Raw genomic sequence first — 56867 nt, forward strand, 5'->3', positions numbered from 1 at the left:
ACTCGTCCGTCGTGAAGGCTCCGATGCGGCATTCGGCATTCATGGAGAATCAATGGGCGCCGTTACGCTTTTGTTATACGCTGGGACGGTGGAAGATCGTGCTGCCTTTTATGTCGCGGACTGTCCGTTTTCAGACTTTCGCCAGCAGGTAAAGCATCAGATCAAGCGCGAGGTCGGCTTTTCCCCGCCCTTTTTTATGACGATCGCCGAGTGGGCAGTCTGGCTGCGTGGGCGTTATAAAATGTCTGAGCTTTCTCCACTCGAAGCCGTGCGGCATATTCAAAAGCCGATTCTGTTTATTCACAGCCGCGACGACGATTTCATCCTGCCAAGCATGACAGAAGCACTTTATGACGCTAAGCAGGGCTCAAAGCAATTGTACATTGCCCAAAAAGGCATTCACGCGCAGTCTTATAACGAAAATCCCGAGGAATACGAACGGGCGCTGGATCAATTTTTAAATGAATTTCACCTAAATCCTTAACGGATGAAAATAGAGAAGCCACATTCGTTTATTTATTTCTTAAAAAAAGCGTTTTTGCCCAGGCGTTCTACCGCTGATGGGAACAAGGAGTGGAGTAAGCTGCCTGCTGACATCCATTTAGGCAGATTCACTTCGCGCACAGGACGGCCGATGACGCTGATCGTTTTGCGGGCGACATCGGCCGGCTTCAGCATAAACCGCCCGGCATTTTTCACATATGTTCCTTCCGGGTCCGCCTGATCGAAAAACGGTGTTGCGATAGGGCCCGGGTTGATGGCGGTGACGAAAACGCCATGCTGTCCCATCTCCATCCGCAGGCTGTTCGTATACCCGAGAACGGCATGCTTTGTCGCGGCATAAACGGCTGATTTCGGTGTCGCCATTTTCCCCGCCTGCGAGGCGATATTAATGATGTGCCCTTTTTTTCGCTTCATCATCTGCGGAATGACTTGTTCCGAGCAGTACAAAACCCCGTTTACATTCACATTGATCATTTGATCAGTTTCTTCTTTCTTCGTTTCATGCACCCAGCTGAAAAAACCGACGCCGGCATTGTTGATCAGCACGTCAACATCACCTATTTGTCCAAACACCGCCTCGATCGCCTGGCGGTCTGAGACGTCCGCTTGAAAAATACGGATTGACGCCGCTCCTTTTAGTTCTTCCTTCAGTTTCTGCAAGCGCTCGATTCGTCTCGCCAGCAAAACAAGATGAAATCCTTGAGCCGCCGCTTCTTTAGCCAGCTCTGCGCCAAGCCCGGAGGAAGCCCCGGTAATAACGACTACTTCCTGTTTCTTACTTTGCTCCATAATACACCGCTCCATTTTCCGTGCGTTCGATCGTGATCGCTCCCTGCTCAAGCAAATAATCCATCTGCCCCACTGTTTCAGACAAAACGAGACCTGTTTGTTTCTGATAAACTTCTGGAAACAGGACGACACACACACCAAAAACAGTCATTGGCTTTTCCTGCAGCATGGCTAACACATGCGTGGCACGTTCCTGCTGCCGGTCAAAGCGCCGCTCGATCAGCGGAGAAATCGACTGAATATCATTTCCATGTCCGGTAACGGCCCGCTTGACATCAAGCTCCATTATCTTTTTGAGAGAGTGCTTATATTGAAGAAGCGACTTCGGCCGCTCTCCGCCTCTTTCCATCGGAGGCTCAATAAGCGGATTGGAGGAAACGGTTTTCAGAATATGATCTCCTGCCAGCAGAAGACCATCTTTTTCCCGGTAAAAAACGAGATGGCTCTGCGCATGGCCTGGCGTTTCAAAAACTTTAAATTCCGGCAGGCCCGGCAGCCTGTCTCCTTCTTTTAAACAACCAGTCAAGGAACTGTTCTGGCATGCCAATTGAAGCGTTCGTTCCAAATTTCCTGCTAATGTCATCCTGTCAGCCGGCACGCCAAATTCCTGGAAAAGCCCCATAAAAAACTCCGTGCGCCATTTCATAAACTCTTCGTGATAGGAAAGCCAGTTTTTTGCATACTCATGCCCATATATATCCCCTGAAACATAATCAAGCAGTCCGATGTGATCCGGATGATGATGCGTCAGAATCACCTGCTCAATATCAGACAGCGTGTATCCTGCTTCTGCCAGGCCTTTTTCCAAAGCGGAGCGGGCTTCTGGTGTATTGACGCCGGCATCAATAAGCGTTAGCCGGTCTCCTTTAATGAGGTATGTATTCACATCCCCAATCGGGAATGGTGTCGGCATTGTCAATTTAATAATATCATCGTATTGTTCCACTCTCATGTTGTCCACCTCATCTGTTCATCGTTATTTCCTTCATTATACCTTTTAAAGGACAAATAGTGAATCGTCATTCATTACAGAATCCTCTCTTGACAGATGCATGATTATTCCGCATAATCACTTGAAAAGTCAAAATGTTTAGGCAACAGGGAGGAATTAGGTTGAAAGCTGTTTTTATCGGGGCAGGCTCCATGGCCGAAGCCATTATTGCCGGCTCATTAAGAAGCGGGGCGCTGTCAGCAGACCATACATATGTGACTAACAAAACAAATGATGCCCGGCTCCGCCAGCTGGCGGAGGACTTCGGTGTACAGGCCGGCTATGAAGCAGAGACAGCATTGCTTCATGCGGATTTAATTATTTTGGCCATGAAGCCAAAGGATGTAGAAGCGGGACTTGAAACGATCCGCTCATCCATTCCTGACGAGGCGGTTGTCATCAGCTTGCTTGCCGGGGTCAGTATCGAGTTTATGGAGGACGTGATCGGCAAGCCATGCGCGATTATCCGCTCGATGCCAAATACGTCCGCAGCCGTTGGAAAATCCGCAACGGCGATTTCATTAAACCGCTTTGTGACGGAGAAACAGCACAAAGCAGCCGTTGATTTGTTTTCAGCGATTGGCACAGCCATCACGGTAGAGGAATCACAAATGGACGCCGTCACCGCACTGTCTGGCAGCGGACCCGCTTATTTTTATTACGTTGCAGAAGCGATGCAGCAGGCTGGCGAGGAGCTGGGGCTAGACCCGGAAACAGCAAAGGAGCTGCTGATCCAAACACTGCTTGGCGCTGCCAGTATGCTGTCGAAGCACGACGGACAGGCAGAAGCGCTCAGAAAAGCCATTACGAGCCCCGGCGGCACAACCGAAGCGGCCGTGCGCACTTTTGATGAGTTCCGTGTGAAACAAGCGATCTCAGCCGGTGTAAAAGAAGCCGCTGTTCAGTCCAAGCGGCTCGGAAATGCATACAGCCGTTAACCCACCGGCAGCTCTAAAAAGTCATGAGCGATCAAAACCGGTTCAAATACAGCGGCGGCTTCTTTGACCAGCTCGCTCTCCATTTCCTTTGTATAACGGGAGCTAATATGTGTTAAACACAGCTTTTTCACTTTTGCTCTGGCAGCTGTTTCGGCTGCCTGCACCGTCGTTGAATGAAAATAATCCCGTGCCATTTGAGCGCTGTCCGCATTAAACGTTGCTTCGTGCACGAGCAGATCGGCTCCTTCAGCCAGCTCTTCCGCTGCCGCACACTGTCTTGTATCTCCGAGGACAGTGATTATTTTTCCCGGCTGCGGGTCACTTGTATACGGCTGCGGGTCAATGGTCCGCCCGTCTTCAAGTGTAACGGTTTTGCCTTCTTTTATTTGTTTATACAGCGGTCCTGGCGGAATTTGGTCGGCTCGCAGCTTATCAACGAGCAGTTCACCGGCTTTGTCCTTTTCTGCAAACCGGTAGCCGTACGAGTCAATGCCGTGATCAAGCTTTCCTGCCGTAACCGTTATATGCCCGTCTTCAAACACGGTTCCCTCTTCGATTTCCTCTATAAAAAGAGGATATTGCAGATGTGTACTGCTCGTTTGAAGGGCAGTTTCGACGAACGCACGAATCCCAGGCGGCCCATACACCGTCAGCGGCTCTGTGCCGCCCTGGAACGAACGGCTGCCGAGCAACCCCGGCAGGCCGAAAATGTGGTCGCCGTGCAAATGGGTGATAAAGATTTTTTCAATGCGGCGCGGCTTTAAGGTCGTATGCAGAATTTGGTGCTGTGTCGCTTCACCGCAGTCAATCAGCCAGACAGCGCCTCGCTCATTCAGCATTTTTAATGCCATTGATGTTACGTTGCGCCGTTTAGCCGGAACACCGGCGCCGGTTCCAAGAAATAAAAGTTCGATCGGAAACACTCCTTTTGTTCGTCTTCTTTTGACATATATGTATCATAAACAAAAATACTTGTCACTTTCATTGTTTTGTGAAAAAATGCAATAGTATAAAAATGAATCTCAAAAGCGGGGTTAGTAACGTGAAACAATCTGAAACGCCATCAGCGCTGACGATCCTGTTCGGTGCAACAGGGGATTTGGCAAAAAGAAAATTATATCCATCTCTTTACCGCCTTTACCGAAAAGGCCATTTAGAATCCGGCTTTGCGGTCATTGGCACAGCACGCCGTCCGTGGGACAACGATGTGTTCCGCGAACACGTAAAAAAGTCTGTCATGGAATCCACTTCGGTGCATGACAAAATAGATGACTTTGTCTCGCACTTTTATTATTTGCCGCATGATGTGTCGGATTCCGAGTCTTACGCAGCCTTGCGCACATTGTCAAACGAATTGGACGAGCAGTATTCATTAAACGGCAACCGCCTGTTTTATCTGGCGATGGCGCCTGAATTCTTCGGCACCATTGCGGATCATTTAAAGTCAGATGGCTTAACGGATACAAACGGCTTCGGACGTCTTGTCATTGAAAAACCGTTCGGTCATGATCTTCCATCCGCCAAAGAGCTCAACGCACAAATTCGCCGCTCATTTGACGAAAAAGATATTTACCGGATTGATCACTACCTTGGCAAAGAAATGGTTCAGAATATTGAGGCAATCCGCTTTGCGAACGCTTTGTTTGAACCGCTTTGGAACAACCGCTACATTTCCAATATCCAAATCACATCAAGTGAAACACTGGGCGTGGAAGAGCGGGGCGGCTACTATGAAACAAGCGGCGCACTTAAAGACATGGTGCAAAACCATATGCTTCAAATGGTTTCTCTTCTTGCGATGGAGCCGCCAATCAGCCTTCAGGATGAAGAAATCCGCCGGGAAAAGGTCCGTGCATTTCGTTCAATGCGTCCGTTAACACCAGAGACAGTCAGCGACTATTTTGTCCGCGGACAGTACGGTCCGAACGAAGAAGAGGCACTGCCTGGCTATCGTGAAGAAACGAACGTCAATCCAGAATCAAACACGGAAACATATGTGGCCGGCAAAATTATGTTTGATAACTTCCGATGGGCGGGTGTTCCGTTTTATATCCGGACAGGCAAACGGATGCCGCTGAAATCAACAAAAATTGTCGTTCAGTTTAAGGACATTCCAATGAACCTGTATTACCGTCCGGACGATAAAGAGATGGAGCCGAACCTTCTCGTGATCCACATTCAGCCGGAGGAAGGTATTACGCTTCACCTGAACGCAAAACGGGCAGGGCATCAGCTGCAAACAACGCCTGTAAAGCTCAGCTACGCCAACAGCGGTGTGGACATTATGAACACGCCGGAAGCTTATGAAAAATTGATTCACGACGCGATGCGCGGGGATTCAACGAACTTCACACACTGGGATGAAGTATCGCTTTCATGGAGCTTCGTCGACGTGATCGCAGAAGCATGGCGCAACGAAAAAGCACCATTCCCGAACTACCCGGCCAACACAAAAGGGCCTAAAGCATCCGATGAGCTGCTTGAACAAGACGGCTTTTTCTGGTGGCCAATGAACATGCTTGATGTAGATATTTGCAACTAATGAAACGCAGATACCGATTTGGTATCTGCGCTTTTTTACGATTCAGCAACAATGGAAACGATCGCTGTTGCCATTTCAGCCAGCTTGACCAGTTCCTTGACAGGCATTTTTTCATTTACAGTATGAATATCCTCATAGCCGACTGCCAGGTTCACGGTCGGAATGCCGAAGCCCGCAATGACATTGGCATCACTGCCGCCGCCGCTTGTCAACAGCTCGGAAGGCCGGCCAATATTCGCTGCCGCTTTTTGAGCGATTTTGACAACATGATCCTCTGCGCCGAATTTAAATCCGGGATACATAATATCTATTTCCACTTCGGCACGACCGCCCATTTCAGCTGCCACTTCTTCAAAGGCCGTTTTCATTTTTGCTGTCTGCTTCTCCATTTTGGCAGGCTCAAGCGAACGGGCCTCTGCTAAAATCTGCACGTAATCACAAACAATGTTCGTCGCTTTTCCGCCTTCAAACCGGCCGATGTTTGCCGTTGTTTCCGCGTCGATTCGTCCAAGCGGCATACGGGAAATCGATTTCGCCGCCATCGTAATCGCCGACACTCCTTTTTCCGGCGCCACACCGGCATGAGCCGTCTTCCCGTATATGTGAGCTGTTACTTTCGCCTGTGTCGGGGCGGCAACGATAATATTGCCCACATCGCCATCACTGTCCAGCGCAAACCCGAACTTCGCCTTGATCAAAGAGGAATCCATCGCTTTGGCTCCGACCAGTCCGGATTCTTCACCAACCGTAATAATAAATTGAATATCGCCATGTTCGATCTTTTGCTCCTGAAGCTGGCGGACCATTTCAAGCATGGCAGCAAGACCGGCTTTGTCATCCGCTCCCAAAATGGTTGTCCCATCCGTTTTTACGATACCGTCTTCCACAACAGGCTTAACACCTTTTGCCGGAACGACTGTATCCATGTGCGATGTAAAGTAAATCGGGTCAACACCCTGTTTAGTGCCGGCTAATGTACAAATTAAATTGCCAGCTCCGTGGCCCGTTACAGCCGCTGCATCGTCTTCATGCACATGAACCCCGAGCGCTGTGAACTTATTGGTTAATACATCTGCAATTGCGCGCTCGTCCTTTGTCTCTGAATCGATTTGAACAAGCTCTAAAAATTCATTTAAGATTCTTTCTTCGTTTATCACAGTGCACCTCCGAATGATTTGCCTTCTTCAGTATATCTGTTTAAAGCTGAAAAATCAGCCGGCAGGTTTTCCTTCCGCCACTATAAAGGAATATTGCCGTGCTTTTTTTTCGGCCGGTCTTCTTTTTTCGTTTTCATCATCTCGAGCGCTTGAATCAATTTTATGCGCGTCTCGCGAGGATCAATGACATCATCAACCATGCCCCTTGCCGCCGCCACATACGGATTGGCGAATTTTTCACGGTATTCTTCAATTTTCGCTGCCCGCGTTGCTTCCGGCTCCGCACTGGCTGCGATGTCACGGGCAAAAATGACATTGGCTGCCCCTTGAGGGCCCATCACAGCAATTTCCGCGTTCGGCCAGGCAAACACAAGGTCCGCCCCAATCGACTTTGAATTAAGTGCAACGTATGCTCCTCCATACGCTTTTCGCAAAATCACCGTTATTTTCGGAACGGTCGCTTCTGAATACGCATACAAAATTTTTGCTCCGTGGCGGATAATGCCGCCGAGCTCCTGCTTCACCCCTGGAAAAAAGCCGGAGACGTCCTCGAAGGTAATAACCGGAATGTTGAAGGAATCACAAAAACGAATAAACCGGGCCGCCTTATCGGAGGAGTCAATGTCAAGTCCGCCTGCCATGTATTTCGGCTGGTTGCACACGAGACCTACGCTTTCTCCTCCTAAACGCGCAAAGCCAACGACAATATTTTTGGCAAACTCCCGGTGAACCTCCATAAAGGAATGTGTGTCCACCACTTGCTCCAGCACGCTGCGAACATCATATGGACGCAGACCGTCAAACGGAACGATCTCCGCCAGATCTTCCCGGTAATCGCTTTCATTAGTCGTTTCCGCGACGGGTGTTTTTTGTTCGTTGCTTTGCGGCAAATAGGTTAAAAGGGTTCTGACCATTTCGATTACGTCTTCCTCAGTGCGTCCCCGGAAGTGTGCATTGCCGCTGATCGTATTATGTACTTTTGACCCGCCCAGGTTTTCAGCAGAAATCTTCTCACCCGTCACCGTTTCAATCACTTTCGGTCCGGTAATAAACATTTGGCTCGTTTGATCAACCATAAACACAAAATCCGTAATCGCTGGCGAATAAACCGCACCGCCTGCACAAGGACCCAGGATGACCGATATTTGTGGGATCACGCCAGAATAAATGGCGTTCCGGTAAAAAATCTGGCCGTATCCGTCCAACGAAAGAACGCCTTCTTGAATGCGGGCGCCGCCGGAATCGTTCAAGCCAATAAAAGGCGCACCGTTTTTCGCAGCCAGGTCCATCACGTTCACTATTTTTTGCGCATGCGTTTCACCGAGTGCACCGCCGAAAACGGTGAAATCCTGTGAGAACAAATAAATGGGCCGGCCATTTACTTTCCCATAGCCCGTTACGACGCCGTCCCCAGGGCCCTTGGCGCCATCAAGCCCAAAATCCGAACAACGATGAGCCATAAAAGGATTCAGCTCCACAAATGTTCCTTTGTCAACGAGCAGGTCGATCCGTTCACGCGCGGTCAGCTTCCCTTTTTCATGCTGCTTGTCAATTCGCTCATCTCCGCCGCCGAGCTCGACCTCGCGCCGGCGGTCCTGCAAATCGTGAATGCTGTCAAAAATATCGCTCATGCCGTTCCCTCCCCTTTTTCGCAAAGCTCCATCAGCACGCCGCCTGTGGACTTCGGATGCATAAAGGCAATTTGGGCTCCGCAAGCTCCAGGCTTTGCTGCGTTGTCGATCATTTGAATGCCCGATTCCTTCATTTCCTCAATCCGCCAGTTGATATTCTCCACTCCATATGCAATGTGATGGATGCCCTGTCCGCGTTTTTTAATGAATGTGGCCACAGGGCTGTCCGGATTGATTGGCTCAAGCAGCTCAATCATTATATTACCTGCATCTAAAAAAGCGACGTTCACTCCCTGAGATTCAACCGTTTCTGTTTTCACATGCAGCATGCCCAGCTGCTCCGTATAAAGAACAAGGGCATCCGCCAGCGATGAAACCGCAATACCAATGTGATCCACTTTTTTCATGCAAACCATCTCCTTTTTAAAATGAGTAGACGATGTACGCTTTTTGACACACCTGTACGCCTTCACCAGTTGAAAATCGGCTTAAATGCCGGTACAATAGGACACAACAACCGTTTAAAGGAGAGTTTCATGCGGAATAAAACGATTCAGAAGATTGTTGTGTACGTGATGCTGTTCACGATGCTCGTTTCAACTTTAATGTTTGGCTTAACGATGTTTATGTAACAGAGGAGCGGCGCTTTCGTGCTGCTCTTTTTTCATGCCCCGAAACCGTGCTTTAATGAGCAGGTATCGTTCCATTTCACGGACAAATTGCAGCAGCGCCGCGCGAGCTTCAAATTCTTCACGCGTTTTTGGAAGCGGCATTTCTTCAAACTCGTGCTTTAAATCATTTAAATGGCTTAGGTGGAGCTTTGCAGTATTGCCAGGATGAATATTCGCTTTAATTTCTTCCATAAACTCCGCAATCATGGCGGCCTGCTCCGGCCGGTGCGAAATCGAAATGACGACAGAGATGAGCCGTTCGATAATTTCAAATTGCTTTTCCCGCATGGTAAAGTATTGATAAAACAAGCTGTTATGCCGTGTAAAATGATTTTGTACATCTTTATAGGCGAGCGACTTTGCTTTTTTCAGCAAATCAGCTGTTTCCGTCAATTCCTTCCCGTCCCAGCTATGCTCATTCGTTCGTAAGTAAGATATGACCTCTTCGAAAATCCGTTCAAACAAGCTTTCCGTTTGCTGCTGCATTTTCACCAGCTCATTTTCAACGCTTGGCATATAGGAATTTAAAATCAAGGCAACTCCGACGCCGATAAAGACAAGACCGAGCTCATTCACGATCAAAGAAGCGGTCAATTCTTTTGCTGCATACATATGTAAAATAAGGACGGTGCTCGACACGATTCCCTCCTGCACCTTTAATGCTACAGTTGTCGGGATAAACACAATCATAATCAAGCCGATGACCGCTGCATGGTAAGCAAACAGCTCGAAAAACAGGCCTGAATAAAACAGTGCAACGATCCCCGCACCGAGCCGCGTCCAGGAAGCCTTTAGCGATTGCTGCTTTGTATTTTGAATACATAAAATCGCAATAATTCCTGCCGACACTGCGTTGTTAAGACCGATCCATTCCGCAAGCAAAATAGACACGGTAATGCCTATCGCGGTTTTGGCCGTTCGATACCCGATCTTCACCATTCTTTTCACCTCGAATAAGAAAGCCCTGCCAGACACGGCAGGGCTTCAGGTCATCTTACACTTCTTCGCAATGCTGATCGAAAAGTGTTTGCAGATGTTCAACGACAGACATCGGATGATGCCCTTCAATTTCATGACGCTCCACCATTGCCTGTACTTGCCCATCTTTCACTAATGCAAATGATGGAGAAGACGGCGGATAGCCTGTGAAAAAGCTGCGCGCCTGCGCTGTCGCTTCTTTATCCTGCCCTGCGAACACTGTGACTAACCGATCCGGGCGTTTATCATAATGAACCGAATGTGCTGCTGCCGGGCGGGCGATTCCACCGGCACAGCCGCAGACTGAGTTCACCATGACAAGGGTTGTGCCCTTTTCATTTAAAACAGCATCCACTTCTTCGGGTGTTGTAAGTTCTGTATATCCAGCCGCTTTAATTTCATCGCGAGCCTGGCGAACGACGTCATTCATGAAAAAATTAAAATCCATTCCCATTTTTTTCTCTCCTTTAAGCTTTAGTAGCTTTATCATAAGGGAAAAAAAAGTTTATTTCAATGATATAGCGCCGTTCCGCTTTTAAAATAAAAAAAGAATGTTTACTTTTGAGCATTGCGGGTAGAATAATAAGGCAACTGGATCCATACCCCTAAACTCCCTGTATTGGCCAGCCGAATCGGATTCGGCTGGTCCTTTTTTGTGTTTGCTTAATCGGACCGTGGAAAAATCTCCTTGAACAGCTGCTCAGCAGCCTGCGCGGGTGTCATTAAGCCTTCCATTGTTTTCCTTTCCAAATCAGCCAAATGCGTTTTCACATACGGATGCTGAAAAAAAAGCTGCTTCAGCTGATCCTCCATTAAGCTTCTCAGCCACTCCTTCGTTTGATTGCGCCTTCGTTCAGCTAGAATACCGGACGCCTCTGTTAAGGACTTAAAGGATGCAATCGCGTTCCAGATGTCTTCAATGCCTTCTTTTTTCAAAGCGGAGCACGTAAAGGCCGTTGACTGCCAGCCTTTTGTCGAAGGCTTTAGTTCATGCAAAAACTGATCGTACTCTTTTTTTGTTTTTTCGGCAGCCTGCTTGTTTTCTCCATCTGCTTTGTTCACGAGGACGGCATCGACGAGCTCGATGATGCCTTTTTTCATGCCTTGCAGGTCATCGCCCGCACCGGTCAGCGCAAGAAGCATAAAAAAGTCGGTCATGCTCCTGACGATAAATTCACTTTGGCCGACACCGACTGTTTCAATTAATAGAACATCAAAACCCGCCGCTTCACACAGAAGCATCGTTTCGCGCGTTTTACGGTGAACACCACCAAGCGTCCCGCCCGTCGGGGAAGGGCGAATAAACGCATTCGGATGCCTGGCGAGCTGCTCCATTCTCGTTTTGTCTCCTAAAATCGATCCGCCTGAGATTGATGAGCTTGGATCAACAGCAAGAACCGCGACCCGGTGCCCCCGGTCACAGAGCATCGTCCCAAATGATTCAATAAATGTGCTTTTGCCGGCACCTGGTACACCGGTAATGCCGATGCGGATGGATTTGCCTGTATGGGGAAGAAGAAGCTTCAGAAGCTCCTGCCCATACGTAAAGTGTTCTGGTGACTGGCTTTCAATGTAGGTAATGGCTTTTGCCAGATCACTCACTGACTTTTTTAAAATCCGTTCCCCTATCCCCTTTAGATCCGGCGGCGGCTCTGTCTTTTTGCGGAATCGCTTTCGGGGCGGCGCCTTTGTTCCATTGGAGCTTTCTTTTTTTTCTCGCATATCCTCCTCGTTCATTCCGCCACTTCCTCATAGCCCAGCCGTTCGTAAATTGTTTCTATGATTACTTGAGCAGACACAGGGATAATGGTGCCTGGTCCAAAAATAGCTGCCGCGCCGTTTTCTTTTAAATAGTCATAATCCTGGACAGGAATCACACCGCCGGCGAATACGACAATGTCTTCTCTTCCCTGTTTTTTTAATTCCTCCACCAGTGCCGGCAGCAACGTTTTATGACCGCCCGCCAGCGAACTGAAGCCGACCGCATGCACATCGTTTTCCACCGCTTGCTTTGCTGTTTCCTCCGGTGTCTGAAAAAGCGGGCCAATATCCACATCAAAGCCTAAATCAGCAAAAGCAGTGGCAATCACTTTAGCTCCCCGGTCATGCCCGTCCTGCCCCATTTTAGCGATTAAAATGCGGGGACGCCGACCCTCCTGCTCTTCAAATTCCGCTGTCATTAGCTGGACTGCTTCCATTTGTTCCTCATCAGAAAAGTTCGCACGATAAACACCGCTCACGGACCGGATCACCGCCTTATGCCTGCCGGCAGCCAATTCAACAGCTTCTGAAATTTCACCGAGTGTGGCACGCTGCCGGGCTGCTTCTACCGCAAGCTCCAGCAGATTCCCTTCTCCTGTTTGGACAGAAGCAGTGATCGCTTGGAGCGCCGCTTTTACTCCTTGTTCGTTTCTCTTTTCCCTCACCTGCTGAAGGCGCTCCGTTTGTTTCAGCCGGACCGCCGTGTTATCAATATCCAGAATGTCAATCGGATCTTCCTCCTGGAGCCGAAAACGGTTCATGCCGACAATCACTTCTTCACCGGAGTCAATCCTGGCCTGACGCCGAGCGGCTGCTTCTTCTATTTTCATTTTTGGAAGACCGGTTTCAATCGCTTTGGTCATGCCCCCAAGCGCTTCTATTTCTTCGATATGCGTCCAGGCGCGCTCCATCAGTTCATTCGTTAATGATTCGACGTAATACGAGCCGCCCCATGGATCAATCACATTCGTGATGCCCGTTTCCGCCTGTAAAAACAGCTGGGTGTTGCGGGCAATGCGGGCCGAAAAATCAGTCGGGAGGGCGATGGCTTCATCTAATGCATTCGTATGAAGCGACTGTGTGTGCCCCATCGAAGCAGCATGTGCTTCAATCAAAGTCCGTGTTACATTATTAAACGGTTCCTGCTCTGTCAGACTCCATCCGGATGTTTGCGAATGAGTGCGCAGCGCAAGTGACTTTGGATTTTTCGGTTCAAACGGCTGAATCAGCTGAGCCCACATCCGCCGCGCAGCACGCATTTTGGCCACTTCCATAAAATAATTCATGCCCACCGCCCAGAAAAAAGACAGACGCGGTGCAAACGAATCTATGTCAATGCCTGCCGCAAGACCCGTCCGGACGTATTCCAGCCCATCCGCTAGCGTATACGCAAGCTCTAAATCCGCCGGCGCTCCTGCCTCCTGCAAATGATAGCCGGAGATGGAAATCGAATTAAATTTCGGCATAAAGCTCGAGGTATATTGAAAGATGTCTGCAATGATCCGCATCGAGGCTTCCGGCGGATAAATGTACGTGTTCCGAACCATATACTCCTTTAATATGTCATTTTGAATGGTTCCTGTGAGCTTTTCCTTTGAGACGCCCTGTTCTTCTGCTGATACGATGTAAAACGCCATAATCGGCAGAACAGCGCCATTCATCGTCATCGACACCGACATGTGATCCAGCGGAATGCCATCAAACAGCTTTTTCATATCCTCAACCGAATCAATGGCCACACCCGCTTTGCCGACATCGCCTACGACCCTCGGATGATCAGAATCATAGCCGCGGTGTGTGGGCAGATCAAATGCAACAGACAGCCCCTTTTGCCCCATAGCCAGGTTGCGGCGATAAAACGCATTGCTTTCCTCTGCTGTTGAGAAGCCCGCATACTGGCGAATTGTCCACGGACGGGTCGTATACATTGTCGGATAAGGCCCCCGTGTAAATGGCACGATCCCTGGAAGATCATCCAAATGCACACAGTTTTCCGTATCCTTTTTTGTATACAACGCTTTTAACTTGATCTTTTCATTTGTTTCAAAGGATTCCGTTTCATCGAATGGTTTTTCTTCGTTTGCTTTCACCGGCAGCTGGTTAAATGGATTCATTTCCCTTAGCGTCACGCTGGTCCCCTCCTTTAAACAGTGAAAGAATCCCTTCTAGCTTTTGAACGATGTCAACGCCTGATGCAACTTGACCGTCTATCACTGCTTTATTCCACTTGCCGGCTATTTCCACTTTTACTGCAGCGGAAGACTTTTTCACGTCTGCTGCCACCTTTTCGGCCAGCTTGTCATACCATTCGTCGGTTCCGCAAATACAGTAATACGGCAGATTCGTTTGGTCGACAAATGCTTTAGCCTCTTCCGCTGATTTGCAAATGCCCGAGCGATTTGAAGTAATTCCCGCAACGGACATGACCCCTTCCACATAGTCTGCGCGTGGCTTATGCTCCTTTACATCTCCAAGACAAATCAGCCCGATCTCGACCGACTGACCAGTTTGTTCGATACGCATCGAATGTAAACGAAGCTGTTCAAATGGTTCCGCCATTCGTTTTGGTTTAATGGGTTTTATTGCGGCGCCCTCGCCTTTATAAGAAGCTTTTTTTTGACGAGCCGACTTTAGCTGCTCAGGAAGGTTCGCATACATATTGGTTCCAATCATGTGCACCTGCCGGGTGGCTATCTTATGTCTGCGTTCTTCGTAAACTGCCTGAATGTCCCGTTGAATCGTTCCAGCCTTGAGCACGTCTCCAATGCCCCCTGCTTCTTCAATGTCCGCAAACAAATCCCAGGCGAGACGGCCGGTTTCATTTGTGAGCGCTTCAATATAATAAGACCCTCCTGCAGGATCGATCACTTTATCCAGCAGCGCTTCATGCTGCAGCAGGTGTGGAATCGCAGCCGCTAATCGTTTTGAATGCGCTGCTGGCTCATCCGTTATGTCATCGAAAGGCTTCACAGTTACGTAATCAGCGCTTCCGATCACTGCAGCAAAAGCCGTACTTCCTGCTCTTAACATATTTACATGCGGATCAAGCAGCGACATTGCCGCTTCACTCGTTTCCACACTAATAAGCGGCTTTATGCTTTCGTCCAGCTCAAATGCTTGTGTAAAGGCATGCCAAAGTGTTTTAAAGGCCCGAAGCTTCGCGATCTCTGTGAAAAAGACCGAGCCTGCCGCAAAATGAAACAAAAAGGCAGATGCAGCCTGATTTTTATCTGAGGCGATTTTCAAGTGATGAGCCGCTTCCGAAAGCGCCAAGGCCAGCTCCTGTACAGCATGAGCCCCGCCCATATGATAAGGGACTGTATTAATCGCAATCTGTTGATGATTATGTAGGTTCTGGATAGCCGAATCCGTTGGAAAAACACCTGCTGCCGCACCGGATGAAATAAGGTCTTGTTCAAGCGTCGGACTCGTTTTCGGGAACGCTTGAGGGAAGTGAAAGCCTCTAGTAAACGGGGCTTGCCCTGGCAACGTTTCCTCCGACGGCCGGTCTTCCTTCGTGTAAAGTGGCTTCAGCTCTATGCCTTCAGCCGTTTTGGTTGTGACTCCTGACAGGGAGCGCCCTTTTAATGAGGCTTCTGCCGCGATAACCCAGTCATTGATCGATACCGATGGAAAGGTTTCATTTTTCAAATTACTACACCCCTTCATTTTGGAATCGTTTACATTATATATTGTAATATAAACCTGCTTCAAGAAGCAACAATGCCTATTGGCCAAAAGATGAAAATTGAGCGCCCGCGTGCTATGCTAGTAATAACTTATCAGGCTGCTTGGTAAGTCAATTTTTTAATTCAGGAGAGAAAAAGGATGAAAAAATGTATCAGTTTGCTTGGCCTTGCTGTTTTCAGCTTTGGTACGATGGTTTCGGCTGACAGTGTGCCCGGTGACGTCATTGTCACACTGGGTGAAAACCTGACACCTGCTCAAAAAGAGCAGCTGCTCGAAGAAATGGACGTTCCGGCGGAAGTTGAAACGATTACCGTCTCCAATGCAGAAGAACATCAATATTTAGGTGATTACATTCCAAAGGCGCAAATCGGCACAAAAGCCATTTCCTCCAGCAAAATTACCACAGCTGAAGCCGGTGCCGGATTAAACGTAGAAACGAACAACATCACATGGGTATCAAAAGAAATGTATACGAATGCCCTGACAACAGCCAGTGTCACAGATGCCGAGATTTACATTACAGCCCCATTTGAGGTGTCCGGCACAGCTGGCTTAACAGGAATTATTAAAGCGTATGAAACGACGACCGGCGAAGAAATTCCGGAAGAGCAAAAGCAAGTCGCCAACGAAGAGATGGTCACAACCGCTCAGCTCGGCGATGACATTGGCCAGGAGGAAGCGACTACTTTGATTGAACGGATTAAAGAAGAGGTCGCTGCCCAAAACCCTGAGACCATACAAGAAATTCAAGTGATCATTAACAATATTTCAAACGAATTGAACATTACACTGACCGATGCCCAGGTAGACCAGCTCGCCGCCCTTTTTGACAAGATGAAAGACTTGAATATTAACTGGGATCAAGTGAACGAGCAAATTGACAAAGCAAAGGAACAGTGGGACAGCTTTAAAAGCTCTGAAGAAGGACAAGGTATTCTGCAGTCCATTATTACCTTTCTCCAGTCCATCGTAGACGCCATTGCCGGTCTCTTTAAATAAAAACAAAAACAGGTTCTCTCGGCGAGAACCTGTTTTTCATGCTTTTGAAAGTCTCTGCCGGTTAACAGACTCTAGTAAATTGGCATCGTTTCTTCGGATGCGGCTTCGAGCAATTCTTTCACCCGCTGCATGAACCGGCCGCAAATGAGGCCGTCAAGCACACGGTGGTCGAGCGACAGGCACAGGTTGACCATGTCGCGCACAGCGATCATGCCATCGATGATCACGGGTCTTTTGACGATCGATTCCACCTGCAGAATGGCGGCCTGCGGATAATTAATGATGCCCATTGACTGGACAGAGCCAAACGAGCCGGTATTATTAACGGTAAAGGTGCCGCCGTTCACATCTTCCGCTGAAAGAGTACCTGATCGTGCTTTTCGGGCTAACTCGTTCACGTCTCTGGCGATGCCTTTAATGGATTTTTCATCGGCCTGCTTGACGACCGGAACGAACAGCTTGTCATCCGCTGCCACCGCGATGGAAATATGGATGTCTTTTTTGCGCACGATATGGTCTCCTGCCCACATGGCATTCATTTCGGGGAACTCCTTGAGTGCCCGCGCCACTGCCTTCACAAAAAAAGCAAAGTACGTCACATTGTAGCCTTCCGCTTTTTTAAACGATTCTTTTACAGCCTCCCGATAGCGAACCAGATTTGTTGCATCCACTTCGATCATCATCCACGCATGCGGCACTTCCTGCATCGTTTTCACCATATTGGCTGCTACTGTTTGTTTAATGCCGTCCACCGGCACAATCGTATGCCGTTCGTCCTCTGTTGATGAAGCGGCGAATTCGCTAATCTGTACTCCGTCACTGCCATGATCAATAACGTGCTGGACATCCTTTCTCGTTACACGTCCGCCCCGCCCGCTTCCTTTTACTTTCGACAAGTCGATGTGATGAAGCTGAGACAATTTTAAAACAGCGGGTGAAAAACGGCCGCTTTGATTCTGTTCCTTGTTTTCCTGCATGGTGGAAGTCTCAGGCTGCTCCTTGCCCGCTTCCGCTTCTTCCGTTTCGATCGTGCAGATCACGTCATCTACCGCTATTTTTTCATCTTCTTTTGCCATTATTTCTTTTATTGTACCGGTATATGAGGAAGGAATATCTGCGGTCACTTTATCCGTCAGCACTTCAGCAATCGGATCATACTTCTGCACATGATCACCGGGTGCGACCAGCCACTTTGTAATCGTTCCTTCGGTGACACTTTCACCAAGCTTTGGCATTTTTACAGGTTGAATCGCCATGCTTTCTCCTTCTTTCCGTTAAAATTCTGCGAGATCACGCATCGCTTTTTCTACTTTTTCAGGGCTCATCATGAAATATTTCTCCATTGGCAGCGCGTACGGCATAGCCGGAACATCAGGTCCCGCAAGACGGTTGATCGGTGCATCCAAATCAAACAGGCAATGCTCAGCGATGATGGCAGCCACTTCACTCATGACACTGCCTTCTTTGTTGTCCTCTGTCACGAGAAGCACCTTGCCCGTTTTGCTGGCTGATTCAATAATGGTCTCCTTATCAATCGGATATACCGTTCGCAAATCAACGACTTCTGCTTGAATCCCGTCCTGTGCAAGCTTTTCTGCCGCCTGTAGCGCAAAGTGAACAGAAAGGCCGTATGTAATGACGGTCAAGTCCTCTCCCTTTCGTTTCACATCGGCTTTGCCGATCGGCAGCACGTAATCATCGTCCGGCACTTCCCCTTTAATCGACCGGTACGCTTTTTTATGCTCAAAAAACAAAACAGGGTCTTCGTCACGAATCGCCGCTTTCAAGAGACCTTTTACGTCATAAGGAGTGGACGGCATGACAATTTTCAAGCCGGGCTGATTGGCGAAGATCGCTTCAACAGACTGTGAATGATAAAGAGCACCGTGAATCCCACCGCCGTACGGAGCTCGAATGACGATCGGGCAATGCCAGTCATTGTTTGAGCGGTAGCGGATTCGCGCAGCTTCTGAAATGATTTGATTCACCGCCGGCATAATAAAGTCCGCAAACTGCATTTCAGCAACCGGCCGTTTCCCCGCCATTGACGCACCAATGGCGACTCCGGCAATCGCTGATTCAGCAAGAGGCGTATCCAGAACACGCGCTTCGCCAAACTGCTCATACAGCCCTTCTGTTGCTTTAAACACACCGCCTTTTTTGCCGACGTCTTCTCCGAGGATAAACACATTGGAATCCCGTTCCATTTCTTCCCGGAGGGCCATCGTAACTGCTTCGATATACGAAATAATCGCCATCGTTATTCCCCTCCTTTTGTATCGGCGTACACGTGCTGCAAAGATGATTCAGGGCTCGCATAAGGCGCCTGCTCCGCGTAGTCTGTCGCTTCATTAATGATGTGCAGAATCTCTTGCTCCAGCTGCTGTTCCCGCTCCTCTGTTAAAAGCCCTGCTTCCTTCACATATGTACGAAACGAGAGCAACGGGTCCAGCTCTTTTGCTTTTTTCACTTCATCAGCTGTCCGATATGCCCGGTCATCGTCATCAGATGTGTGTGGTGTTAGTCTGCAGGTGATCGTTTCGATTAATGTAGGGCCTTCACCTCGTCTGGCACGATCTGCAGCGTTTTTCACACACTGATACACCGCTATCGGATCATTTCCATCGATCGTAAAGCCCGGCATGCCGTATCCAACGGCTCGGTCCGAAATGTTTTTTGCTGCCACCTGCTTTGTGTACGGAACTGAAATGGCATATTGATTATTTTCACATAAAAAAATAACAGGTAATTGATGAACGCCGGCAAAGTTTGCGCCTTCATGAAAGTCTCCCTGATTAGAAGACCCTTCGCCGAACGTGACAAGAGAAACGATCGGCTTTTGATCCATTTTGGCTGCAAGAGCGATGCCTGCTGCATGAGGAACCTGCGTTGTCACGGGTGATGATCCTGTCACAATCCGATTTTTTCTTTGCCCAAAATGACCCGGCATTTGACGTCCGCCGGAGTTCGGGTCCTCTGCTTTGGCAAACGCCGACAGCATTAATTCTTTCACTGTCATGCCAAATGCTAAAACCGCGCCGAAATCCCGGTAATAAGGCAGCAAATAATCCTCGTCACGATTTAATGCAAAGGCAGCCCCGATTTGTGCCGCCTCCTGTCCCTGTCCGGATACGACAAATGGGATTTTGCCCGAACGGTTTAACAGCCACATTCTTTCATCGAGACGGCGTGTGAGCAGCATCATCTCATACATCTGGATGACCGTTTCATCTGTCAGTCCTGCTTGTTTATGCTTTTGGTCCATGTTTATCGCTCCTCTTAAAAGTGAATGGCTTTGCCATCTAGCATTAATGCCGCTTCTCCCATCGCTTCTGACAGGGCAGGATGAGGATGTACCATCGCGCCCATTTCCCAGCCGGAGGCATCCAGCCATTTGCCAAGTGCCGCCTCTGCTATTAATTCTGTCGCATGTGGGCCTACGATGTGAATACCGAGAAGATCATCTGTTTGTGCATCAGAAATCACTTTGACAAACCCGTCTGTTTCACCGTATACAATTGCTTTGCCGATAGCCGAAAACGGAAACTTGCCGACTTTGACGTCCTTTTGCTGCTCCCGCGCCTGCTGTTCTGTTAAGCCGACACTGGCCGCTTCCGGATAGGAATAAATACAGCGGGGCACAAACGTATAGTCAATCGGCTCAACCGCCTGTCCGGCCAAATGCTCCACAGCTGTTTTGGCTTCATACGCGGCCACATGAGCAAGCTGCAAGCCCCCCGTCACATCACCAGCAGCATAAATGTGCGACTCTTTCGTCTGCATCCACTCGTTCACTTCGATACGTCCATTTTCAATGCTTATGTCCGTTTTTTCAAGCCCTATATTTTCTACATTTCCTGTGCGCCCTGCTGCAATGAGCATGTGCTGAGCTGAAAATTCTTGGCCGTCCGCTGTTTGAATAGACACATGATCCGGATACGTTTGAAGAGTATCTGCTTGAACATCGGCTTTCACCACAATGTTCACCTTTCGTTTTTGGAGCTGCTTTTGCACTTCCGCTGATACGTCATGATCCTCCATTGGCAAAATCCGGTCCGCATATTCGAGCAGCGTCACACGGCTCCCGAAATCCGCCAGCATGGAAGCCCATTCCACACCGATTACGCCCCCGCCGACAATCAATATGGAGGATGGGACTCTTTCCATTTCCAGTGCTTCCGTTGATGAAAGAATGCGTTCTCCATCTGGCTGTAAACCGGCAATAGAAGCAGGTCTTGATCCGGTGGCGATGATAATGTGCTTCGGCATAAGCATGACATTTTCCGATCCATCGTTCATCTCGACCGAAATGGTTCCTGTCATTGGAGAAAACAAAGAAGGACCTAGAATCCGTCCTGTTCCGTCATATAAATCGATGCTGCCTTTTTTCATTAACGAGAGAACGCCTTGATGCAGTGTATGTACAATCTCAGCCTTTCTTTCCTGCACACGGCTAAATTGCAGGTCTGTCTCACCGGTTTTAATGCCGAAAGCCGCCGCCTTTTTCACGGTACGGTACACTTCTGCACTTCTAAGCAGCGCTTTTGTCGGAATACATCCATGATGCAGACATGTACCGCCCAGCTTGCTTTCTTCCACTATCGCTGTTTGAAGCCCCAGCTGTGCTGCCCGAATTGCCGCTGTATACCCGCCAATACCCCCACCTATAATGACCAGGTCATAATTTTTAGCCATAGTGACTCGCTCCTTTTTGATAACATTCCTTCATCATTGTATACGGTTTTTAAAACTATGTCATGTAATAAAGGCTGATTTTTTATTTTTTTCGCGTTTCTTGACAAATAAAGCGGTTGCGCTATGATGTGGAATAGAAGCTTCATGGAAAGAAGGGTTTACGTATGATCCGGATTATCGCTTTGCTTATCCTCGTTATTCCTGGCTTTTTAGCCGGTGTCGGGATTAAATTAATGCGCGACATGTTATTTGGCATTCTTCAGCCGCCGTTTCCACTGCTCTGGATGCAATTTTTAGCCGGCCTTCTCCTGTTTCTGGGCGGCCTTGGCTTTGTGGCCGGTTTTATTTTCAGACGGGACCGCAAGCAAAATAAAGTCCAGCCGAAGTTTCAAGATAAGGAATAACGCATGGCCGCAAATGAAAAAGCCGACCCATTGATTACCAATCGGTCGGTTTTTTCTATTAGGAGCGGTTTTTAAGAAGCCATGTATTCGATACGGAGCTTGTCCGCCACCATAGCGATGAATTCACTATTTGTTGGCTTTGCCTTTGACACCGATACGGTATAACCGAACAGGGCGGCGATGGATTCCATGTTGCCCCGGCTCCAGGCGACTTCAATCGCATGGCGAATGGCACGCTCGACCCGGCTTGGTGTTGTATTGTATTTGCGGGCGATCTCAGGGTACAGCACCTTTGTGATAGAGCCCAATAATTCGATGTCATTAAACACCATTGTAATCGCTTCTCGCAAATACAAATATCCCTTAATGTGAGCGGGAACACCGATTTCATGAATGACGGCTGTAATGCTGGCGTCGATGTTTTTCTTTTGTTTTTTCGGTTCTTCTTTTCGTTCGATTCGCTGTCTCGGCTGCTCAATGCCGGCGACCTGCCTGATTTGATTGATTAAGCTTTCCATATCAAACGGTTTCAGCATAAAGTAAGATGCACCGAGATCCACCGCTTTTTTCGTCACGTCCTCCTGCCCAAAAGCCGTCAGCATAATGACGTGAGGCTGTTTATGGCCACTTGACCGAAGCCGCTCTAAAACGGCAAGACCGTCCATATGCGGCATAATAATATCCAAAATGAGAACGTCCGCTTCCGCTTCAGGCAGCATGTCCAAACATTCTTGACCATTGTAGGCTGTTCCGGCAATGATCATGTCTTCCTGGCTTGTTACCACTTCCTCAAGAAGCTGAACGAGCTGCCGATTATCGTCTGCAATTGCCACCTTTATTTCACTCAAAATGATTCCTCCTCATTCCTCAACATCCTTAAGGTTATTCTAATGCTTTTTTCGACAAAGCGAAATGGATTCCTTTAAAAAATTCAAAATATTTATTTTACACGTTTTTTTGTCATTTTTCGACGTTTTTCACTTGTTTTCCCTCTATTATTCGTCAAAAAAAAGAGCGCAGCTGCGCTCTTTAAATAATACCTGCATCCTTCAGCATCCAGTCAATGTGCACGCCGTAGCCAGACAATGGATCATTCACAAAAACGTGGGTCACCGCTCCGATCACTCGCCCATTTTGCAAAATAGGGCTGCCGCTCATTCCCTGCACAATGCCGCCCGTTTGTTCAATAAGACGCGGGTCGGTCATTTTAATGATCATGCCTTTAACGGCAGGCTTTGTTTGCTGAAGCGTACGGGTAACCGAAATGGTGTATTTTTCGATCCGGTTGTTTTCGGTCACAGTCCAGATTTCTGCCGGTCCTTCCTTTACCTCATCCGGATGAGCCGCCGGATACACCTTGCCTCCGTTTAAATCAGCCGTGAGCCGCCCGAACAAGCCGAACGGAGTGTTGGAAGAAATGGTTCCCCACTTCTGTTCAGTCGGAATGTCAGCTGTTTTTTCCCCCGGAACTCCTTCTGCCGCTTTTTTGATCCCGGTAATACGGGCCGGGTGGAGCGTGCCTTTTATTGGAGCAAACGGCTTTCCTGATTGAAGATCGCTGATGACATGGCCCAGCGCCCCGAACTTTTTGGACTTCGGCTCATAAAACGTCAGCGTGCCGATACCAGCGGTTTTGTTTTTAATGTATAAGCCGAGCTTAAACGTGTCCGTGCCTGCGTCTTTAACAGGCTTCACGGCAATGTCCATCGTCTTTTTGCCGCGAAGAACCGTCAACTGAACGCTTTTTCCCCCTTCTGCCGCTTTGAGCACGTACGGTCGAATCGCTTGAGGATCATTTATTTTCGTTCCATTCACCTTTGTAATGACGTCTCCAGGCAGAAGCCCCGCCGTTTCACCCGGTGAAATCCGTTCTGTGTCCGTTTCGATAAAATGAAAACCGACGACATAAAGACCTTTTGTTTCAAGCTGAACCCCCACTGATTGTCCGCCAGGCACGACAAAAATGCGTTCTCTTTGTCCCTCTGCCGCCGGAAATCCCGCCGATTGAAGCAATTCTGTTTCGGTTTGCTCTGCCTGTATCGCTGAACCGCCCGCTGCCAGCATTATCAATGAAAGCAAAAAAGAAAAAAGACCCCTGTTCAATACCGCCATACCACTCCCTCCTTTTCCTCTTGCTTTGTTACTTTGTCCGGAGTGTGGATTCGTTATGACGGTAATTAGGGGTCTAGATGGATGGCTTTTCAAACAGCCGAATGTTTAATTTTTGCGGATAACGCCAGAAGCTCCTTTGCATGCTCTTTCGTTAAGTCCGTCATTTCGGCACCGGAAATCATACGGCCAATTTCGGATGCTTTTTCCTCTTCGTCAAGCGGCGTGACCGTCGTGCTCGTTCGGGCACCGCCCTGCTGCTTTTGAATATAAAGATGCGTATCCGCCATTGCGGCAACCTGAGGCAAATGGGAAATACAAAGCACTTGCGAATGAACAGCAATTTTGTAAATTTTTTCACCAATCGCCTGCGCTACACGGCCGCTGACCCCTGTGTCCACTTCATCAAAAATAATGGAAGTAATGCCTTGATGGCGCGAAAAAATGGTTTTCATCGCCAGCATGACACGTGACATTTCACCGCCCGATGCAATTTTCACAAGGGGCTTTAACGGTTCTCCCGGGTTGGTTGTCATGTAAAATTCAATTTGATCGATGCCGTCTTTTCTAAACTGCCCCGACTCGGTTTGAACATTCACATTGAATACCGTTTTTTCCATATACAGCTCTTTCAGTTCCTGATGAATGGCTTCTTCAAGCTGCCGTGCAGCGTCCAGACGAAGCAGCGATAGCTTCTGTCCTTCAGCCAACACATGCTTTTTTGCTTCCTCCAGCTCTTTTTGAAGACGGGTTACGTGCGTATCACGATGCGTGAGCTGGTCGATTTCCTTCGCAATGGTTTCGCTGTAATGAAGGATTTCATCAATCGTCGTTCCGTACTTCCGCTTTAGCTGACTGATCTCATTTAACCGGCTTTGAATTTCATTTAAGCGTCCGGGGTTGAATTCAAGTGTGTCGAGCAATGAGCTGACATCCCGAACTGTGTCCTCCAGCACGTAAAAGCTGTTGGCGGCGGATTCATGGAGCGGCTTGTATTCTTCATTAATAGAAGCCGCCGACTCCAGACCGTTCATACTGAGTCCAAGCCAGTCAAGAGCTCGTCCTTCCCCTGACAGCGCATTATACGCTTCAGACAAAGCGCCGTACAACTTTTCAAAGTTGGCCAGCTGCTGCCGTTCTGCTTCCAGCTTTTCTTCTTCACCTGACACGAGAGATGCATTTTCAATTTCATTCAGCTGAAACTGAATTAAATCCAGCCGATGAGCAAGGTGCTGATCGTTCTCGCTTAAGCGGCGGATTTCTGACTGCAGGTGGGCATATTGATGAAAAACCTCTTCGTACCGGCGACGTGCCTGTTCAATCGATCTCCCGCCAAAATCATCCAGAAGACGAATATGACTGGGCGCATTCATTAATTCCTGATGCTCATGCTGTCCGTGAATATCCATGAGCTTTGCCCCAATTTCACGCAAAATCGACAGTGTGACCATCTTGCCATTTACACGGCAGACACTTTTTCCCGCAGCGGATATTTCTCTGCGTAAAATGATCGATTCTTCATCTGCTTCGATTCCAAACTCCTGGCATAGCGGAATGCACGGATGATCGGCATGAATCGAAAACATTCCTTCTATTTCTGCTTTTTTCTCTCCATGACGAACGAATTCACCCGATCCTCTGCCTCCCGTAAGCAATTGAAGCGCATCGATAATGATCGATTTCCCAGCACCTGTTTCACCGGTCAAGACGGTCAGGCCCCGTTCAAACGAAAGAGCAAGGGCATCGATAATGGCAAAATGACGAATGGATAATTCCTGAAGCACAATCGGTCACATCCTTATTAAAGCATTTCTAAAAAGCGGGCTGATACAACCTCGGTATGTTCAGGCGCCCGGCAAATGAGCAGGCACGTATCATCCCCGCAAATCGTCCCCATAATTTCTTCCCAGTCCAGATTATCGATCAGGGCCCCTACAGCCTGAGCGTTCCCAGGCAGTGTTTTCATGACGACAAAATGACCGGCAGAATCAATGCTGACAAAACAGTCAACAAGGGATCTTTTTAGCTTTTGCAGCGGATTAAACCGCTGATCCGCGGGCAGGCTGTACTTATACCGCCCATCCATAAGTGGCACTTTCACAAGATGAAGCTCTTTAATATCCCGGGAAATTGTTGCCTGTGTGACGTTATAGCCGGCTTCCCGAAGCAAATCAACGAGTTCATCCTGTGTTTCGATTTCATTATTGGCAATCATTTCTCTAATTTTTATATGTCGTTGGCCTTTATTCATTTCGTTCACCTCATAATGTATAATTATACTTGTTTATACATTATCATACTTTACCGAATGAAAAAAGTATAGAAAAAGCGGCTCGTTTCCGTCTATTCTTCAGGAATTGGCCGCTTCTCTATCTCCATGCCGCTATTTTTGTTTGAATTCCTGGTGTGCTGTCTGAACGGCTTCAAGAGGGGTAAGGGGCAGGCTGACCTGTCCCCCCTGCCCTTCTCCTGGCCATCGAATATGCAGCAAAAATTCAATATTGCCATCTCCGCCTGTGATCGGGGAATGTGAAACGTTTACGACATTGTAGCCAAGTGAAACGGCGAGCTGAATGATTTTTTCAATCACAGCCTGATGAACGGCGGGATCGCGAACAATTCCTTTTTTGCCAACCTGCTCGCGTCCTGCTTCAAACTGTGGCTTCACAAGCGCCATCACGTCCGCTCCTTCTACGAGCAGCGTTTTTAACACCGGTAAGATGAGTGATAAGGAAATAAAGGACACATCAATTACAGCTAAATCAGGCATGCCCCGTTCCAAATCGGCCGGTGTCACGTAGCGAAAATTCGTCCGTTCCATGACAACAACCCGCTCATCCTGACGAAGCTTCCAGGCAAGCTGATTATAGCCAACGTCAAGCGCGTAAGACATTTTAGCGCCGTTTTGAAGGGCACAGTCCGTGAAACCGCCTGTTGATGCACCGATGTCAATCAGTATCTTGCCCTCAACTGATAAATCAAATACCTGCAGCGCTTTTTCGAGCTTTAATCCACCCCGGCTGACGTACGGCATTGTTTTTCCTTTTAGTTCAATCGGCGCATCCACGGGAATTTTTTCGCCCGGTTTATCGATCCGTTCTTCATTGGAATAAACGATGCCTGCCATAACCGCCCGTTTTGCTTTTTCTCTCGTTTCGATTAATCCTTTTTCAACTAAAAGGACGTCAATTCGTTCTTTTTTGGCCATTGTTATGCACGTTCCTCTTGCTTTTCCGGTACAAGCGCCCTTAATTTACGGACCGCTTCTTCCTTTGTTAAATGAATTTCCTCAAGCAGCTTTGTGACGCTTCCATGTTCAATAAATTGATCTGGAATTCCCATTCGATCAATGACAACCCCGTGCTGGCCGGAGGAATGAGCATATTCCAGAACCGCACTGCCAAATCCGCCTTCAAGAACCGCTTCTTCAATCGTCAGCAGCGGCAATTCAAGGGCAAATAGCTGATCGAGCATTTGTTCATCAAGCGGCTTGATGAACCGGGCATTGATCACTTTGACGCTGACTCCCTGCTGCTCAAGCTCAGCGGCTGCTTCAAGCGCCATCGGAATGGTTGTCCCGAATGTGAGCACGGCTGCATCGGTCCCTTCTTTTAAAACGTCCCATGATCCGATTGGAATAACGCCGAGTTCCGGATCGACTTCTACGCCGAGTCCATTGCCCCGTGGAAACCGCATAGCAATCGGGCCTTCATCATACTGAATAGCCGTATTGACCATGTGGCGTCCTTCATTTTCATCCTTTGGCATCATGAGCACCATATTAGGTAAATGGCGAAGGAATGCGATATCAAAAACGCCTTGATGCGTTTCGCCATCGGCTCCGACAAGACCCGAACGGTCAATGCCAATAAACACATTTAAATTCGGGCGGCAAATATCGTGAACTACCTGGTCATAGGCCCGTTGTAAAAAGGTAGAATAAATAGCTAAAAACGGCTTCATTCCTTGCGTTGCAAGGCCTGCTGCGACTGTCGCTGCATGCTGCTCCGCGATGCCGACATCAAACATTCTTTCCGGAAATTCACTGGCGAATCCGAGGAGCTTGGAGCCAACCGGCATAGCCGGCGTAATCGCAACCACACGCTCATCGGTCCGGGCGATTTCACGAACGGTTTCACTGACCACTGCACTCCAGGCAGGCGGTTCATTTTTTGCTTTAATCATATCGCCCGTATCCATTTTATAAGGACCTGTCCCGTGCCACGATCCAACCGTATCGGTTTCTGCAGGCTCGTAGCCTTTTCCTTTTTTTGTGATCACATGAACAAGCACAGGTCCCTCTGTCCGCTTCGCCTGCTCCAGGCTTTTAATTAAATCATCGTAGCTGTGTCCATCAATCGGTCCAAGATACGTAAAGCCGAATTCCTCAAAAAACATCCCCGGTACAAACATATACTTTAAGCTGTCCTTCATTCGCTCTGCCGTGGAAGCTACTTTTCCGCCAACCGCTGGAATTCGCTTCAGCAGGAGCTCCAAATCGTCCTTTAGCTTGTTGTACTTGCCGCCGGTTCTCATACGGCCGAGCATATTGTGCATCGCTCCGACATTCGGCGCAATGGACATTTCATTGTCATTTAAAATGACAATCATGTTCGTTTTTTCATGTCCGATATGATTCAATGCCTCAAGAGCCATGCCGCCCGTGAGCGCACCATCTCCAATAACTGGAACAATATGCGCATCCGACTTTTTTAAATCCCGTGCAATCGCCATGCCCATTGCAGCGGAAAGGGACGTTGAGCTATGTCCGGTTTCCCACACGTCATGTTCACTTTCGATCATTTTCGGGAATCCGCATAATCCTTTGTATTGGCGCAATGTATCAAACTTGTCCGCACGCCCGGTTAAAATTTTATGAACGTACGATTGATGCCCGACATCGAATAAAAATTTGTCCTTCGGACTTTTAAAGCAGTGATGCAAAGCAATTGTCAGCTCCACAACCCCAAGATTCGGACCGATATGGCCGCCGGTTACCGATAATTTTTCAATAAGAAATTTACGTATTTCCGCACTTAATTGTTCCATTTCGTGCACATTCATGTTTTTCACAAAAGACGGGTCTTTAATGGATAATAGATCCAAGTGGATCAGCTCACTTTCCTGACTGTTTCAGATTTAGTTAAAATGTACCGCTATTATAGCACACGCTTCTTTGCGCTAACAATTTTCGGCAGTTTACGAGTTCCGCTTGGCGATTAAATCAGCAAATGCTTTTAATAATGGCGCTGGACGGTTCAAAGATGCAAGTGCCTCATGAGCACTATCCAGCTCCTGCTCAAGCTTTAATTTGGCGCCCTCAAGTGTCAGTAAAGACGGATATGTACTTTTTTCATTTGATTCATCACTGCCTACCGGCTTTCCGATCTCGGCTTCTGTTCCTTCGATGTCTAATATGTCATCTCTAATTTGGAACGCAAGACCGATATGTCGCGCATATGTTTCAAGCCGCTTTGTATCCTGTTCATCCGCCCCGCCAATGAAAGCACCGGCCATCACACTAAAGGCAAGCAGACGGCCTGTTTTGTGATGGTGAATGTATTCGAGCTCTTCAATCGAAAGGGCTTTTTGCTCCCCTTCCATGTCTGCTACCTGGCCGCCGACCATGCCGGACGGTCCGGCAGCCTTTGCCAGCATGCTAATGAGCTTCACCGCCTGCTCCGCGCTGTACAGCTTCGACGAGGCAACCATTTCAAACGCATACGTTAACAGCGCATCTCCCGCCAAAATCGCCACTGCTTCTCCGAACACTTTATGGTTCGTTGGCTTGCCCCGGCGCAAATCATCGTCATCCATCGCCGGAAGATCGTCATGAATCAGTGAATACGTATGAATCATTTCCAGAGCACAGGCGGCATCAAAGCCTTTTTCTGCATCCTGTCCGTATGTCTCAAGTGCCGCAAACAGGAGCATTGGCCGAATGCGTTTCCCCCCGGCTTGAAGAGAATAAGCCATCGCTTCTTTAAGCGAATCCGGCGCTTGAAGCAGCTGGACACGGTCAAGCATGTACGGCTCAAACTGAAGCAGCTTTTCCTCCATATAGGATTTAATGTCCGTCATGCGTCTTCACCATCCAGTCGATACGGCTGATCTCCTTCGTTTGTGACCAGCTTTGCAAGCTCATCTTCGGCTTTTTTCAGCTTGCTGTGGCAGATCGCCGATAATTCCATTCCCCGCTTGTATTCTTCCAGCGCTTCTTCAAGCGGCACATCGCCTTCTTCCAGACGCGCTGTGATTTTTTCCAGCTGCTCCATTGCTTGTTCAAAGCTTAACTCTTCTTTTTTCATATATGGTTCCCCCTGATTGATTCAATTCTGGCTGTTATCGTGCCATCGGATAGCTTTACATCGATATGATCACCGGTTTTCGTCTCATCAATGGACTTCATCAGTTTGTCCTGGTGATACGTTAAACTGTACCCTCTTTCCATTACCTTTAGCGGGCTTAAGGCATCAAGGATCGCGATTTGCTGTGAAAAACCGGCTTTTTTGTCGCTGACCGCTGAAGCAGCAAGCCATTGCAGACGCTTTTGCATTTTGGTCAGCTGTGCTTTTTCAAAATCGATTCGCGGCGCAGGACCTACCCGTGAAAGACGAAAGGCTGCATGCTGCACCGTTGTTTTTTTCCGCTCCGCAAGCGCTTTGGTCGAGCGGATCAGCTGTTCATGGAGCCGGTCCGCCCGTTCAACCTGCTGCTGGTAAAGAGCTTGAGGGTTTCTCATAATATAAGCATTTTGGACAGACTGGTGACGGCTTCTTGCTGTGCGAATGGTCTCGCCTGCAGCGCGCATCAGCCGGTTTTCTTTCGCTCTGATTCGTTCGGATACTTCCTCAATGTGAGGAACGGCCATTTCAGCAGCGGCTGTCGGTGTTGGCGCGCGCAAATCGGCAGCAAAATCCGCAATGGTAAAATCGGTTTCATGTCCGACCGCTGAAATGACCGGAATGCTGGACGATCGGATCGCCCGGGCCACCGCTTCTTCATTAAATGCCCAAAGCTCTTCAATGGAACCTCCACCACGGCCTGCGATCACAACATCTGCCCGGCCGTCCCGATTGACTTTTTGAATCTGGGTCACGATCGACTGGACGGCCCGGTCGCCTTGAACTAGCGCGGGATAAATCAGCACCTCAGCGGCCGGAAAGCGCCGGTTAATGGTCGTTAAAATATCCCGGACCGCCGCACCGGTTGGAGACGTCACAACCGCGACTGTCGCAGGAAAAAGTGGAATCGGCCGCTTTGCTTCCGGACGAAACAGCCCTTCCTGCTCCAGTTTTCGCTTCAGCTGTTCAAATGCCGCAAATAAATTGCCGGCCCCGTCCTGCTGCATCGATTTCACATACATTTGGTATTGGCCGCTCGATTCGTAAACAGTCACATCACCGGTCAGGATAACCTCCATCCCGTTTTCCGGTCGAAAGAGAAGCGATTTGGCGGAAGCCGCAAACATCACCGCCATGATTCGGGCATTGTCATCCTTTAAAGTAAAGTACAGATGACCGCTCGAATGATGCTTGACGTTTGAAAGCTCTCCTTTGACAGACACGCCTTTTAAATGAGGATCTGCGTCAAATTTGCGTTTTATGTATTTGGTTAATGCCTTCACGGTTAAATGCCGGTTTGATTCCATGTATTGCCCACCTTTTTCTCCAAAAAAAACTGTCTTTTCGATTATAACACGATCGAAAAGACAGTTTCATTGTTCTACTATGAAATTATTTCGCCGCGAATGCTTTCGCTGATTTCACTGTATTGTAAAGAAGCATCGTGATCGTCATCGGACCAACACCGCCTGGCACTGGTGTAATGTAGCCTGCCACTTCTTTTGCACTGTTAAAATCAACATCACCGCAGAGCTTGCCGCTTTCAAGACGATTAATGCCGACGTCAATGACAACCGCACCCGGCTTTAAGTGATCGGCTGTTACGTAATTCGGAATACCGACCGCCGCAATGACGACATCAGCCTGGCGCGCAATTGCAGGCAAGTCTTTCGTGCGCGAATGGCAGATCGTCACCGTTGCATTGTTCATCAGTGAAAGAAGCGCTGCCGGCTTGCCAACGATGTTGCTTCGGCCGATCACGACGACATGCTTGCCTTCTAATGAAATGTTTTCTTTTTCCAGCATTTTCATGATGCCATATGGTGTACACGAATAAAACGTATCCTTGCCAATGACCATTTTCCCAACGTTCACAGGATGAAAGCCGTCCACATCTTTTTCAGGGGCAATCGCATCGATCACCTTGTCCTCAGAAATATGCTTTGGAAGCGGCAGCTGCACAAGGATGCCATGAATGTTTTGGTCATTGTTTAACTCGTTTACTTTTTGAAGAAGCGCTTCTTCTGTCAGGTCAGCCGGAAAGCGGTGAACTTCTGAATAAATGCCGATTTCCTTGCTGCTTTTTTCCTTGCTGTTCACATACGTATGGGACGCCGGGTCCTCCCCAACGATCACAACGGCAAGACCCGGTGTAGTACCGGCTGCTTTCAGTGAATCAATTTCTTCCTTTAGTTCCGCTCGAATGTCCTTCGCAATTGCTTTTCCATCAATAATCGCTGCTGTCATGAAAAAAATCCCTCGCTTATTCCATTGATTGATTAACTTTTGATAACACACCGTTAATAAACTTGCCTGCGCGTTCATCGCTAAAATATTTCGCCAGTTCGATCGCTTCATTTACTGCGACTTTCGCTGGCACGTCTTCTGAATGATTCATCTCATATACGGCAAGACGCAAAATGTTCCGGTCTACTTTCGCCAAACGGTCAAACGACCAATTCTCCAGGTTTTTCTTAATGACTTCGTCGATCTCGTCCCGGTGCTGCTCGACACCTGATACGATTTCATGCAAATAGGTGCTGTCGCTTTCGTCCCCATCCAACACATTTGCGATCGCTTCTGCCGATTCTGCTCCGCTTAAATCCATTTGATAAAGGGCCTGTATTCCCTTTTCCCGTGCCGTGCGTCTATTCATTCAATTTCTCCTTTTTAATTAATGCCTTTTTGATCATAGCATAAATCAACAAAATGAAAAAGCGCTCCTGCAATGCGGAGCGCTTTTTTTATACTTCGTCCTGGTATTCTGGTTCTGGCAGTTTTGTTTCAAATTGAATGCCGACAATGTGAATGTTCACTTCATCTGCTTCAAGGGCGGTCATATTCAGAAGGGTCTGTCTGATGCCTTCTTGAACAAGCTTGGCTACCTGTGGAATAGACACACCGAACTTCACGACGCAGTATACATCGACTTTAATGCCTTCTTCGGTTAATTCCACCCGCACACCCTTGCCGTGATTTTTCTTGCCGAGGCGTTCTACCACGCCTGACGCAAAGCTGCCGCGCATTTTTTCGATTCCGTCTACCTCTGAAGCCGCAATGCCGGCAATCACTTCAATCACCTCGGGCGCGATTTCAATCCGGCCGTGGCCGCCTTCACCGTTGCTCATTTCAAGTATTTGATTTACAGACTGCTGTTCTGACATACTCTGCACCTCCATATTAGATTTGCTTATTCATTACATCATACGTTTCAAGAAATTTCGTGTTGAAATCGCCGCCAACAAATACGTCATGCTCAAGCAATTTTTGATGGAAAGGAATCGTTGTATGGACACCTTCGACAACAAATTCTGATAGGGCACGCTTCATCCGGGCAATGGCTTCCTCACGTGTTTTCCCATGGACGATCAGCTTAGCCACCATCGAATCATAAAAGGGAGGAATCATATAGCCGGGATACACAGCCGAGTCAATGCGGACACCAAACCCGCCTGGCGGTAAATATTCTTCCACTCTGCCCGGTGATGGCATAAAGTTTTTCTCCGGATTTTCAGCGTTGATCCGGCATTCAATGGACCAGCCGTTAAATGAAACATTTTCCTGCGTCAGCGAAAGCTCCTCGCCTGAAGCGACTAAAATCTGTTCCTTAATCAAGTCCACTCCTGTCACCATTTCCGTAACAGGATGCTCCACCTGAATACGTGTGTTCATTTCCATGAAATAAAACGTTCCCGCATGGGCATCATATATAAATTCTACCGTGCCTGCCCCTGTATAATCAACTGCTTTGGCTGCTTTTACAGCCGCTTCACCCATTTCGGCTCTCATTTGTTCATTTAACGCCGGAGAAGGTGTTTCCTCGAGCAGCTTTTGCATGCGCCGCTGAATCGTACAATCCCGTTCCCCTAAATGAATCACATTGCCATGTGTATCCGCCATCACTTGAATTTCCACATGACGGAAATCTTCAATGAATTTTTCTAAATATACACCCGGATTGCCAAATGCCGTTGCGGCTTCCTGCTGCGTCATATTGATTCCTTTTTCAAGCTCTGCTTCATCACGGGCCACACGAATGCCTTTTCCGCCGCCGCCCGCAGTCGCTTTAATAATGACGGGATATCCGATTTGAGCTGCCACAGCAAGACCTTCTTCAATATCCTTAATAATGCCGTCAGACCCTGGAACGATCGGTACGCCTGCTTTTTCCATCGTATCGCGGGCAACATCCTTTGTTCCCATTTGCGTGATGGCTTCAGGTGAAGGTCCGATGAACGTAATATTGCATTCACGGCAAAGCTCAGCAAAGCTCGCATTTTCCGCCAAAAACCCGTAGCCGGGATGAATGGCGTCTGATTCCGTTAATTTGGCAACGCTGACAATGTTTGTGAAATTTAAATAGCTGTCTTTTGACGCTGTTGGTCCGATGCAGTACGCTTCATCAGCCAGCTGAACATGAAGAGCTTCACGATCGGCTTCTGAAAATACCGCGACGGTTTCGATTTGAAGCTCCTTGCACGCACGTATAATCCGCACGGCAATTTCGCCACGATTGGCAATCAGTACTTTTTTAATCATTGTCATTCTCCTTTATTCCGGTTTCACTAAGAAAAGCGGCTGGCCGTATTCAACAAGCTGGCCGTCTTTTACAAGGATCTCGACAATTTCGCCATCGATTTCAGCTTCAATTTCATTGAACAGCTTCATCGCTTCCACAATGCAGACAACGGAGTCCGACTTAATTTTAGATCCTGGCTTTACGTACACATCCGCATCCGGTGACGGTGATTCATAAAATGTCCCTACCATCGGTGATGTGATTTTATGTAGGCTTGAATCACTCTGGGCTGATTTCGGTGCTTCCGGAACAGGTACTTCTTGTACTTCCGGTGTGCTGTCAGCGTGCTGAATAGCCGGTGCTTGCTGAACAGCCGGCTTTGGTGCTTCTGGTGCTGCCGCATATGTAGTCGTTCCTGTTGATTTTCTCATTTTCAGCTTGCTTCCCGCTGATTCGAATATAAATTCATCAATCCCTGATTGATCGACCAGCTTGATCAATTCTCTAATTTCTTGCACTTTCATGTATCCAACACCCCTTTAAGGAAATAAATAACCGAACCATTTTCTTTTTTCGAAAAAAGCTCCTTCTTTCATTTTATCTTTTTTTCATCAATTAGCAAATACTGAATCAAAACGAAATAAGCCCGCCTTAAAAAAAGCGGGTGCTTTTTTTTATTTAAATGGTTCAAATTCAACCGAAACAGGCATTTTTTCGCCCATCTCTTCTTTAGCCAGGCGGATCAGCTCGTTTGCCGCTTCGGTGGAATGGCTGTCCGATTTGACGGTGATGCGCACTTCTCCATCCATCGTGCGCACGAGGGCATCTTCATATCCTTTTGATTTAATAACCGTTTCGAGCATCCGCTCACTGGATGCCTGTTCGTCTAGCTGCTGCATGCTCGTGTACGCTTCATCTTTTTCTTCTGCCGACAGATCCGCTGATGCAACTTTGGCCGTCAGCTCTTCTTTCAGCCGGCTTCTTTCCTCGTCTGCTTCAAGTCGGATCATTTCAAACACTTCATCGCTCGCTGGCTCTTCAATCGCCACATCTACATCCACATCTTCAGCGGTTTCGGGAATCACTTCCTCAAGAGAAGAAGCAGGGAGCAATTTTTCCGGTCCTGTTACGTAATACACACCGAGTACAGCCGTTAAGCTGACCATCGTAAACAGCCATACAGTTTGTTTTTTCGGCATTCGTTTATCCTCCTGTTTTCCCCGGCATGACAGCTACACGATGCAACGGAACACCGAGTACACGTGCAACTGCTTCGGCCATTCTTTTTTTCACCTGAACCTGCTCAGCACCTTGTGCGACGATGAGAACACCTTGAATATCCGGGTTTCGTGTTTCGGTCATGACCGGGCTTTCTGAATCCCCGCTTCTCAGTACAGCCAGCTGCTCGTCCACTGTGTTTTCACCGGAGCCCTTTGATGATACACGGTTTTTCTCAAATACTTTTTGTTCTGAAGAAGCCAGATTGACAATGACCGAGACGTTCGATACCCCTTCCATTTCACTCAACGCACGAGTCAGTTCGGCTTCATACAGCTTTTTATAATCTGTTTCAGATGAAGCACTTTCGACCGTTTTTGTTATTTCGGCCGGTTCTGAACCGTTTAAATCGCCCAGTGCCATCAATGCAATACCTCCGCCTAGAACAATCGCGGCCCATTTCAATGGTTTGTCGACTTTTCCATTTTTCCACATAGTGAAAAGCGAGTGCCGGTCAGCCACCTCCTTTTTCCTCCTTTTCCATCACCATATTCACTTGATGCGGCTCGATATTCCACTTTTCCGATAAAGTCTGCTGAATGCTGCTCTCCGGACACTGTCCCCGCGCAAGAATCCGAACGTGCGTCAATTGATCCGCTGCCGCCTCTGACTGTACATCCATCACTTCACAGGCAGGAAAAGCTGATGCAACGGCAGTGGCATCCGATTGAAGCTGCGGGTCCATATACGTGGCAGAGTCCAGTTCTGATAAGTCCGACAGCTGGTCAATGTGCTGGTCCGTCACTGCCTGAAAAGCATTCAAATCCTGATCCTGTTCAAACACAGGTGACCAGTCCGGTGAAAACAGCGGCTTAATCAGGGCGGCCATGATGACGAGACCCGCTGTCAGGCGAACATATTTCCTCATCGGCGAATCCGTTATCAGCATATCAATCACAGCGGCACATAAAAGCAGCGCCAGAACAGATGACAGCCAGTCAAAGATGGACTGCATCGCTTCACCTCATCATGTAAGCCGCATTTCCGGCAGAGACAACCGCTGCCATGAATAAAAAGTACATAAACGAAACAAGCGCAAGAGACGCCAGCATAAACGACAGTGTTTTTCCGATTACATCCAATAGAGACGCCGCGGCTGAATCGCCAAGCGGCTGCAGTGCTGCGGCAGCCGCTTTATATAAAAGCACAAGCACCATTAGCTTGAGGACTGGAAACAGCGCTGTTAACAAAAGGAGCCCGATCCCTGCTGCTCCTGCTGTATTGTGAATAAGAAGAGCAGCGCCTGAAGCGGTATCCGCCGCATCCGCCATCATTCTTCCTACCACTGGAACGAATGTACCTGTAATAAATTTTGCCGTTTTGACCGTCAACCCGTCTGCCGCGGCCGCTGTCATCCCGCGCATCGTTAACACAGCCAAAAAAACAGCCATAAAGGCACTTAAAAGCGAAACACTGATCGTTCGAAGCAGAGAAGCAAGACGGTCCGCTTTGTAATGATCCGACAGCAGGCCAACCAGACTGAAAACGACTGAGAAAATCAAACACGGCAAAATAATTTGATCGATCAACAAACCAGACGCATTCATCATAAACAGCAGGAGCGGCGGAAACAAAGCCGCCGAAGCCACCGCCCCGCTGATCGTCAGCAGCGCAATCAAAATCGGCATAAACGCCATCATAAACACCGTCATTTGCTCAACAGCCGCTGATACGGATTCAACCGCCATTCGAAAGGTGCTCATCGTTAAAATAAAAATCGGGATTAATACGGCCGCCTCAGCTGTTCTGGTAACCGTTTGCGTTTCAAGTGCTTGTCCCACTGTTTTTAAAACGGATGCTATAATCGCCAGCAAAAAAATAAGCGCCAGACTTTCCGCACTTTCCTTTACTTCAAAGAAAAAATACGACTTGATCATTGACAGCCAGTGATCGATTGAAAAAAAAGAAGACAGGTCAAACTGCGTAACATCCAAATTCATTTTTGACGGCATAAAAGGGGCATACAGCCCTTTAAGCTCGTTCCATCTTTGATCAAGCGCCGACAAGTCCGCTTGTTCGATGATCGGCTTCCAACCTTTTTCCATGGATCACCGTCCTGGAAGCATGTTTAAAATGGTTTCAATTAAAATAGTCAAAACGGGCAAAATCAACGCCATAATGATCATTTTCCCGGCGATTTCCATTTTAGCGGCCAATGCGTGCTGCCCCGCGTCCTTAGCGATGTTCGCTACAAATTCCGAAATAAACGCCACACCGACCGCTTTTAGAACGGTTTCAATGTATAACGTCTCGGCACCGGCATAGGAAGCCATTTTGCGAATGGCGGCAATAAGCTTCGCCATTTCGTCCGCAAACTGGTAAAGAAGAATGCTGCACGTGAACAGGACGAACAGCAGCGAAAAGCCACGGTTGAATTCATGCAGGAGGATCGCCAGAAAAACAGCAACGAGTACGATTGCAGCAATATGAGTAATCGCAATAGGAAAACCGCTCCTGTCATTGAAATAAGAAAACGGATTTTATTTTGTCAAAAAGCTGTCCGACAATCGTTGCAGCCATAAACAAAATGTACAGAAAACCAAATAACGTGACCCACTGGGCGTATTCTTTTTTGCCGAGCTGCTCTAAAATCGTATGCAGAAAAGCGGCAATAATGCCAATGCCGGCAATTCTAAACAGCAAATCCACATCCACATTCATGCAAGTCCCACCCTATAAAAGCAATACGGCTGTCATCATGCCGCACAGCAGGCTAATTGACCGGATCATTCCGGCATACCGCTTTTCTTCTTCAGCCGCTTCTTCCCGCTGACGTTCAAGCTGCTTCAGTACAAGCTGGAGCTTTCGTTTTTCCGCATCCCGGGAAACAGCACCCAGCATCGCCCCAGCCTGCTCGACAATTTGAACGTCTCTTTTTTTTAGCGAAAGCTTCGTTGATTCATCGTGTACAATCCGTGTCCAGAGCTGCTCAGCTCCTTTGTCCCACACTGCCAGAGAAGCGGCAAACCGTTCAAACATCCTGCCGACCGGCTGATCGACAGACAGTGAAATCGACCGGGCCGCCGATTCCATCGATTCTGCTCCGTACGCAATCGATGATTCCAGCATCACAAGAGCTGTTTCAAACTGGCGAATTTGTTCCAACCGTTCACCATACGATCTGGATTTCAGCCAGCCAATCCAGAAGCTGGCTGCGATAATAAACATGGCGCCGGCCCATTTCATCCTGACCGCATTCTTTCATGCTTTACAACCTTCCAGCTATGCGCTCCATCCAATTCTACATATAGCTCAAACAACCCGCTTTCTTTGATTTGGCGAATAACCGGTCTTCGCACCGCTTCATCAAGCGACCGTGCGTGGACCGTTGCAATAACCGCAATTCCCGCATTTAGGGCTTCAGAAAGGGCCTGTGCGTCCTCCATCCGGCCGATTTCATCTACAACGAGAACATCCGGGCTCATTGACCGGATCATCATCATCATTCCTTCAGACTTCGGGCAGGCATCCAGTACATCTGTCCTTTTGCCGACATCCAGCTGCGGGACCCCGTTTAAGCAGCCCGCGATTTCCGAACGCTCGTCCACAATACACGTTTTCAACGCCGGGATACGTCTTTTCTCGTTTCCGGTTCCCGCTACACGGGCAATATCACGCAGCAGCGTCGTTTTCCCCGATCTTGGCGGCCCGATCACCAGCATGCTTTTCCACCTTTGCTGGTACAGTGCCGGCAGCAGTCTGTCTGCTGTGCCCTTTTTTTCTTTTGCAATTCGAATATTAAAGAAAGACAGGTTTGTCATAGAAGAAACGGAGCCATTTTTCACAACAGCCTGGCCGGCCAGGCCGATTCGATGGCCGCCTTCGATCGTCAAATACCCGCGTTTTAATTGTTCTTCCAGACGATAAACAGAATGCTTTGTGATTTTATGAACAAATGTGGTTCGGTCATGCTCAGAAAAGACAACCGGCAGCACGTGCGTCCTTGTACCGGACAGTTCAATTTCCTGTCCGGTTCGCAATCTGATTTCTTCAATCGTCGGGTCACATTTCAAAAGAGGACTGACAGCCTGATAGATCGTTTCGCTTAAATAAGGCAGGATCGTTTTGTAGGGCAATCCGCCGCCTCCTTCCGCTCTTTTGACATTGTATGAACCCACACCCGGTTTTATCCATAAAAAAACCGCCAGATGGACTGGCGGCGGGTTCTGTTCGTGCTTATTCTGCTTTTTTGATTTCCGAAAGAGCAGCTTCGGCAAGTGTCCGGTAGGCGATATCGTCCATTGGCGGGTTATGAAGACCGGCACGGACATTTTGCCAATAGCGGTGGAGCGGATTTTTCTCCGACAGACTTCTGGCGCCGACAATTCGCATGGCTATGTCGGTCACATCCATTGCCGTGTTTGTAACGAACGCTTTGGCGGCAGCCATTTGCGGCTTGATCAGCTCATCCGGCTCCCGGTCGTACCATTCAGCTGTCCGGTATAAAAACTGCCGGGCGGCCATCAATTTCATCTCCATCTCGCCGATTGTTTGCTGCGTAACCGGCAATTCTCCAATGGGATGATCCAGCGCTGCCGGCTTATACGATCCTGCAAATTCAATCGCGTAATCCCTCGCTGCACCCGCAATCCCGATATAGCAGGCGGGAATGTGAAGCAGTGACCCCTTCCGGCGCGCACGATATGAATCATCCAGCGTTTCAACAATGTAGTGGGCAGGAATTCGAACGTTTTCCAGCACAAGATCATGGCTTGCTGTTCCGCGCATTGCCACACTATCCCACGTTTCGCGGATCGACACGCCATTAGACGCCATCGGGACCAGAAAAACGGCCGACTCGTTTTTTTCAGGGATGGCGGCAGAAACAAATACATAATCCAATACAGGTGCGGCAGAGGTAAAGGTTTTTTCACCATTCAGCACATATTCCTGTCCATCAAGAACGGCGGTTGTTTTAAAAGCTGCTCCCCGCAGCGGGCTGCCGGCATTCCGTTCGCTTGCCGCCGCATTGATCAGCTTTCCTTTTTGAATCTCCTCTATTAAAAAGTCCGCCATCTCTGGATTCCAGTGTTTGTATTCTGCATATTCCATTAAAATGCCGGTATGCCATCCGATCGAAAGACCGGTGGCGCCGCATCCTTTTGCAATCAGCTCCTGGTGCTGAACAAATTCCACGAGTGACAGGCCGCCGTTTTGCGGCAGCATCGCTTTTGTATAGCCCACAGCCTTTAAGTCGTTTATGTTTTCAAACGGAAAAGAATTCAGCTCATCCAGTGCAGGCTCTCTTGATTGAAACACAGGAACGAGCGGTTTTAGTTTTTCTATTAGATTCAATCCAATCGACCTTCTTTCTCTTCATCTTCTTTTATCCTACGAGCTCGCTCGGAAGAACGCAAACAAAAAGAGCGCACCCTAAAAGGGTACGCTCAAGTCATCCATTATGCGCGTGATACGTAAGAGCCGTCAGTTGTGTTGACGATTAGCACGTCACCTTCATTAACGAAAAACGGTACGTTAACGGAAAGGCCCGTTTCAACAATCGCCGGCTTTGTGCCGCCTGATGCTGTATCGCCTTTAATGCCGGGCTCTGTTTCTGTCACTTTTAATTCTACTGTGTTTGGAAGCTCCACACCCAGTGTTTCTGAACCGAACATCATAATCGACACAGCCATGTTCTCTTTTAAAAACTTGAGCTCATACTCAATTTGAGAATCGGGAAGTTCAATTTGATCATACGATTCTGTGTCCATAAAGACATGCTGATCACCATTCGCATACAAGTATTGCATACGGCGGTTATCAATTTGGGCTTTTCCTACTTTTTCACCGGCACGGAACGTTTTTTCCTGAATCGCGCCTGTGCGAAGGTTGCGTAGCTTTGAACGGACGAACGCCGCTCCTTTACCCGGTTTTACGTGCTGAAAGTCAACAACGCGCCAAATGCCGTTGTCTACTTCGATCGTTAAGCCTGTACGAAAGTCATTTACTGAAATCATGGTTTTAGTTCCTCCTGAGGGTTTACAAAATAATAAGTTCTTTAGCAGAATGTGTGAGCCGTTCATTCCCGTTTTCCGTCAGAACGATGTCATCTTCAATCCTTACACCGCCGACACCCGGCAAATAAATACCCGGTTCTACCGTGACAACCATACCTGACTGCAGCGGTTTATCGCTCAAAACAGAAAGTCTCGGGCTTTCGTGCACCTCTAACCCAAGTCCGTGCCCTGTGGAATGGCCAAACGCGTCACCATAGCCTTTGGATGAAATAATATCACGCGCCACCGCGTCTGCTTCCTTCCCCGTCATGCCCGGCTTAATTTGATCGACTGCCGCCATTTGGGCTTCAAGCACAATGGAATAAATGTCTTTCAGCTGATCAGACGGTTCGCCAACTGCGACCGTTCTGGTGATGTCTGACGCGTACCCTTTGTAATAAGCGCCAAAATCGAGGGTGACAAAATCGCCCGATTCGATCTTTTTCTCACTTGCCACACCGTGCGGCAAAGCAGAACGCGCACCAGACGCAACAATAATATCGAAGGAAGAAGAAGCTGCACCGCATTTTCTCATGAAAAATTCAAGCTCATTCGACACATCAATCTCCCGCACTCCTGGCTTTAAGAAATCAAGAATATGCTTGAATGCTGCATCCGCAATATCACACGCTTCCTTTAATATCTTAATCTCTGATTCCGTCTTTATCAAGCGCAAGTTTTCAACCAGCCCCGCGACCGGTTGGAGAGCGCCGCTGAAATAGTTTTGAAGCAGTTCGAATTCCTGATAGGTTACATGTTCTTTTTCAAAGCCGAGTGTTTTGACACCGAGACGGTCTGCCTGTCTCATGGCTTCTTCAAAAAGCGATTTCGTATGCTGAATCACAGTGAAGCCTTCTGCTTGCTTAGCAGCTTGTTCTGTATAACGGAAATCGGTTAAAAAAATAGCCTCATTATGTGTAACCAACGCTGCGCCGGCTGTACCGGTAAATCCACTTATGTATCGCCGGTTGTACGGGCTCATCACAAAGAGTCCATCAATTCCTTTTTGAGGCATTTGCGTACGCAAGTTTTCTATTTTTTTCATCCGTTAGTCCCCCTTGTTCACTAAAAAGTCCAGTGCCATTTCGTATCCACGCAGTCCGAACCCACACAATTGTCCGGCCGCATGAGCTGCGATCACCGAGTGGTGGCGAAATTCTTCACGGGCATGAATATTGGAAATATGTACTTCAACAACTGGCACGCTAATGCCCGCTACTGCATCGCCCAGCGCATAGCTGTAATGAGTAAACGCGCCCGGATTAAAGATAATGCCGTCCAGCCCTTCATCTTCTGCTAAATGAAGTCTGTTGACAAGCTCTCCTTCCAAGTTCGATTGAAAGGTGACCACTTCTGCTCCTGCCTTCACGCCGCATTCTACAATTTGACTTTCCAGCTGATCCAGCGTTGTGTAGCCGTAAATATGGGGCTCTCTCTTTCCGAGCCGGTTTAAATTCGCACCGTTCATCAGCAAAATCTTCTTCATCACACGTCACCCGCTTCTTCGTTTTTCCCGACTAGTTTACCACACTCTGCTTTCGGCTGACTACTTGCTCTGCTCGTACCACCAGGAAACAGACATACTAATAAACAAAGAATAGACGGACAAAAGCGCATAAAGCGTCACTAAATATAGAGCCTCTCGATCCGTAAACAAAAACAAGCAGAGGAACAGGAAAACGGAAATGACGATTCCCGATAGGAAGGGCTTTCTTTTCCGCAGCAGTGCATAGTATAATGAAGACAGCACAATGGAAAGAAAAAGAATCAAAAGAGCAGCGATCACGATCTTCATCCCTTTAGACGACGGCATAATAGAAGCAAGCATCGGGGTCCATTTAATAAAATGAAATGTGTGCAAAAGCCAGCCCATTAAGAAAAGAAAAAAACCTGCGCCAACCCCTATCTCAATTATTTTTTTCACCGAAAAATAATCAGAATTTTTAGATTTATTTTGCTGTACCATATTTATTCCTCCTTGAAGCAGTCATGCTTTTATTTTAGCCAGATTCCCGCTAAAATATGATTACTACCTGTCCAGTCATTGGATGAATGAAAGAAGGAACGAATAAATGAGTAATGAAAAGCCTGTGTACGGCGGCCAGGCCGTCGTGGAAGGCGTTATGTTTGGCGGAAGAAAGCACACCGTTACCGCAGTGCGCCGCAACGATGGCTCGATCGACTATTTTCATTTGCCGCGTACCGTTCGTCCCGCCCTTCAAACGGTCAAAAAAATCCCTTTTCTCCGCGGCATTGTGGCCATATTGGAAGCGGCGGCTACAGGGTCAAAGCATTTAAACTTTGCCAATGACCGGTACGACATCAATCCCGGCGAAGAAAACGTGCAGGAAGAAGAACCATCGAAATTAACGCTTGTGCTTGGCGTCGCACTCGTCGGTATTTTATCGTTTTTGTTCGGAAAGTTTGTTTTTACGCTGGTTCCGCTTTTTTTAGCTGAACTGACCCGGCCTGTTTTCTCAAGCGACTTGTCACAAATTTTAATCGAAGGCCTGTTCAAGCTGATCCTGCTTCTCGTGTACATTTATGCGATATCGATGACACCATTAATTAAAAGGGTGTTCCAATATCACGGAGCCGAGCATAAAGTAATAAACGCCTATGAAAGCGGCCTGCCGCTCACAGTGGAAAATGTACAGAAATCGTCACGGCTTCATTACCGGTGCGGATCGAGCTTTATTTTGTTCACCGTCATCGTTGGGGTGTTTGTGTATATGCTCGTACCGCTTGAGCCACTGTATGTCCGTGTCCTGAACCGGCTTGCGCTGATCCCGGTTGTGCTCGGCATTTCGTTTGAAGTGTTGCAGCTGACGAATAAGGTGCGGGATATCCCGGTACTAAAATGGCTCGGGTATCCAGGGCTCTGGCTGCAGCTGTTAACAACGAAAGAACCGTCTGATGATCAGGCGGAAGTCGCGATCGCTTCTTTTGAGAAACTAATTTCCATTGAAGAAAGTGCTGAAAAAGGATTAAAAGCCGATGAAATTGTCTAATATGTAAGTATCACTATTTTTCCGGGAGGTGGCTTTAATGAATGTTCGTACTGTTATCGTTTCTGTCATTGCCGCGCTCGCTGCCATTGGTCTCGTGAACATGATGATCACCTCTCCCGGGCAGCTCGTGCGTCAAGTTGTATTCGGTGTCATTACGGCTGCGATTATTCTCTTTTTACTCCGCCTGTTCATGCAAAACCGCGGAGGCGGAAATCGCCGGGAGGACCGTGCGTACTCCAAGGCAGTAAAGCAATCAAAAAAACGCCATACCACGAAAACAGGCACGAAACCGAAGCCATCGCGCTCCGTAGCATTTACAGCCAAGCCGAAAAAGAAAACAGCCCGCCGAAAAAAAGCCTCTCATTTGACCGTTATCGAGGGCAATAAAGGAAAACGCGGCTCCCGCGCTTCGTCAGAATAACTCTGCCACCCCCGTGGGAGAGTTTTTTATTTTGGTGAAGACCACTTTTGACATTTCACAAATGCTCCTTGTAAAACAGAAAAATCCGGACGGCCACAGGGGTCATCCGGATTTTCTGTTCATTCATTTGCGTTTATTTTACAATCCGCATTTCAGCTGGGCACCGCAATTTGTGCATGTGTTGCAGCCGCCAAGCTCCTCAACTGTGCCTTTGCGGCAGACCGGACATGTATTGCCGACCTCACTGCCGATGGTCACATTGGTTGAACGAAGATCTTGAATCGTATCGATCAGAACCACATGGTTTTCATGCTCTCTCGGCTCCTGCTTTTCTTCTTCATCCCAGTTGTTTTCTTCTGCCTTCAAGGTCAGTACTTGCGAATCACGGCTTCCATCTACGTAAACCGTTCCACCCTTCGCTCCGCCTTTATACAAGCGCTCATACACGCTTTCAACCTGCTCCACTGTGTAGCCGCGCGGCGCGTTGACCGTTTTGGAAATCGAGCTGTCAATCCAGCGCTGAATCACACACTGAACATCCGCGTGCGCTTCCGGTGCCAGGCTCATCGCCGTCACGAAATAATCCGGCAGGTTATCTGGATCTGCCTGCGGGTTGCGCTCGACATAATCCTTCACAATATCCGCTTTTACCTCGATAAATTTGCCAAGGCGTCCGCTCCGGTAATACGTGAATGAGAAGTAAGGCTCAAGTCCTGTTGATACACCGACCATCGTGCCTGTTGATCCTGTTGGGGCAACCGTTAATAAATGGCTGTTCCGGATCCCGTTTTCCACGATCGCTTCACGAACGTGCTCCGGCATTTTTTTCATGTAGCCTGTGTTGATAAATGCATCGCGCAGACGGCTTGTTTCTTCCTGTGTGCCGCCTTCAAGGAATGGGAAGCTGCCCTTTTCCTTCGCCAGCTCAACAGACGCCTCATACGCGGTGACCGCAATGGCTTCAAACACTTCATCGACAAGCTGGTTGCCTGCTTCCGAGCCATATTCTTTTTCACAGTAAATAAGCAAATCGGCAAGACCCATAACACCAAGACCTACACGACGCTCGCCGAGTGCCTGCTTTTTGTTTTCATCTAAGAAGTAAGGTGTCGCGTCGATTACGTTGTCCTGCATCCGGACACCGGTGCGAACCGTTGCTTTTAATTTATCAAAATTAACTGTTTTTGTTTCTTTGTCTGCCATTTCCGCCAGATTCACTGCTGCGAGGTTGCAGACAGAAAATGGTGCGAGGGGCTGCTCCAATCCCCTATTGTTATCCTAAAGGCTTTTTATCCTCTAGTTCTTACGGTTGAGTTTCCGCAAGATCAGCATATCTTTTCATTACACACATTTTTCATAAACAGGATTAGCTCTTTTCTTCCACGATCTTCACCAAAAACAGCTTTTGAGATGACTCTAAAGTCCTTTACTCCGAATTGCTCCTCGATATCGACAATTAGTGGAGCAATTGTTGTTTTAATTTTATTCAAAGGCGTTTCCAGTACGATTTCCTTATTGTCCATCGACCACTTTATAATATAGTCTCTAATGTTCTTATGGATAAATTGTCGTTTCTCCATGTATTGAATCGTTGCATTCCTCATAGCAACATTTCCCGAACATTTTCGGCTACAATATTTGCGTTTTGATGTGACAATTACATTAAATACTTCCCTGCATTCTTTGCAGGACCTTTTCTCTCTTGGTATACGTATATATCCTTTCTTTACCCCGCTTTTCTTTAGTCCCTCAATCATTCTCTGCTTCGCTATACTATCGGAAGCCCAAAGCTTTTTAGTATGTTCACCGATCTTTTGCTTAGCACTAGCGCTATGCTTAAGATTAAAGTGGCCATTCAGCTCACCGTAAGCAGATTTGTTAATAGTGGTATCTTCAGATTTAATCCACTCTGTAATGGTCGAGTTCAAAGAAAAAGGTAAAGCTTGATATAAAACAAGTAATTCTTCATAAGAGAGAAGCTCGCATTCAATGTCGAATCGTTCTTTGATGATGCTAAGTGCTTTCTCAGCCTCATCTTTTGCCTTTTTATGTCTGGACTTTATTTCAACTATTTTCTCAAGTTTTCCGCTTTGGTCGTAAAAGAAAAAATCTGGCTTATAGGTTTTATATCCTATGTCGAATACATCAGCCTCATAGCTCCATGGTATTTTGTGATAATCAAGGTATTTCGCATATGCATATTCGTATGAGCTTCTTAAATAATTCTCACCATAGAACCCTGCATATCCCCTATTCATATTCATCACCTCAATACCAATTTACCATTAATTGGACGACTCGTATATGTTTAATCAATGTGTAATGCTGCGGCCTCGTGGATGGATTATATTCTCTTTCGAGGTTCACCATCTATGCGTTGCCCCTGACTGAAACTTTACATTCAGCCTTCGGTTCGGATTCCCATCTCAGGGTCCCCGCTTTATTCCGCAGTTTTTTACATGAGGCAAGCTATTTACCACATGGGTTTGTCGCGACAACCTGCTGGCCATATGCCTTCGCATTGGTCATATCATTCGCATTGTCAATAAAGAAAATGCCTGGTTCTGCTGAATATGTCGCACAAACGTTGATCAAGTTCCACAGTTCACGTGCTTTCATTTTACGGTACGTGCGGACTTCGAAGCCTTGACGCTCCCATTCGCGCACATCGCCGATTTTATGCCAGTTTTCATTGTAATGAGCCATTTCATCCTTGCTGTACTTTTCAACAGCCGGGAAACGAAGATCATACTCAGCATCTTTTTCAACAGCTTCCATGAATTCATTCGTCAGGCAAATCGAGATATTAGCGCCTGTTAAAAATTCAGGGTTGTGTACGCTGTATGTGCCGCCCGTGCGAAGCTTTTCTTCTGCTTCTTTGAAAATTTCCGGGCTGAAACCGCCGTAGCCAGGAATGTTTTTGTAATTCACAACGCCCTGGTACATTTGCTCTTCACGCTCTGTTAACGGCTTGAAGTTCAATTTGTCCTTTGCAGCCTTTTTAATTTGCTCGTCTTCCGTATTTTCAAGAAGATAGCGCAAAATACGGGGGTTCTGCATTTTCGAAATAATGAATTCTACAATATCAGGATGCCAGTCCGCTAACATTATCATTTGTGCTCCACGTCTGGATCCCCCTTGTTCGACAAGATGTGTCAGCTTCGCAATGTCATCCAGCCAGGAAACTGACCCGGACGATTTGCCGTTTACACCGCGTGCCAGTGTATTGCGTGGGCGAAGAGTGGAACCGTTTGTTCCGACACCGCCGCCGCGGCTCATAATTTCCATCACCTGCTTGCGATGCTCGGAAATGCCTTCACGTGAATCCGCGACAAACGGCATCACGTAGCAGTTGAAATACGTGACGTCTGTATCGGCTCCTGCACCATACAGCACACGTCCCGCTGGAATAAAGTTCAGGTTGACCAGCTCATGGTAAAACTTATCAAACCATTCCTTTTTCTTTTCATCTGTTTGTTCTACAGAGGACAGGCCGGCTGCGTTCCGCTTGGCAATTTGCTCGTAAAAAACCTCCAGCGGCTTTTCAATCACATCAAGTGCGCGGTGAACAATGCCTGATTCCGCTTCAGCAGGATCATCAATCGCGCTGCGGTATTCTTCGTCAATTAAGATGGATGCTTTTTTGGCTTCCCGGTCAAGCGACACAATAAAGCCTGTCCCGCGTGCAGGGAATTTCGGATCTTCTTTAATCGTCAAAACGACAAAATCGCCTTCTGACAACGTAATTTTTTCAGTGTCTTTGAATGAGTACCGGTCGATCATAACGAGACGGGAGACGCCTTTGTGTGTAATCTTCATTTCCGGTGTGACAGGGAAAACCTGTGGAAAAATGCTGATGTCCTTGTTGAGTCTGTCGACATTAAGCGACATTTGCTTTGTGGACGTAGCAGACATGGAAACAACTCCTTTTATATGCTGGTGTACAAAAAACGAAAACAAACACAATATATTGTGTTTGTTTTTCAGTTCATACTCTATATATTGATTGAGCGCCCGTCATTTGTCAAGCCGGGATAGCTCGCAAAAAGTCGGGAATTGCCTTGCTCTACACGTGAATACAAGCAAAAAAAATAATTTTTTTAACGGCGGAAATTCCAGCTCGGATTCTCATACCGTTCTTTTTGAATGACGGCAATTTGCTGATTTTGATCCTCCGTTAACTGCAGTGGGGCCAGCCCAATATTCAGCCCTTGCTCAAAGCCCTGCTTAAATGACACTCGCGCTTCATCGAGTGTAACTGGTTCAGCCCTCAGGTCATTGATCGCGACGGCCTTGCTTTTAAACGCGCTTTTCATCCGCTCTTTTACCCGGTCATTCGGATAATGAAACAAACTGAACAGCTTGTCTTCGTCGATGTCGAGCAAAATAGACCCGTGCTGCAAAATAACCCCTTTTTGCCGCGTTTGAGCACTTCCGGCCACTTTTCTTCCTTCCACGACAAGCTCATACCAGCTTGGTGCGTCAAAGCAAACGCTGGAACGGGGATTTTTCAAGCTCGCTTTTTCTTCCTCTGTTCGCGGAACGGCAAATTCCGCTTGAAGTCCAAGTGCGCGAAACCCTTGAAGAACGCCTTCAGAAATGACCCGGTATGCTTCTGTGACACCCGCGGGCATTTCAGGATGGTTCTCGCTGACAATCACACTGTACGTAAGCTCATGCTCATGCAGAACGCCTCTGCCTCCTGTAGGACGGCGGACAAAGCCAAGTCCGTGCTTTTGAAGCTCTTCAAAATTCACTTCTTTTTCTGCTTTTTGGAAATAGCCGATTGAAAGAGCGGCCTGCTCCCATCCGTAAAAGCGGACAACAGGGGGAATGTCTCCCTTGCTGTGCCAATCAAGGAGCGCTTCATCTACCGCCATGTTATATGCGGCGCTTTGATTTCCTGTATCCAGAAAAGCCCACGTTTCCTTTGTCATGTTATACGCCTTCTTTTCGTTGTAAATTCCCTCAACTAGTCTATCAAATTGAAACCGAAAATCAAAGGCGAACACTCCTCTTTTTTCAAGAGAATTTTCTTTTCATCTGATAACCATATGGCTATAATAAAAGGAGCAGTTTATTTGAAAGGGGAACACGACGTTGCTTTATTCTATTGCCGCAGTACTTGGCGCGATTATTTTGTACGCGATTTTCATGTATTTTTCTCAAAAACGTGCGGTAAAGCCGCTCAGCCAGGAAGAGTTTATCCAAGGATACCGGAAAGCGCAGCTGATTGATGTGCGTGAACCGAATGAATATAACGGCGGTCACATTTTAGGCGCCCGCAATATTCCTGTGACACAGATGAAACAGCGGATGAAAGAAATCCGTGCCGACAAGCCCGTTTACTTGTATTGCCAAAGCGGCCTGCGCAGCGGACGTGCAGCACAAATGCTGTACCGCAAAGGGTACCGTGAGATTTACCATCTTCAAGGCGGGTTCAAAAAATGGACCGGTAAAGTAAAAACGAAATAAACAAGGCAGCTCTGCACATGCGGAGCTGCTTTTTCTATGGGCTTTGAGTGTATTCTCTTTTTCTTCACGGGACATACTAATCTTCATACCAGAAAAAGAAGGGTTTGAATGGGATGAAGCCGGCTATTCTGTATGATGATACGTGGGAAAAAGAGCTGGATCAATACGTGCAAAGAGCCTCTACCCCAGGCTGTTTTCCCTTGTTTTTACTAACCGCCCAAACCAAAAAGCGGATTCTTCCTGCTCACTTTGACGGGTTATTGTCTCCAGGCTTTTTGCCGCATATGGCATTTCTTCCTCATCAGGTGAAAACCGCTCAAAAAGTAATGGAGGAAATGAACGGCACCGCCATTTTAGCAGATGAAGTAGGACTTGGGAAAACGATTGAAGCGGGTTTGATTTTAAAAGAATATATGCTTCGCGGCCTCGTGTCGCGCGTGCTCGTCTTAGCGCCGGCTTCCCTTGTCAATCAATGGGCAAAGGAGCTGCGCGAAAAATTTCAAATCTATGCTTTCGTCCAGCGAAAAAAACCTGACTGGTCCTGGAACGGTGTGCAAATTGCTTCAATCGATTCAGCAAAGCAGCCAAAATTCGCCGACCAATTTTCTGATACGTTGTTTGATATGGTTATTATTGACGAAGCGCACCGTTTAAAAAATCCGCGAACAAAGAATTATCAGTTTGTCAGCAAGCTGAATAAAACGTATTGTCTGCTTCTCACCGCCACACCTGTACAAAATGATGCAGATGAATTGTTCCACCTCGTTTCACTGTTAAAGCCCGGTCTTTTCGGAAACAGCAGCGCCTTTCAAGAAAAGTTCAAACAGGGCCGTCACGCTGTGCAAAACGAGGAAGCGTTTCATTCCCTTCTACAGAAAGTGATGATCCGCAATATGCGCGCTGACATCGAACAGCAGCCGATTAAGCGAATCGTGAAAACCATTCGAATAAATCAAACGGATGAAGAAAAAGCATTTTATCAGTCTCTGTCAGAGTGTCTGCCTAACTCGATCACGCTGTTAACCCTGCAGCGAGAAGCATGCAGCAGCAAATATGCGGCCCTTTCCACGTTAAAAAAACAGGAAGGGTTTTTTGAAACAGAGACAGCACTGCTTTCCCAGGCGATTCAATCCAATTCCAAAGCAGAAAAAGCGCTTCAAATCGTCCATGAGGCAAAAGAGAAGGTGCTGATTTTCACCCAATACCGTGCAACACAGCAATACCTGGAGCTTTATTTCCGCTCGCATGACATTCCAGCGGTTTCCTTTCAAGGGAATTTTAAAAAAGGAAAAAAAGACTGGATGATTGAACTGTTTAAAGGGCCTGCTCAGGTTCTCATTGCGACAGAAGCAGGCAGCGAAGGCTTGAACCTGCAATTTTGCCGTCATGTGATCAATTTCGATCTGCCGTGGAACCCGATGAAGCTGGAGCAGCGAATTGGCCGTGTTCATCGGTACGGGCAGGAGCACGATGTGTATATTTATCACCTGGCGTTTAATCAAACGGTTGAAGACCGGATGCTTTCTTTGCTTTATGATAAAATCAGCCTTTTCCAGGCGGCAATCGGCAAAATCGATACGATATTAGAAAATAACTGGGTTGAAGAGCATTTGCGGGATGCTATTCAATCCTCTCGCAGTATTCGTGAATGGGAAATCAAAATGGAAAACCTGTCAGCTGTATTGGAGTGATCACATTGATATCTTTTCTTCACACATTGTTTTCTTCCTGCGGCTGTCTGATTCTTCATGAAGCAGACAGCACCATTACGATTCAGTTAACAGAGGAAGCAGACCGCGATTTAATGAACCGTCCGTTTTACTGGCACTATAAAGATCAGCTTGGCCAAAGGGGGGAACCTCTTGCTGTCACCTTTTTCACAGAAGATCCCGGGCGTCCGCTGAAACAGCTTGAAGAATATATTACATTCGGCTCTCCCCGTTTTCATCAGCTTCTTTCCTACGGGCAAAAAAAAGTGCCGTTTATTAAATTGTATGAACGGCATCCGTCTGCCCAAAACGTACAGCTTGAGCCATGGCTTTTTATTCACTTTCATTTATCTTATGAAGCCGATGGAAAAAAAGAAAAATTGGTGCCCCTGGCTCTCCATTTGATCAGCGGCAGCTATTCTGAAGACTTTTTGGAAAGCACCGCTTCATTATCAATGGAACCATCCATTGCACCGTATCATTATATTCTCTCACCGCTCATTACGCCAGCAAGCGGCTTAAACAGAATGAAGCAAAAGGTGCAGGCGGAGCTGTTAAAGGAAAATCATGATTGGGCCAGCACCGCTTATGAGAAGCAGCAATTTGAACTGCGCATGCTGGAATCCTTTTATGATCCCGCCGCTTCAACTGAACATTATGAGCGTGAAAAAGCGGCGATTATCCGGCGGTTTAATCCTGTCGTCCGATTATCGATTTGGCACGGCGGTTTATTTTATTTGGCGCGCAAAACATAATTAATAATACTCGGTTCTTTTCAGGATGCTTCCATCTTCCGAATGAAGATGATATACAGCCCAAAATACACCATCCTGATGCGTCGTTTCAATTCGAACACGCCGCTCGTTTTGAACGGCTTCGCTTATGGTCACGCGTGTTGTTCCGATATTTGTTTCCAAGAAAAAGGGGGCTGGCTCTGATTGGGCGACTACATTCCGAACGGCCATCAGCTCCACAATTCGGAGTTCATAATAGTCTGTTACGTAATCCGCTGTTTTCCACTTTGAGACGAACGAGTCCGCTATAGATACAGAAGCGGCCATAATCAGTACAAGGATCAGTAAAATGTGCGGATAGATCATTCCCTGTTCGTTTAATACCCATTCCTTACCGAACTGGAGAAATCGCTGCTCCTTCTTTTTCACCGTTTGTAAACGTAACATGGACATATACCCTGCCTCCTTCTATTGCAATGGCGGCACTTTTGACATTTTGCAGCATGATTTCGTGACCCAGCCGGTCGACCTGCCGCCTGATCTTATCGTTGTACTGGCTGACTGTGACAAGAGAATTCTCCTGGCCAACGATTGAATAGTGAAGCTTCTCTCCCTCCATCCGCCAGTTTTCGGCTGAATGCAGGTCATTGCGAAGCCCGATCACAAACAGTTCCCATTCAATCTTTTTTTCCGCCTGGCCTGCTTCAATGACGCGATATGTACTGTCATACAAAAGGGGAATGGACGCTGCACAAGCTGTAAAGATCGTGAATACCACCAGTGATTCAAGCATCGTAAATCCTCTACTGCTGAACAACACACCGAAATTTTCCTCTGATTTCCACACAGGCCTCCACCTTCCCCTCTACTTCACGCCAAACAATAGCCCCCTTCACCCTATCGTGCTCCTCCAGCTCGTAGTCAAAAAAGGGATCGCCATACAGCCTAGATTCCCCCTCTTCGTACAGCGTTCTCATCCCTTCCTGAAGCTCCCACCGCCAGGCCGTTTTCTCTATTAATGTAAAGCAAAAGGGCAGCAAAACAACTGCTGCCAGTAAAAAAGCCAGTAACGCTAGCATACTTTCAGCGAGCGTCATGCCCCGTTCATTCAGATGTAAAATAAAACCGCCCCCTTCCAATTAAAAAGATAAGTCTGGTTGTTTTTTCCTGTGTGGCAAAAAAGATGGAGCCCGTTCGGCTCACTGTTCCTTTTCTTAAAAAAACAATGGTTCCTGCAGTTCGGGCATCCCATTTGAAACGCGAAGGGATCTCACGCTTTTCAATTGTTTTTCTTGCACTATCGTACGTATAAATATGATAGTAATTCGTTCCATTTTCGAAAAAATCAACCGCGATATTTTTGTTTTTTGCAATGGCATACGCTTGTGCAGCAAACAGATCCCGTTCCACCTGCTGAAAAAACTGGCGGTCATTCACCGCACTGACCGTCGTTCGAAGTGGAATGAGAGCAGCGGCAAGACAAACCATAAACACGCATAGTACCACCATCATTTCGAGCAGCGTGAAGCCTGACTCTTTACGCACCGCCGGCTGACACAACACCCTCTGCATCGATCGAAATAGTGCCCCCGCCCGGACATGCCGTCTCATCGTCCCGTAAATACTCCCCTGTGACCAGCTCTTGAATGGTTGATGGCGTTGATCCGGTATCAATTCGATACGCCTGCACCTGGCCCTGGACCATGTGAACAAATGCGTCACAGCCCTTTGCATTGATATTTTTGCTTTGTTTGGCTACATTCGGAATCGCAATGAAAAGAAGCACTGTAATAACAAGCAGGACAATCATCATTTCGATCAGCGTAAAACCGCGCTCATTTTGAATATATTTTTTCATTATTTTATCCTCCTTTTTTTAAACCGTGCCGATCATTTCAAACATCGGTAGCATCACAGATAAATAAACAGCCATGACGATCGTTCCGATGATTAAAAAAACAGCCGGCTGAATAACGCCCGTTATCTTTTTAATTTTGTCTTCAACGAGCCGGTCGCAAAAGCCGGCGTACAGCAGTAATTCTTCTCCTGTCTTTCCACTTGCGCCACCATGTCCGATCAGTGCAGATAACTTATGATCAAACCAGGAAATTCGTGAAATGGCTTCCTGCAATGTTTCGCCCTCTAGGAGCTGCACATTAATTTTTTTGGAAACGGCCTGCAGCATCGGGTAAATCGTCTGCTGTTCAAACACGTGCAGCATTTCATTCACCGCAAAACCGCTATTCAGTAGCTGGGCGGCTTCCCGGGCGAACAATCGGGTGAAATACAATTGGAAAAAGGAACGGATATACGGAATGTTTGAAAGCATATTGGCTTTCTTTTGCGGCGCGAGAAGTTTATAACGTGTGTAGAGAAAAAGGAAGCCTCCTGCTATAACAGGCAAAGCTAGGAGAATGATTGGAGGAGCCCATTGCAGGAAAAAAAGCAAAACGGCGATCATTCCTGCTGGCTCGTAGCCCATTGATGCATGAAGATCACGAAACTGAGGAAGAACGAACGTGTTTAACACAGCCAGGAGGATCACAAGCAAGCCGAGCAGGAAAACCGGATACTGCAAAAGCCGAATCAGCTCTTGTTTTGACTGTTCTGCTTTTTCCCACTGGGTTCCCGCATGAATGAGCGTTTCTTGAACATTTCCGTGCCGTTCAGCAAAAAACACTTGAAGACAAATAATCGAAGGAACTTGCAAAATAGGCAGGATTTCATGTAAAGGGGTTCCGTTTTGAAGATTGTTTTGAATGGCCTCCGCTTGTTTTTTGCTGACACCGGGAACATTGAGCATTAAAAAATCGACTGCGTCTCCAATGGTGAACCCTTTTTCCATCATTTCACCGAGTCTTTTTATGAAGTCAGCGCTGTTTTTGGCTGATATCCGCTTCGCCAGCATGCCAGCGAGTCCATTCTTCACTCGCGATGAAGCCATAGGCGACCCCCTTTCGAAGTTCATTCTTTAACGTTTGACGCCGCTCTCCCTCACTGTGGCCGGTCACCTCCTTTACAGCGCGCAGCAGTTCCTCGCCGGCTAAAAGCTCACAAACGATCGCCTGCCTCGTTTCCTGCGTGCAATCTGGCTGGCACACTGAACCGCACGACGGGCAGCAAAGCCGGACGAGCCGCTGTGCAGTGATGCCCGTAATCGTCTGATGGATTTCATGTCTGGATACACCTAATTCCACCAGCCGGCCAATCACGCCGGCTGAATCGCGCGCATGAATTGTCGATAAAACCAAATGGCCGGTCAAGGCACTTTTTACAGCCGCCCGGGCTGTTTCTTCGTCCCGGATCTCGCCGACCATAATCACATCCGGATCGTGGCGCAAAATCGCCTTTAAGCCAGTTGCGTAGGTGATGCCCGCTTTTTCATTCACTTGTATTTGGACAAAAGCGTCCTGTTGTTTTTCAACTGGGTCTTCAAGTGTGATGACATGTTTGTTGAGAACGGAGGCACAATGCTGAACCATGGAGTAAAGTGTGGTTGATTTACCACTTCCAGTCGGACC

General features: G+C 47.6%; 62 protein-coding genes and 2 pseudogenes (2 of these 64 cut by a window edge). 11 read left to right on the forward strand and 53 right to left on the reverse strand.

Annotation, left to right across the window (positions count from 1 at the left end; all coding sequences use genetic code 11):
* Positions 1-484, forward strand: partial view of an alpha/beta hydrolase gene (locus BW952_RS02320; protein WP_045850912.1) — the 3' portion only. It extends 476 nt beyond the left edge of the window; the window shows 484 of its 960 coding nt (coding positions 477-960); its start codon lies beyond the left edge, outside the window; its stop codon occupies positions 482-484.
* A gap of 32 nt (positions 485-516) precedes the next feature.
* Here the strand turns inward: BW952_RS02320 and BW952_RS02325 are convergent, their stop codons facing one another.
* On the reverse strand, positions 517-1293 hold the full coding sequence (locus tag BW952_RS02325) for an SDR family NAD(P)-dependent oxidoreductase (protein WP_045850913.1): 777 nt from the start codon (positions 1291-1293) through the stop codon (positions 517-519).
* The gene (locus BW952_RS02330) at positions 1280-2245 is read right to left on the reverse strand and encodes an MBL fold metallo-hydrolase (protein ID WP_045850914.1); all 966 of its coding nucleotides are present in this window, start codon (positions 2243-2245) and stop codon (positions 1280-1282) included. Before BW952_RS02330 ends, BW952_RS02325 begins: the two co-directional genes overlap by 14 nt.
* 161 nt (positions 2246-2406) lie before the next feature.
* Here BW952_RS02330 and proC point away from each other — a divergent pair, with 161 nt between their 5' ends.
* Positions 2407-3222, forward strand: a complete 816-nt coding sequence (gene proC / locus BW952_RS02335; RefSeq protein ID WP_052698448.1) for a pyrroline-5-carboxylate reductase — start codon at positions 2407-2409, stop codon at positions 3220-3222.
* Here proC and rnz read toward each other — a convergent pair.
* A complete protein-coding gene (rnz, locus tag BW952_RS02340; protein ID WP_045851039.1) occupies positions 3219-4136 on the reverse strand; it encodes a ribonuclease Z in 918 nt (305 codons plus the stop codon). The genes proC and rnz overlap by 4 nt on opposite strands.
* Before the next feature lie 128 nt (positions 4137-4264).
* Between rnz and zwf the strand changes: the two genes are divergently transcribed.
* Entirely contained in the window at positions 4265-5764 is a 1500-nt protein-coding gene (gene zwf, locus BW952_RS02345) for a glucose-6-phosphate dehydrogenase (protein WP_045850916.1), read from the forward strand.
* Positions 5765-5799: 35 nt separating this feature from the next.
* Here the strand turns inward: zwf and BW952_RS02350 are convergent, their stop codons facing one another.
* The 3 genes from BW952_RS02350 to mce form a co-directional block, all read right to left on the reverse strand.
* A complete protein-coding gene (locus BW952_RS02350) occupies positions 5800-6921 on the reverse strand; it encodes a M20/M25/M40 family metallo-hydrolase (RefSeq protein ID WP_045850917.1) in 1122 nt (373 codons plus the stop codon).
* Between the two features lie 80 nt (positions 6922-7001).
* A complete protein-coding gene (locus tag BW952_RS02355; RefSeq protein ID WP_045850918.1) occupies positions 7002-8552 on the reverse strand; it encodes an acyl-CoA carboxylase subunit beta in 1551 nt (516 codons plus the stop codon).
* A complete protein-coding gene (gene mce / locus BW952_RS02360) occupies positions 8549-8959 on the reverse strand; it encodes a methylmalonyl-CoA epimerase (RefSeq protein WP_082084608.1) in 411 nt (136 codons plus the stop codon). Before mce ends, BW952_RS02355 begins: the two co-directional genes overlap by 4 nt.
* 129 nt (positions 8960-9088) lie before the next feature.
* Between mce and prli42 the strand changes: the two genes are divergently transcribed.
* Positions 9089-9184: a stressosome-associated protein Prli42 gene (prli42, locus tag BW952_RS19300; protein WP_156149421.1), complete on the forward strand. Its 96-nt coding sequence runs from the start codon at positions 9089-9091 to the stop codon at positions 9182-9184.
* Here prli42 and BW952_RS02365 read toward each other — a convergent pair.
* From BW952_RS02365 to BW952_RS02385, 5 genes are all read right to left on the reverse strand, one after another.
* The gene (locus tag BW952_RS02365; RefSeq protein WP_045850920.1) at positions 9167-10162 is read right to left on the reverse strand and encodes an aromatic acid exporter family protein; all 996 of its coding nucleotides are present in this window, start codon (positions 10160-10162) and stop codon (positions 9167-9169) included. The genes prli42 and BW952_RS02365 overlap by 18 nt on opposite strands.
* Before the next feature lie 55 nt (positions 10163-10217).
* Complete coding sequence (locus tag BW952_RS02370) at positions 10218-10655, reverse strand: BrxA/BrxB family bacilliredoxin (RefSeq protein ID WP_045850921.1); 438 nt, start codon at positions 10653-10655, stop codon at positions 10218-10220.
* Between the two features lie 209 nt (positions 10656-10864).
* Complete coding sequence (meaB, locus tag BW952_RS02375; RefSeq protein ID WP_045850922.1) at positions 10865-11938, reverse strand: methylmalonyl Co-A mutase-associated GTPase MeaB; 1074 nt, start codon at positions 11936-11938, stop codon at positions 10865-10867.
* Positions 11935-14076, reverse strand: a complete 2142-nt coding sequence (gene scpA / locus BW952_RS02380) for a methylmalonyl-CoA mutase (protein WP_045851040.1) — start codon at positions 14074-14076, stop codon at positions 11935-11937. The genes meaB and scpA overlap by 4 nt, the downstream gene beginning before the upstream one ends.
* Positions 14063-15613 (reverse strand): methylmalonyl-CoA mutase family protein, encoded by a 1551-nt coding sequence (locus tag BW952_RS02385; protein ID WP_052698449.1) that lies wholly within the window; start codon positions 15611-15613, stop codon positions 14063-14065. The genes scpA and BW952_RS02385 overlap by 14 nt, the downstream gene beginning before the upstream one ends.
* A 177-nt stretch (positions 15614-15790) precedes the next feature.
* On the opposite strand from BW952_RS02385, the gene BW952_RS02390 reads away from it, so the two are divergent.
* Complete coding sequence (locus tag BW952_RS02390; RefSeq protein ID WP_045850923.1) at positions 15791-16651, forward strand: DUF1002 domain-containing protein; 861 nt, start codon at positions 15791-15793, stop codon at positions 16649-16651.
* A gap of 71 nt (positions 16652-16722) precedes the next feature.
* On the opposite strand, the gene BW952_RS02395 is transcribed toward BW952_RS02390, so the two are convergent.
* From BW952_RS02395 to lpdA, 4 genes are read right to left on the reverse strand one after another with little or no spacing between them, the layout of a single operon-like run.
* Complete coding sequence (locus BW952_RS02395) at positions 16723-17907, reverse strand: dihydrolipoamide acetyltransferase family protein (RefSeq protein ID WP_045850924.1); 1185 nt, start codon at positions 17905-17907, stop codon at positions 16723-16725.
* An 18-nt stretch (positions 17908-17925) separates the two neighbouring features.
* Positions 17926-18909: an alpha-ketoacid dehydrogenase subunit beta gene (locus tag BW952_RS02400; RefSeq protein WP_045850925.1), complete on the reverse strand. Its 984-nt coding sequence runs from the start codon at positions 18907-18909 to the stop codon at positions 17926-17928.
* A 2-nt stretch (positions 18910-18911) separates the two neighbouring features.
* On the reverse strand, positions 18912-19916 hold the full coding sequence (locus BW952_RS02405; RefSeq protein WP_045850926.1) for a thiamine pyrophosphate-dependent dehydrogenase E1 component subunit alpha: 1005 nt from the start codon (positions 19914-19916) through the stop codon (positions 18912-18914).
* Between the two features lie 14 nt (positions 19917-19930).
* Positions 19931-21346: a dihydrolipoyl dehydrogenase gene (gene lpdA / locus BW952_RS02410; RefSeq protein ID WP_045850927.1), complete on the reverse strand. Its 1416-nt coding sequence runs from the start codon at positions 21344-21346 to the stop codon at positions 19931-19933.
* Between the two features lie 164 nt (positions 21347-21510).
* Between lpdA and BW952_RS02415 the strand changes: the two genes are divergently transcribed.
* Complete coding sequence (locus tag BW952_RS02415) at positions 21511-21750, forward strand: DUF2627 domain-containing protein (protein ID WP_045850928.1); 240 nt, start codon at positions 21511-21513, stop codon at positions 21748-21750.
* A gap of 71 nt (positions 21751-21821) precedes the next feature.
* Here BW952_RS02415 and spo0A read toward each other — a convergent pair whose 3' ends face one another.
* From spo0A to BW952_RS02550, 27 genes are all read right to left on the reverse strand, one after another.
* Entirely contained in the window at positions 21822-22598 is a 777-nt protein-coding gene (gene spo0A, locus BW952_RS02420; RefSeq protein ID WP_045850929.1) for a sporulation transcription factor Spo0A, read from the reverse strand.
* 181 nt (positions 22599-22779) lie between these two features.
* The gene (gene spoIVB / locus BW952_RS02425) at positions 22780-23862 is read right to left on the reverse strand and encodes a SpoIVB peptidase (RefSeq protein WP_052698450.1); all 1083 of its coding nucleotides are present in this window, start codon (positions 23860-23862) and stop codon (positions 22780-22782) included.
* An 89-nt stretch (positions 23863-23951) separates the two neighbouring features.
* Complete coding sequence (gene recN / locus BW952_RS02430; protein WP_045850930.1) at positions 23952-25643, reverse strand: DNA repair protein RecN; 1692 nt, start codon at positions 25641-25643, stop codon at positions 23952-23954.
* Positions 25644-25660: 17 nt separating this feature from the next.
* Positions 25661-26110: a transcriptional regulator AhrC/ArgR gene (gene ahrC / locus BW952_RS02435; protein WP_045850931.1), complete on the reverse strand. Its 450-nt coding sequence runs from the start codon at positions 26108-26110 to the stop codon at positions 25661-25663.
* 132 nt (positions 26111-26242) lie between these two features.
* Positions 26243-27067 (reverse strand): TlyA family RNA methyltransferase, encoded by an 825-nt coding sequence (locus tag BW952_RS02440; protein ID WP_045850932.1) that lies wholly within the window; start codon positions 27065-27067, stop codon positions 26243-26245.
* Between the two features lie 2 nt (positions 27068-27069).
* The gene (gene dxs, locus BW952_RS02445; protein WP_045850933.1) at positions 27070-28965 is read right to left on the reverse strand and encodes a 1-deoxy-D-xylulose-5-phosphate synthase; all 1896 of its coding nucleotides are present in this window, start codon (positions 28963-28965) and stop codon (positions 27070-27072) included.
* A gap of 93 nt (positions 28966-29058) precedes the next feature.
* On the reverse strand, positions 29059-29940 hold the full coding sequence (locus tag BW952_RS02450; RefSeq protein ID WP_045850934.1) for a polyprenyl synthetase family protein: 882 nt from the start codon (positions 29938-29940) through the stop codon (positions 29059-29061).
* Positions 29937-30167 (reverse strand): exodeoxyribonuclease VII small subunit, encoded by a 231-nt coding sequence (gene xseB, locus BW952_RS02455; protein ID WP_045850935.1) that lies wholly within the window; start codon positions 30165-30167, stop codon positions 29937-29939. The genes BW952_RS02450 and xseB overlap by 4 nt, the downstream gene beginning before the upstream one ends.
* Entirely contained in the window at positions 30164-31510 is a 1347-nt protein-coding gene (gene xseA, locus BW952_RS02460) for an exodeoxyribonuclease VII large subunit (RefSeq protein ID WP_045850936.1), read from the reverse strand. Before xseA ends, xseB begins: the two co-directional genes overlap by 4 nt.
* A gap of 85 nt (positions 31511-31595) precedes the next feature.
* Positions 31596-32450, reverse strand: a complete 855-nt coding sequence (folD, locus tag BW952_RS02465; protein ID WP_045850937.1) for a bifunctional methylenetetrahydrofolate dehydrogenase/methenyltetrahydrofolate cyclohydrolase FolD — start codon at positions 32448-32450, stop codon at positions 31596-31598.
* Between the two features lie 16 nt (positions 32451-32466).
* On the reverse strand, positions 32467-32859 hold the full coding sequence (gene nusB, locus BW952_RS02470; protein ID WP_045850938.1) for a transcription antitermination factor NusB: 393 nt from the start codon (positions 32857-32859) through the stop codon (positions 32467-32469).
* Between the two features lie 88 nt (positions 32860-32947).
* A complete protein-coding gene (locus BW952_RS02475) occupies positions 32948-33367 on the reverse strand; it encodes an Asp23/Gls24 family envelope stress response protein (protein WP_045850939.1) in 420 nt (139 codons plus the stop codon).
* Positions 33368-33383: 16 nt separating this feature from the next.
* A complete protein-coding gene (gene accC / locus BW952_RS02480) occupies positions 33384-34742 on the reverse strand; it encodes an acetyl-CoA carboxylase biotin carboxylase subunit (RefSeq protein WP_045850940.1) in 1359 nt (452 codons plus the stop codon).
* 12 nt (positions 34743-34754) lie between these two features.
* The gene (gene accB / locus BW952_RS02485; RefSeq protein ID WP_045850941.1) at positions 34755-35246 is read right to left on the reverse strand and encodes an acetyl-CoA carboxylase biotin carboxyl carrier protein; all 492 of its coding nucleotides are present in this window, start codon (positions 35244-35246) and stop codon (positions 34755-34757) included.
* 150 nt (positions 35247-35396) lie between these two features.
* Positions 35397-35921, reverse strand: a complete 525-nt coding sequence (locus BW952_RS02490) for a SpoIIIAH-like family protein (RefSeq protein WP_045850942.1) — start codon at positions 35919-35921, stop codon at positions 35397-35399.
* 4 nt (positions 35922-35925) lie between these two features.
* Positions 35926-36462 (reverse strand): hypothetical protein, encoded by a 537-nt coding sequence (locus BW952_RS02495; protein WP_052698451.1) that lies wholly within the window; start codon positions 36460-36462, stop codon positions 35926-35928.
* Entirely contained in the window at positions 36455-36955 is a 501-nt protein-coding gene (locus BW952_RS02500) for a stage III sporulation protein AF (protein WP_045850943.1), read from the reverse strand. Before BW952_RS02500 ends, BW952_RS02495 begins: the two co-directional genes overlap by 8 nt.
* 4 nt (positions 36956-36959) lie before the next feature.
* Positions 36960-38045, reverse strand: coding sequence for a stage III sporulation protein AE (gene spoIIIAE, locus BW952_RS02505; RefSeq protein ID WP_052698452.1), 1086 nt, complete (start codon positions 38043-38045; stop codon positions 36960-36962).
* A gap of 3 nt (positions 38046-38048) precedes the next feature.
* The gene (locus tag BW952_RS02510) at positions 38049-38303 is read right to left on the reverse strand and encodes a SpoIIIAC/SpoIIIAD family protein (RefSeq protein WP_231581385.1); all 255 of its coding nucleotides are present in this window, start codon (positions 38301-38303) and stop codon (positions 38049-38051) included.
* A 154-nt stretch (positions 38304-38457) separates the two neighbouring features.
* Positions 38458-38661, reverse strand: a complete 204-nt coding sequence (gene spoIIIAC / locus BW952_RS02515) for a stage III sporulation protein AC (RefSeq protein WP_045850945.1) — start codon at positions 38659-38661, stop codon at positions 38458-38460.
* A gap of 12 nt (positions 38662-38673) precedes the next feature.
* Positions 38674-39186 carry a stage III sporulation protein AB gene (locus BW952_RS02520; RefSeq protein WP_045850946.1) on the reverse strand — a complete coding sequence of 171 codons (513 nt, stop codon included), beginning with the start codon at positions 39184-39186 and terminating at the stop codon, positions 38674-38676.
* Entirely contained in the window at positions 39183-40076 is an 894-nt protein-coding gene (spoIIIAA, locus tag BW952_RS02525; protein WP_045850947.1) for a stage III sporulation protein AA, read from the reverse strand. Before spoIIIAA ends, BW952_RS02520 begins: the two co-directional genes overlap by 4 nt.
* Positions 40077-40176: 100 nt before the next feature.
* On the reverse strand, positions 40177-41295 hold the full coding sequence (locus BW952_RS02530; protein ID WP_045850948.1) for an acyl-CoA dehydrogenase family protein: 1119 nt from the start codon (positions 41293-41295) through the stop codon (positions 40177-40179).
* 104 nt (positions 41296-41399) lie between these two features.
* A complete protein-coding gene (gene efp, locus BW952_RS02535) occupies positions 41400-41957 on the reverse strand; it encodes an elongation factor P (protein ID WP_045850949.1) in 558 nt (185 codons plus the stop codon).
* Positions 41958-41979: 22 nt separating this feature from the next.
* The gene (locus tag BW952_RS02540; protein WP_045850950.1) at positions 41980-43041 is read right to left on the reverse strand and encodes a M24 family metallopeptidase; all 1062 of its coding nucleotides are present in this window, start codon (positions 43039-43041) and stop codon (positions 41980-41982) included.
* Between the two features lie 3 nt (positions 43042-43044).
* Positions 43045-43482 (reverse strand): type II 3-dehydroquinate dehydratase, encoded by a 438-nt coding sequence (gene aroQ, locus BW952_RS02545; RefSeq protein ID WP_045850951.1) that lies wholly within the window; start codon positions 43480-43482, stop codon positions 43045-43047.
* Between the two features lie 60 nt (positions 43483-43542).
* On the reverse strand, positions 43543-43962 hold the full coding sequence (locus BW952_RS02550) for a hypothetical protein (RefSeq protein WP_045850952.1): 420 nt from the start codon (positions 43960-43962) through the stop codon (positions 43543-43545).
* 106 nt (positions 43963-44068) lie between these two features.
* Between BW952_RS02550 and BW952_RS02555 the strand changes: the two genes are divergently transcribed.
* Positions 44069-45007: a DUF1385 domain-containing protein gene (locus tag BW952_RS02555; protein ID WP_045850953.1), complete on the forward strand. Its 939-nt coding sequence runs from the start codon at positions 44069-44071 to the stop codon at positions 45005-45007.
* Positions 45008-45044: 37 nt separating this feature from the next.
* Complete coding sequence (locus tag BW952_RS02560) at positions 45045-45428, forward strand: SA1362 family protein (RefSeq protein WP_045850954.1); 384 nt, start codon at positions 45045-45047, stop codon at positions 45426-45428.
* A 138-nt stretch (positions 45429-45566) separates the two neighbouring features.
* On the opposite strand, the pseudogene BW952_RS02565 reads toward BW952_RS02560, so the two are convergent.
* From BW952_RS02565 to BW952_RS02580, 4 genes and pseudogenes are all read right to left on the reverse strand, one after another.
* Positions 45567-46688: pseudogene (locus tag BW952_RS02565) on the reverse strand (ribonucleoside-diphosphate reductase); the annotation flags it as partial.
* Positions 46689-46753: 65 nt separating this feature from the next.
* Positions 46754-47686: a PDDEXK family nuclease gene (locus BW952_RS02570; protein ID WP_045850955.1), complete on the reverse strand. Its 933-nt coding sequence runs from the start codon at positions 47684-47686 to the stop codon at positions 46754-46756.
* A gap of 214 nt (positions 47687-47900) precedes the next feature.
* Positions 47901-49343 (reverse strand): annotated as a pseudogene (locus tag BW952_RS02575) (vitamin B12-dependent ribonucleotide reductase); the annotation flags it as partial.
* 185 nt (positions 49344-49528) lie between these two features.
* Positions 49529-50365, reverse strand: coding sequence for a lipoate--protein ligase family protein (locus tag BW952_RS02580; protein WP_045850956.1), 837 nt, complete (start codon positions 50363-50365; stop codon positions 49529-49531).
* A 217-nt stretch (positions 50366-50582) separates the two neighbouring features.
* Between BW952_RS02580 and BW952_RS02585 the strand changes: the two genes are divergently transcribed.
* The 3 genes from BW952_RS02585 (at position 50583) to BW952_RS02595 (ending at position 53367) form a co-directional block, all read left to right on the forward strand.
* The gene (locus BW952_RS02585; protein ID WP_045851047.1) at positions 50583-50903 is read left to right on the forward strand and encodes a rhodanese-like domain-containing protein; all 321 of its coding nucleotides are present in this window, start codon (positions 50583-50585) and stop codon (positions 50901-50903) included.
* Positions 50904-51016: 113 nt separating this feature from the next.
* Complete coding sequence (locus BW952_RS02590; RefSeq protein ID WP_045850957.1) at positions 51017-52594, forward strand: DEAD/DEAH box helicase; 1578 nt, start codon at positions 51017-51019, stop codon at positions 52592-52594.
* A gap of 5 nt (positions 52595-52599) precedes the next feature.
* Positions 52600-53367: a YqhG family protein gene (locus BW952_RS02595; protein ID WP_169714076.1), complete on the forward strand. Its 768-nt coding sequence runs from the start codon at positions 52600-52602 to the stop codon at positions 53365-53367.
* Here the strand turns inward: BW952_RS02595 and BW952_RS02600 are convergent, their stop codons facing one another.
* The 7 genes in view from BW952_RS02600 to comGA are tightly spaced (at most 15 nt apart) and all read right to left on the reverse strand, a layout consistent with a single transcriptional unit that may run on beyond the window.
* Positions 53368-53799, reverse strand: coding sequence for a hypothetical protein (locus BW952_RS02600; RefSeq protein ID WP_139325406.1), 432 nt, complete (start codon positions 53797-53799; stop codon positions 53368-53370).
* The gene (gene comGF / locus BW952_RS02605) at positions 53738-54139 is read right to left on the reverse strand and encodes a competence type IV pilus minor pilin ComGF (protein ID WP_045850960.1); all 402 of its coding nucleotides are present in this window, start codon (positions 54137-54139) and stop codon (positions 53738-53740) included. The genes BW952_RS02600 and comGF overlap by 62 nt, the downstream gene beginning before the upstream one ends.
* 10 nt (positions 54140-54149) lie before the next feature.
* Positions 54150-54443: a hypothetical protein gene (locus tag BW952_RS19305; RefSeq protein ID WP_045850961.1), complete on the reverse strand. Its 294-nt coding sequence runs from the start codon at positions 54441-54443 to the stop codon at positions 54150-54152.
* Positions 54444-54450: 7 nt separating this feature from the next.
* A complete protein-coding gene (comGD, locus tag BW952_RS02615) occupies positions 54451-54918 on the reverse strand; it encodes a competence type IV pilus minor pilin ComGD (protein ID WP_169714077.1) in 468 nt (155 codons plus the stop codon).
* A complete protein-coding gene (comGC, locus tag BW952_RS02620; protein WP_231581390.1) occupies positions 54884-55207 on the reverse strand; it encodes a competence type IV pilus major pilin ComGC in 324 nt (107 codons plus the stop codon). Before comGC ends, comGD begins: the two co-directional genes overlap by 35 nt.
* Before the next feature lie 15 nt (positions 55208-55222).
* Positions 55223-56290: a competence type IV pilus assembly protein ComGB gene (gene comGB, locus BW952_RS02625; RefSeq protein WP_076496174.1), complete on the reverse strand. Its 1068-nt coding sequence runs from the start codon at positions 56288-56290 to the stop codon at positions 55223-55225.
* Positions 56217-56867: the 3' portion of a competence type IV pilus ATPase ComGA gene (gene comGA / locus BW952_RS02630; protein ID WP_231581386.1), read on the reverse strand. 429 nt of this gene lie beyond the right edge of the window; only the last 651 of its 1080 coding nucleotides appear in the window; the start codon falls outside the window, past its right edge; the stop codon is at positions 56217-56219. The genes comGB and comGA overlap by 74 nt, the downstream gene beginning before the upstream one ends.

The organism is Domibacillus enclensis, from assembly GCF_900156125.1.
GTDB lineage: Bacteria > Bacillota > Bacilli > Bacillales > Domibacillaceae > Domibacillus > Domibacillus enclensis.

Excerpts from the sequence above, each read along its gene's own strand:
- BW952_RS02325 (WP_045850913.1), bottom strand. The coding sequence starts at position 1,293 with ATGGAGCAAAGTAAGAAACAGGAAGTAGTCGTTATTACCGGGGCTTCC.
- BW952_RS02490 (WP_045850942.1), bottom strand. The coding sequence starts at position 35,921 with ATGCCGAAAAAACAAACTGTATGGCTGTTTACGATGGTCAGCTTAACG.
- comGF (WP_045850960.1), bottom strand. The coding sequence starts at position 54,139 with ATGCTTGAATCACTGGTGGTATTCACGATCTTTACAGCTTGTGCAGCG.
- mce (WP_082084608.1), bottom strand. The coding sequence starts at position 8,959 with ATGAAAAAAGTGGATCACATTGGTATTGCGGTTTCATCGCTGGCGGAT.
- accB (WP_045850941.1), bottom strand. The coding sequence starts at position 35,246 with ATGAAAGTGCAAGAAATTAGAGAATTGATCAAGCTGGTCGATCAATCA.
- prli42 (WP_156149421.1), top strand. The coding sequence starts at position 9,089 with ATGCGGAATAAAACGATTCAGAAGATTGTTGTGTACGTGATGCTGTTC.
- BW952_RS02365 (WP_045850920.1), bottom strand. The coding sequence starts at position 10,162 with ATGGTGAAGATCGGGTATCGAACGGCCAAAACCGCGATAGGCATTACC.
- BW952_RS02405 (WP_045850926.1), bottom strand. The coding sequence starts at position 19,916 with ATGGACCAAAAGCATAAACAAGCAGGACTGACAGATGAAACGGTCATC.
- BW952_RS02475 (WP_045850939.1), bottom strand. The coding sequence starts at position 33,367 with ATGTCAGAACAGCAGTCTGTAAATCAAATACTTGAAATGAGCAACGGT.
- xseA (WP_045850936.1), bottom strand. The coding sequence starts at position 31,510 with ATGGAATCAAACCGGCATTTAACCGTGAAGGCATTAACCAAATACATA.
- BW952_RS02370 (WP_045850921.1), bottom strand. The coding sequence starts at position 10,655 with ATGGGAATGGATTTTAATTTTTTCATGAATGACGTCGTTCGCCAGGCT.
- BW952_RS02550 (WP_045850952.1), bottom strand. The coding sequence starts at position 43,962 with ATGGTACAGCAAAATAAATCTAAAAATTCTGATTATTTTTCGGTGAAA.
- BW952_RS02330 (WP_045850914.1), bottom strand. The coding sequence starts at position 2,245 with ATGAGAGTGGAACAATACGATGATATTATTAAATTGACAATGCCGACA.
- BW952_RS02585 (WP_045851047.1), top strand. The coding sequence starts at position 50,583 with ATGTATTTTTCTCAAAAACGTGCGGTAAAGCCGCTCAGCCAGGAAGAG.
- spoIIIAE (WP_052698452.1), bottom strand. The coding sequence starts at position 38,045 with ATGGAAAAAGGTTGGAAGCCGATCATCGAACAAGCGGACTTGTCGGCG.
- lpdA (WP_045850927.1), bottom strand. The coding sequence starts at position 21,346 with ATGGCTAAAAATTATGACCTGGTCATTATAGGTGGGGGTATTGGCGGG.
- BW952_RS02400 (WP_045850925.1), bottom strand. The coding sequence starts at position 18,909 with ATGGCGATTATTTCGTATATCGAAGCAGTTACGATGGCCCTCCGGGAA.
- BW952_RS02590 (WP_045850957.1), top strand. The coding sequence starts at position 51,017 with ATGAAGCCGGCTATTCTGTATGATGATACGTGGGAAAAAGAGCTGGAT.
- meaB (WP_045850922.1), bottom strand. The coding sequence starts at position 11,938 with ATGAACGAGGAGGATATGCGAGAAAAAAAAGAAAGCTCCAATGGAACA.
- efp (WP_045850949.1), bottom strand. The coding sequence starts at position 41,957 with ATGATTTCAGTAAATGACTTTCGTACAGGCTTAACGATCGAAGTAGAC.
- BW952_RS19305 (WP_045850961.1), bottom strand. The coding sequence starts at position 54,443 with ATGACGCTCGCTGAAAGTATGCTAGCGTTACTGGCTTTTTTACTGGCA.
- BW952_RS02560 (WP_045850954.1), top strand. The coding sequence starts at position 45,045 with ATGAATGTTCGTACTGTTATCGTTTCTGTCATTGCCGCGCTCGCTGCC.
- BW952_RS02450 (WP_045850934.1), bottom strand. The coding sequence starts at position 29,940 with ATGACGGACATTAAATCCTATATGGAGGAAAAGCTGCTTCAGTTTGAG.
- BW952_RS02600 (WP_139325406.1), bottom strand. The coding sequence starts at position 53,799 with ATGTCCATGTTACGTTTACAAACGGTGAAAAAGAAGGAGCAGCGATTT.
- BW952_RS02540 (WP_045850950.1), bottom strand. The coding sequence starts at position 43,041 with ATGAAAAAAATAGAAAACTTGCGTACGCAAATGCCTCAAAAAGGAATT.
- xseB (WP_045850935.1), bottom strand. The coding sequence starts at position 30,167 with ATGAAAAAAGAAGAGTTAAGCTTTGAACAAGCAATGGAGCAGCTGGAA.
- BW952_RS02500 (WP_045850943.1), bottom strand. The coding sequence starts at position 36,955 with ATGCAGTCCATCTTTGACTGGCTGTCATCTGTTCTGGCGCTGCTTTTA.
- BW952_RS02415 (WP_045850928.1), top strand. The coding sequence starts at position 21,511 with ATGATCCGGATTATCGCTTTGCTTATCCTCGTTATTCCTGGCTTTTTA.
- BW952_RS02580 (WP_045850956.1), bottom strand. The coding sequence starts at position 50,365 with ATGACAAAGGAAACGTGGGCTTTTCTGGATACAGGAAATCAAAGCGCC.
- BW952_RS02440 (WP_045850932.1), bottom strand. The coding sequence starts at position 27,067 with ATGGCCAAAAAAGAACGAATTGACGTCCTTTTAGTTGAAAAAGGATTA.
- BW952_RS02510 (WP_231581385.1), bottom strand. The coding sequence starts at position 38,303 with ATGGCGAAGCTTATTGCCGCCATTCGCAAAATGGCTTCCTATGCCGGT.
- spoIIIAC (WP_045850945.1), bottom strand. The coding sequence starts at position 38,661 with ATGAATGTGGATGTGGATTTGCTGTTTAGAATTGCCGGCATTGGCATT.
- BW952_RS02555 (WP_045850953.1), top strand. The coding sequence starts at position 44,069 with ATGAGTAATGAAAAGCCTGTGTACGGCGGCCAGGCCGTCGTGGAAGGC.
- scpA (WP_045851040.1), bottom strand. The coding sequence starts at position 14,076 with ATGAATCCATTTAACCAGCTGCCGGTGAAAGCAAACGAAGAAAAACCA.
- BW952_RS02570 (WP_045850955.1), bottom strand. The coding sequence starts at position 47,686 with ATGAATAGGGGATATGCAGGGTTCTATGGTGAGAATTATTTAAGAAGC.
- comGD (WP_169714077.1), bottom strand. The coding sequence starts at position 54,918 with ATGCAGAGGGTGTTGTGTCAGCCGGCGGTGCGTAAAGAGTCAGGCTTC.
- folD (WP_045850937.1), bottom strand. The coding sequence starts at position 32,450 with ATGACAGCAGCGATTATTGATGGAAAAGCAATTGCGAAGGACATTCGA.
- BW952_RS02520 (WP_045850946.1), bottom strand. The coding sequence starts at position 39,186 with ATGAAATGGGCCGGCGCCATGTTTATTATCGCAGCCAGCTTCTGGATT.
- spoIVB (WP_052698450.1), bottom strand. The coding sequence starts at position 23,862 with ATGGCGGTATTGAACAGGGGTCTTTTTTCTTTTTTGCTTTCATTGATA.
- BW952_RS02390 (WP_045850923.1), top strand. The coding sequence starts at position 15,791 with ATGAAAAAATGTATCAGTTTGCTTGGCCTTGCTGTTTTCAGCTTTGGT.
- BW952_RS02355 (WP_045850918.1), bottom strand. The coding sequence starts at position 8,552 with ATGAGCGATATTTTTGACAGCATTCACGATTTGCAGGACCGCCGGCGC.
- BW952_RS02395 (WP_045850924.1), bottom strand. The coding sequence starts at position 17,907 with ATGGCGATTCAACCTGTAAAAATGCCAAAGCTTGGTGAAAGTGTCACC.
- aroQ (WP_045850951.1), bottom strand. The coding sequence starts at position 43,482 with ATGAAGAAGATTTTGCTGATGAACGGTGCGAATTTAAACCGGCTCGGA.
- nusB (WP_045850938.1), bottom strand. The coding sequence starts at position 32,859 with ATGAATAGACGCACGGCACGGGAAAAGGGAATACAGGCCCTTTATCAA.
- accC (WP_045850940.1), bottom strand. The coding sequence starts at position 34,742 with ATGATTAAAAAAGTACTGATTGCCAATCGTGGCGAAATTGCCGTGCGG.
- comGB (WP_076496174.1), bottom strand. The coding sequence starts at position 56,290 with ATGGCTTCATCGCGAGTGAAGAATGGACTCGCTGGCATGCTGGCGAAG.
- ahrC (WP_045850931.1), bottom strand. The coding sequence starts at position 26,110 with ATGAATAAAGGCCAACGACATATAAAAATTAGAGAAATGATTGCCAAT.